At 50.2% G+C, this 42,327-nt stretch carries 31 protein-coding genes and 1 pseudogene (1 of these 32 cut by a window edge); 15 read left to right on the top strand and 17 right to left on the bottom strand.

The features are described 5' to 3' along the window. Positions 1 to 1,108 precede the first annotated feature (1,108 nt). On the top strand, positions 1,109 to 1,405 hold the full coding sequence (locus tag BMY09_RS14800) for a hypothetical protein (protein ID WP_175483556.1): 297 nt from the start codon (positions 1,109 to 1,111) through the stop codon (positions 1,403 to 1,405). A 244-nt stretch (positions 1,406 to 1,649) separates the two neighbouring features. On the opposite strand, the gene BMY09_RS14795 is transcribed toward BMY09_RS14800, so the two are convergent. The 4 genes from BMY09_RS14795 to xseA all read right to left on the bottom strand — a co-directional run bounded on the left by BMY09_RS14795 (position 1,650) and on the right by xseA (position 5,394). Continuing rightward, positions 1,650 to 2,411, bottom strand: coding sequence for an alpha/beta fold hydrolase (locus BMY09_RS14795; RefSeq protein WP_091359881.1), 762 nt, complete (start codon positions 2,409 to 2,411; stop codon positions 1,650 to 1,652). A 72-nt stretch (positions 2,412 to 2,483) separates the two neighbouring features. After that, entirely contained in the window at positions 2,484 to 3,110 is a 627-nt protein-coding gene (gene bamJ, locus BMY09_RS14790) for a BamJ family beta-barrel-assembly machinery protein (protein WP_091359879.1), read from the bottom strand. 73 nt (positions 3,111 to 3,183) lie between these two features. Beyond that, positions 3,184 to 4,014, bottom strand: a complete 831-nt coding sequence (locus BMY09_RS14785; protein ID WP_091359877.1) for a peptidoglycan DD-metalloendopeptidase family protein — start codon at positions 4,012 to 4,014, stop codon at positions 3,184 to 3,186. A gap of 9 nt (positions 4,015 to 4,023) precedes the next feature. Continuing rightward, positions 4,024 to 5,394 carry an exodeoxyribonuclease VII large subunit gene (xseA, locus tag BMY09_RS14780; protein WP_091360079.1) on the bottom strand — a complete coding sequence of 457 codons (1,371 nt, stop codon included), beginning with the start codon at positions 5,392 to 5,394 and terminating at the stop codon, positions 4,024 to 4,026. 166 nt (positions 5,395 to 5,560) lie between these two features. Here xseA and guaB point away from each other — a divergent pair, with 166 nt between their 5' ends. The 7 genes from guaB (at position 5,561) to BMY09_RS14745 (ending at position 14,526) form a co-directional block, all read left to right on the top strand. Next, positions 5,561 to 7,030, top strand: coding sequence for an IMP dehydrogenase (guaB, locus tag BMY09_RS14775; RefSeq protein WP_091359876.1), 1,470 nt, complete (start codon positions 5,561 to 5,563; stop codon positions 7,028 to 7,030). Positions 7,031 to 7,162: 132 nt separating this feature from the next. Beyond that, on the top strand, positions 7,163 to 8,743 hold the full coding sequence (guaA, locus tag BMY09_RS14770) for a glutamine-hydrolyzing GMP synthase (RefSeq protein ID WP_091359873.1): 1,581 nt from the start codon (positions 7,163 to 7,165) through the stop codon (positions 8,741 to 8,743). A 745-nt stretch (positions 8,744 to 9,488) separates the two neighbouring features. Beyond that, on the top strand, positions 9,489 to 10,445 hold the full coding sequence (locus BMY09_RS14765; protein ID WP_091359870.1) for a hypothetical protein: 957 nt from the start codon (positions 9,489 to 9,491) through the stop codon (positions 10,443 to 10,445). After that, a complete protein-coding gene (locus BMY09_RS14760) occupies positions 10,442 to 11,461 on the top strand; it encodes a hypothetical protein (RefSeq protein WP_091359868.1) in 1,020 nt (339 codons plus the stop codon). Before BMY09_RS14765 ends, BMY09_RS14760 begins: the two co-directional genes overlap by 4 nt. A 33-nt stretch (positions 11,462 to 11,494) precedes the next feature. Continuing rightward, positions 11,495 to 12,448 carry a hypothetical protein gene (locus tag BMY09_RS14755; protein ID WP_091359865.1) on the top strand — a complete coding sequence of 318 codons (954 nt, stop codon included), beginning with the start codon at positions 11,495 to 11,497 and terminating at the stop codon, positions 12,446 to 12,448. A gap of 17 nt (positions 12,449 to 12,465) precedes the next feature. Next, a complete protein-coding gene (locus BMY09_RS14750) occupies positions 12,466 to 14,040 on the top strand; it encodes a hypothetical protein (RefSeq protein WP_139203197.1) in 1,575 nt (524 codons plus the stop codon). A 228-nt stretch (positions 14,041 to 14,268) separates the two neighbouring features. Continuing rightward, positions 14,269 to 14,526, top strand: a complete 258-nt coding sequence (locus tag BMY09_RS14745; protein WP_091359860.1) for a hypothetical protein — start codon at positions 14,269 to 14,271, stop codon at positions 14,524 to 14,526. A 293-nt stretch (positions 14,527 to 14,819) separates the two neighbouring features. On the opposite strand, the gene BMY09_RS22440 is transcribed toward BMY09_RS14745, so the two are convergent. The 6 genes from BMY09_RS22440 to BMY09_RS14720 all read right to left on the bottom strand — a co-directional run bounded on the left by BMY09_RS22440 (position 14,820) and on the right by BMY09_RS14720 (position 27,012). Then, on the bottom strand, positions 14,820 to 14,954 hold the full coding sequence (locus BMY09_RS22440; RefSeq protein WP_261832981.1) for a hypothetical protein: 135 nt from the start codon (positions 14,952 to 14,954) through the stop codon (positions 14,820 to 14,822). A 108-nt stretch (positions 14,955 to 15,062) separates the two neighbouring features. Continuing rightward, positions 15,063 to 18,236, bottom strand: a complete 3,174-nt coding sequence (locus BMY09_RS14740; RefSeq protein WP_091359857.1) for an EAL domain-containing protein — start codon at positions 18,234 to 18,236, stop codon at positions 15,063 to 15,065. Next, positions 18,233 to 21,397 carry a PAS domain-containing protein gene (locus BMY09_RS14735; protein WP_091359854.1) on the bottom strand — a complete coding sequence of 1,055 codons (3,165 nt, stop codon included), beginning with the start codon at positions 21,395 to 21,397 and terminating at the stop codon, positions 18,233 to 18,235. Before BMY09_RS14735 ends, BMY09_RS14740 begins: the two co-directional genes overlap by 4 nt. After that, positions 21,397 to 25,266 (bottom strand): hybrid sensor histidine kinase/response regulator, encoded by a 3,870-nt coding sequence (locus BMY09_RS14730; protein ID WP_175483555.1) that lies wholly within the window; start codon positions 25,264 to 25,266, stop codon positions 21,397 to 21,399. The genes BMY09_RS14735 and BMY09_RS14730 overlap by 1 nt, the downstream gene beginning before the upstream one ends. 784 nt (positions 25,267 to 26,050) lie before the next feature. Then, the gene (gene trhA / locus BMY09_RS14725; protein WP_091359850.1) at positions 26,051 to 26,668 is read right to left on the bottom strand and encodes a PAQR family membrane homeostasis protein TrhA; all 618 of its coding nucleotides are present in this window, start codon (positions 26,666 to 26,668) and stop codon (positions 26,051 to 26,053) included. A 41-nt stretch (positions 26,669 to 26,709) separates the two neighbouring features. Next, positions 26,710 to 27,012 (bottom strand): DUF1840 domain-containing protein, encoded by a 303-nt coding sequence (locus BMY09_RS14720; protein WP_091360078.1) that lies wholly within the window; start codon positions 27,010 to 27,012, stop codon positions 26,710 to 26,712. 289 nt (positions 27,013 to 27,301) lie between these two features. Between BMY09_RS14720 and tadA the strand changes: the two genes are divergently transcribed. Next, positions 27,302 to 27,844 carry a tRNA adenosine(34) deaminase TadA gene (gene tadA, locus BMY09_RS14715; protein WP_091359848.1) on the top strand — a complete coding sequence of 181 codons (543 nt, stop codon included), beginning with the start codon at positions 27,302 to 27,304 and terminating at the stop codon, positions 27,842 to 27,844. 667 nt (positions 27,845 to 28,511) lie between these two features. Here the strand turns inward: tadA and BMY09_RS14710 are convergent. Further along, the gene (locus BMY09_RS14710; RefSeq protein ID WP_091359846.1) at positions 28,512 to 29,789 is read right to left on the bottom strand and encodes a M14 family zinc carboxypeptidase; all 1,278 of its coding nucleotides are present in this window, start codon (positions 29,787 to 29,789) and stop codon (positions 28,512 to 28,514) included. A 127-nt stretch (positions 29,790 to 29,916) separates the two neighbouring features. Then, positions 29,917 to 31,431, bottom strand: a complete 1,515-nt coding sequence (gene mltF, locus BMY09_RS14705) for a membrane-bound lytic murein transglycosylase MltF (protein WP_091359843.1) — start codon at positions 31,429 to 31,431, stop codon at positions 29,917 to 29,919. A 112-nt stretch (positions 31,432 to 31,543) separates the two neighbouring features. Here mltF and purL point away from each other — a divergent pair, with 112 nt between their 5' ends. Next, a complete protein-coding gene (gene purL / locus BMY09_RS14700) occupies positions 31,544 to 35,446 on the top strand; it encodes a phosphoribosylformylglycinamidine synthase (protein WP_091359840.1) in 3,903 nt (1,300 codons plus the stop codon). A gap of 102 nt (positions 35,447 to 35,548) precedes the next feature. Here the strand turns inward: purL and BMY09_RS14695 are convergent, their stop codons facing one another. The 5 genes from BMY09_RS14695 to BMY09_RS14675 form a co-directional block, all read right to left on the bottom strand. Continuing rightward, positions 35,549 to 37,303, bottom strand: coding sequence for a TonB-dependent receptor plug domain-containing protein (locus BMY09_RS14695; protein ID WP_261833005.1), 1,755 nt, complete (start codon positions 37,301 to 37,303; stop codon positions 35,549 to 35,551). Between the two features lie 346 nt (positions 37,304 to 37,649). Further along, the gene (locus BMY09_RS14690; protein WP_091359835.1) at positions 37,650 to 38,012 is read right to left on the bottom strand and encodes a rhodanese-like domain-containing protein; all 363 of its coding nucleotides are present in this window, start codon (positions 38,010 to 38,012) and stop codon (positions 37,650 to 37,652) included. Positions 38,013 to 38,174: 162 nt separating this feature from the next. Continuing rightward, positions 38,175 to 38,798, bottom strand: coding sequence for an OmpA family protein (locus tag BMY09_RS14685; RefSeq protein ID WP_091359832.1), 624 nt, complete (start codon positions 38,796 to 38,798; stop codon positions 38,175 to 38,177). 115 nt (positions 38,799 to 38,913) lie between these two features. Beyond that, a complete protein-coding gene (locus BMY09_RS14680) occupies positions 38,914 to 39,213 on the bottom strand; it encodes a YciI family protein (protein WP_091359830.1) in 300 nt (99 codons plus the stop codon). A 10-nt stretch (positions 39,214 to 39,223) separates the two neighbouring features. Beyond that, positions 39,224 to 39,781, bottom strand: coding sequence for a septation protein A (locus BMY09_RS14675; protein WP_091359827.1), 558 nt, complete (start codon positions 39,779 to 39,781; stop codon positions 39,224 to 39,226). A 38-nt stretch (positions 39,782 to 39,819) separates the two neighbouring features. Between BMY09_RS14675 and BMY09_RS22370 the strand changes: the two are divergent. The 5 genes and pseudogenes from BMY09_RS22370 to rluB form a co-directional block, all read left to right on the top strand. Continuing rightward, positions 39,820 to 40,062: pseudogene (locus BMY09_RS22370) on the top strand (PHP domain-containing protein); the annotation flags it as partial. A 24-nt stretch (positions 40,063 to 40,086) separates the two neighbouring features. After that, positions 40,087 to 40,707 (top strand): PHP domain-containing protein, encoded by a 621-nt coding sequence (locus BMY09_RS14670; protein WP_245756605.1) that lies wholly within the window; start codon positions 40,087 to 40,089, stop codon positions 40,705 to 40,707. A gap of 49 nt (positions 40,708 to 40,756) precedes the next feature. Continuing rightward, positions 40,757 to 41,377 (top strand): L-threonylcarbamoyladenylate synthase, encoded by a 621-nt coding sequence (locus BMY09_RS14665; protein ID WP_091359821.1) that lies wholly within the window; start codon positions 40,757 to 40,759, stop codon positions 41,375 to 41,377. 90 nt (positions 41,378 to 41,467) lie between these two features. Next, the gene (locus tag BMY09_RS14660; RefSeq protein WP_091359818.1) at positions 41,468 to 41,854 is read left to right on the top strand and encodes an H-NS histone family protein; all 387 of its coding nucleotides are present in this window, start codon (positions 41,468 to 41,470) and stop codon (positions 41,852 to 41,854) included. Between the two features lie 109 nt (positions 41,855 to 41,963). Next, on the top strand, positions 41,964 to 42,327 hold the start of the coding sequence (rluB, locus tag BMY09_RS14655) for a 23S rRNA pseudouridine(2605) synthase RluB (RefSeq protein ID WP_091360076.1). 482 nt of this gene lie beyond the right edge of the window; 364 of the gene's 846 nt are visible here — the first part of the coding sequence; its start codon is at positions 41,964 to 41,966; the stop codon falls past the right edge of the window.

The raw sequence follows: 42,327 nt of genomic DNA, 5'->3' as shown, positions 1-42,327 counted from the left end.
GCGTCGGGCTCGGCTCTTAATAAGGGCTGGAAGGTCGTCGGTTTATATTTGGCCCCGCTCCCACAACGGAAAGATAAGCTAATCGAAAGATTGGCTTTTTTTGCCTGAAATTCGGTGGTTTGAAGCTGGCATAGAAAGCGTCGGGCTCGGCTCTTAATAAGGGCTGGAAGGTCGTCGGTTTAGATCTGGCCCCCGCTACCACAACGGAAAACAAGACTAGCCGAAAGGTTGGTCTTTTTTTTGTCTGAAATCTGAGATCAGGCGTCGGGCTCGGCTCTTAATAAACGCTCGGGAAGGTCGTCGGTTTAGATCTGGCCCCGCTACTACAACGGAAAACAAGACTAGCCGAAAGGTTGGTCTTTTTTTTGTCTGAAATCTGAGATCAGGCGTCGGGCTCGGCTCTTAATAAACGCTCGGGAAGGTCGTCGGTTTAGATCTGGCCCCGCTACTACAACGGAAAACAAGACTAGCCGAAAGGTTGGTCTTTTTTGTCTGAAATTTGAGATCAGGCGTCGGGCTCAGCTCTTAATAAGGGCAGGAGGGTCGTCGGTTTAGATCTGGCCCCGCTACCAACGTAATAATTAAAGGTGTGTCGTAATGACATGCCTTTTTTGTGTCTGTAACAAAATCCTTTAAAGCCCGGGTTGAGTGTTTATGGTCGTGGCACTTGTCAGCTGTTTTATCGCGAAACCGGTTTATGCAGGTTAAAGGATGGTGTTTACTCACGGGCTTATAAAAAAGGCTTGTAATAAAGAGCAAAACCAGAGATGAAATGCCAACTGATTCTAATCAAATACACCTGCGTTAAGAACCCTGTCGTCATTGTGGAACAGGTTGTTATCCATTACCCAAGTTGGGTAATTTAACTGGCAAAAACTGATTGAGATCACTTTTTATACTGTTGGGCTGTGTTATCTTCTGTTCGTAACGTGATCAAACGAGCGTTTGTATAGAGGTTTGAGGCCTGGGGGGGCTAACAACACGTGAATTGATTGAAACTTCATTAGCTTTTAATAGGTGTAAGGCTATGAACAGATATCTGATTCCAGTAATGTCCCTCCTTCTGCTGCTGCCCTGCAGTGGAAACTGTGCCGGACTGGACGGCTTGATGGACATGATAGCAGGTGCAATCGGGCGTGCAGAATTGCAACAGAACGATAAGGAGCAAGCCGGCCAGTCTGAACAGCAGACTGAGCAGGAGATTGATCTCTCAGGCAAGTTCTATCAGATGGCGCGAAGCAACCGGTCTGGTCTGAATGTTGACACCGGTCAGTTTGTGTTGGTGCGGGTGTCATCCGGTGTGTATGCACTTTACAGTCTTAACTCTGAAGACCGAAAAGATCCCGGTGTGTGGCTGGGTAGTGTTAACGGGCGTCTGGGTATGGGAGTGTCGTATAAGTTCTGAAAACTGAAACTCACCAATGCCACTCAGTGGTAGTTGGTTTGATTTGCTGAGGGTGCATGTCAGCACTCTCTCCGGGGTAGTCGGGATCTTTAGTCATGGTTGTTAGTACCCGGCAGGTTAACAGAATTACTTGTAAAGTCTTCAACTGATCTGTTTCAGATCAATTCAGCACATTCCATCTGATCTTCTCTGATCATCAAGCGTGTATCAACTGCTCATACAAGGGCTGATATCTGCACTGTCATCATTTCAACAGATAGTTTAATACCAGTCGGGTAAACACTGAGGCTTTCTCCGCATGCGGCCAGTGTCCGGTGCCCTGTACCATCCGGTAGTCGGCTTTTGGGAACAGCCTGAGTATCTGATCGCGGTAGTCTGCAGTGATATAATCTGAGAGTTCGCCTTTAATAAACAGTACGGGCTTTTCGAAAGCAGGACCAGAGGGCGGCTTGCTAATCTCAGCATAACAGGCTTCCAGCACCGGCAGGTTCATCCGCCAGGCAAACTGTTTCGCTTCGGTTCGATAGAGGTTGGTGAGCAGAAACTGACGTACACTGAGTTCATCGATATAGTGCGCCAACTGCTGATCTGCTTCTCCACGGGACTTCAGGCTACCGAGTTGTACTGCATTCAGACCGCGGAATACATCGCTGTGGTGGTTGGGGTACTGTACCGGGGCGATATCGACAATAATCAGCTTGTCGACCCGTTGAGGGTGATTCATCGCCAGTTGCATAGCCACTTTTCCACCCATGGAGTGGCCCAGAATATGGGCGCTTTTCAGCCCCTGCTGATCCATCAGTTCGATAATATCATCAGCCATCAGCGGGTAGCTGGTGGTGTCGGTGTGGGGGGAGCGCCCATGGTTGCGCAGATCCACGGCATAAACCGTGAAGTGCTCTGACAGGGCTTTGATCTGTCCACTCCAGTTCAGCAGGGTGCCAAACAGCCCGTGCATAATGATCAGGGGGGCTCCGCTACCGGAGACCTGAAGGTGCAGTTGCATAAGTGTGCTCCATAAAAAAGACCGGGGCAGAAGCGGCCGGTCTTTAGTATTACAACAGTTGTGGATAACTGATTACAGAATATCCAGCAGCTCTACATCAAATACCAGCGTTGAATAGGGTGGGATACCGCCGGGTGAACCCTGGGCACCATATGCCAACTGATAAGGAACCGTCAGACGCCATTTAGCGCCTTTGGTCATCAGTTGCAACGCTTCAGTCCAGCCTGCAATCACACCGCCGACAGGAAATTCTGCTGGCTGGCCGCGATCATAAGAGCTGTCGAACACTTTGCCGTCGGTGAATGTACCATGGTAGTGAGTACGTACGGTCGATTCACGGGTTGGGCTTACGCCACCCTCTTCACCGGCAGTGATAATTTCGTACTGCAGGCCTGAATCGGTAACAAATACCTCTTCGCGCTGAGCGTTCTTCTCCAGGTAAAGCTCGCCTTCTGCGGCAGCCTCTTTCGCCAGCTTTTCAGCTTTTTCCTGCATGCGAGCCTGAATCTCGTTAAATGCAGCCTGGATTTTTTCGCCTTCGATGCTCAGTGCTTCACCGGCAAACGCTTCCTGGATACCCGCAATGACGGCATTCAGTTCAACGCCCTCAAAGCTCTGGTTGGCCAGGTGGTCGCCCATCTGACGGCCGATACCGTAGCTGGCGATCTGTTCAGTTGTTTCAAATTTAATATCAGACATGAGTACTCTGTCGGTTCGGTTTAAAGAGCGCAAAAGCCTATCATATTTAGACGCCTATATCTCGTCTGCAGTGTTACTGTTTAACAAACAGCAGGGGGTCAACCCTGGTGTTATTCAGGCTAACGCTCCAGTGCAGGTGAGGCCCGGTAACACGACCGGTTTTACCGATAGCGCCGATACTGTCGCCGGTATTAAGCTGATCGCCGATCTTTACATCAATTCTGCTCATGTGGCAGTACATGGTGGTGAGGCCATAACCGTGATCAATTATCACTGTGTTGCCATTAAAAAAGTATTCGCCAACGGCAACGACCTTACCCGGTGCCGGGGCGCTGATAGCCCCCCCCTGACCACCGGCAATATCCAGGCCGCTGTGAGGATTGCGTGGCTGGTCGTTGAAAAACCGTTTAAGGCCAAACGGGCTACTGAAACGGCCGGTGGCGGGTAGTTCAAAGTTCACACTGCTGATCTGAGGTGTGCTCCAGCTTTTGAATGCTGCAACCATCTCCGTTTTTTCGCGCTTATAGCGGGCCAGGTCCTGCTTGTTTGGATTGACGTGACGCTTGTTGGTAACGGTAAGCCGCTGCTCCTCATACTCTTTATCCTGAATCTGGAATGGAAAGCTCTTGCCATCGGCTTTCATCAGCTGATCTTTTGTAGCCTTAGCCGAGAGCGGAATACCGATCACCGCGACCCAGGACGCCTGTTGTGAAAAGGGCGTTTCTGTGGTGGGTAAAACCATCACCCGGTTACCCTTATACCAGGCAGATGGGGCCGTTGCGCTGTTCAGACCGGTGAGAGGTATCAGAGCGATACCGCCGGGAACCCTTGATTCCTGGGGCAGATCAACCGCTGCAGCGGAGTAGCTGAGTAACAGAGTGAATATAAAACTGAAAAGACGCATAGTGATTTTTTACTCCTGTATAACCTGAGTGACTCTGCTGACAAAGCGGCCCTTACTGAGTCGTGTTTCGACGGTGCTTTCTGGTGTTATCTGGCTGATATCCTGAATTACCTTACCCTGTTCATCCTGAACGATAGCGTAACCGCGGTCCAGCGTTGCCAGAGGGCTGACGCTGTTGAGTGTGGCCGCCAGGCCGCTGAGTTTAAGGTTGCTCTGTTTCAGATGGGTCTGGATCAGGGTGAATAATCTGTGCTCCAGCTCATCTTTACGCTGCTGCCCGGCGGCGATACGGGGCATCGGAGAGCAGCGCTGATAACGTTGTTGCAGCTGTTTGAACGTCTGTTTTTGTCGTTCAATGTGGTGTCTGACCGCACGTTGCATCCGCAGTTCAAGGTCATCCAGTTTCTGTGCCTGCTCCCTGAGTTTGTCACCGGGGTGGCGTAACCGGCTGCGGGTCCATTGCAACTGCTGTTGGCGTTGCTGATGGTTGCGCTGCCAGGCGCGCAGCAGTCGCTGCTGTAGTTGTTGCAGGCGCAGCAGAATCTGTTGCTGATCCGGGCTGATAAGTTCTGCTGCGGCCGAGGGGGTGGCGGCGCGCATATCCGCAACAAAGTCAGCGATAGACACATCTGTTTCATGACCGACAGCGCTGATGATGGGGATCTCGCTATGAAATATGCTGTGCGCTACGATCTCTTCGTTAAACGGCCACAGGTCCTCCAGAGAGCCACCACCACGACCGACAATCAATACATCACAGCGACCATCCTCATTTGCCAGTCGGATCGCATTGGCTATCTGAGCGGCGGCTTCACTCCCCTGTACGGCGGTTGGAAACAGTGTCACGGGGAGTGAGGGAAAGCGGCGTTTGAGCACGGTCAGAATATCGTGAACCGCCGCTCCGGTGGGTGAGGTGATCACGCCCAGGTGTTTCGGGTGAGTCGGGACCGGTTTTTTAAATGCCGGATCAAACAGGCCTTGTTGCTGCAGTTTGAATTTGAGCGCTTCATAGGCTTGCTGCAGTGAGCCGACACCGCTCTCTTCCATATAATCGCAGATCAGTTGGTAGTCACCCCGACCCGGGTATAAGCTGACTTTCGCCCTGACGACGACCTTGTCGCCGTTTTTAGCCTGGTATTTCAGGTATTGATTGCGGTTGCGGAACATCGCGCAACGCACCTGAGCGTCCCGGTCTTTGAGGGTGAAGTACCAGTGTCCCGAACTGGCTTTAACCACATTGGAAAGCTCGCCCTCCACGTGGATGGTGAGAAAAGAACTTTCCAGCAGGGATTTTACCTGGCGGTTGAGTTCGCTGACACTCAGAGCCCGGTTGTCGGTTCTGTTGGCGGTCTGATTCTGGGCGTGTGTATAAGGTTGCATAGTGCGCATATTAAACCAACCGATCATCGCTTTGTAACGGCTGTTTGGCAGAATGGCTGAATTGAATAAAAATGGCTGGGATTCGTTGCATTTTGATTGTCGGACGTTCGACAAAAGGCTATAATCCCGCGTCTTATTTTTTTAGACACTACAGGCAATCTCACCCATGTTGCGAATCGCTGAAGAAGCCCTCACTTTTGATGATGTTCTACTGGTTCCCGGTTACTCCGAGGTTCTGCCTAAAGACGTTTCGTTAAAGACACGCCTGACCAAAGGCATCGCCCTGAACATTCCTCTTGTCTCCGCCGCTATGGATACGGTTACTGAATCCGGCCTTGCTATTGCTATGGCGCAGGAAGGTGGTATCGGTATTATCCATAAAAACCTGACTATTGAGCAGCAGGCTGAACAGGTCCGCAAGGTCAAGAAGTATGAAGCCGGCGTTGTCAGTGATCCTGTCACCTGCAGTTCGGATATGAGCGTTGGTGAATTGAACGCCCTGTCTGCCCGTCTCGGCTTCTCCGGTTTTCCTGTTGTTGATAACGGTGAGCTGGTGGGTATTGTGACTGGACGTGATGCCCGTTTCGAAAAGAAACTGGAAGCCTCTGTTGCATCCATTATGACCCCTAAAGAGCGCCTGGTAACGGTGATTGAAGGGGCCGACCCTGATGATGTTCGCAACTTGCTGCGCAAACACCGGATCGAAAAAATTCTGGTGGTTGATGATCAGTTCGCACTGCGCGGTATGATGACCGTTAAGGATATGAATAAGGCGTCCACCCACCCGATTGCGGCTAAAGATGGTAAAGGTCAGTTGCTGGTGGGTGCTGCTGTTGGTACCGGGGCAGAAACGGCAGATCGTGTTGATGCACTGGTTAAAGCGGGTGTGGACGTGATTATTGTTGATACCGCCCATGGTCACTCCAAAGGGGTTATTGAGCGTGTGTCCTGGGTAAAACAAACTTATCCGAATGTTCAGGTGATCGGTGGTAACATTGCCACAGCTGAGGCAGCGGTGGCGCTGGCCGAAGCGGGTGCCGATGGTGTTAAGGTGGGTATCGGCCCTGGCTCTATCTGTACGACACGCATTGTTGCCGGTGTTGGTGTTCCACAGATCAGTGCCGTGGCCAATGTGGCCGCAGCGCTTGAACCTTACGGCGTACCCTGTATTGCTGATGGCGGTGTGCGTTTCTCTGGCGATCTGTCCAAAGCGATTGTAGCAGGTGCATCTGCTGTGATGATCGGCTCTATGCTGGCGGGTACTGATGAGGCGCCGGGAGAGGTTGAGCTGTTCCAGGGACGTGCCTATAAGTCATACCGTGGCATGGGGTCTCTGGGGGCAATGGCCCAGACCACCGGTTCTTCTGACCGTTACTTCCAGGATGCAGCGGAAGGTGCTGAGAAACTGGTACCGGAAGGCATTGAAGGCCGGGTGGCCTGTAAAGGTCCGATGGGTGGTGTTGTGCATCAGTTGGTCGGAGGGCTGCGCTCCTCAATGGGCTACACCGGTAGCCCGGATATTCAGACGATGCGTACGGTGCCACAGTTTGTTCGCATCACCAGTGCAGGCATGGCTGAAAGCCATGTTCATGATGTCAGTATTACTAAAGAAGCACCTAATTATCGCGTCGGATAATCGCTTCAGAATGATTAAAACAGGTGGGATGGCTTCGGCCCTCCCACTTTTTCTTTTTTAACACGCTGCTAAAACAGCCAATCGCCAGCATACACCTGCATAGGTATTGGCGATGATTTCGGAGTCATCGAAATGTCACAAGATATTCATGCTCAACGAATTCTGATTCTGGATTTCGGTTCGCAATATACACAGCTGATCGCCCGGCGGGTACGTGAGATCGGCGTTTACTGTGAGATTCATCCATGGGATATGGATGAGGCTGAAATCCGTGAATATAACGCTAAAGGGATTATCCTGGCGGGCGGACCGGAATCCGTTACCGAGGGCAACTCTCCCCGCGCTCCTCAGTCAGTTTTTGAACTGGGTATTCCATTGCTGGGGATCTGCTACGGTATGCAGACGATGGCTGAGCAACTGGGTGGCAGCGTTGTATCCTCTGATCAGCGTGAATTCGGTTATGCCAAAGTACGTCTCGAAGACAGTCCGAGCCGGTTGCTGGAAGGTATAGAGGACCATATTGCTAATAATGGCTCCCTGTTGCTGGATGTATGGATGAGCCATGGCGATAAGGTGGGTAATCTGCCGGAAGGCTTTAATGTGATTGCCAGCACCGAGAGTGCTCCGGTTGCAGCGATGTGTCATCCGGGTAAAAACTTCTACGGCGTACAGTTCCATCCGGAAGTGACTCACACTAAACAGGGTGGGCGAATTCTGGAACGTTTCGTTCGTGATATCTGTGACTGTGACGCGCTCTGGAATCCGGCCAATATTATTGCTGACCTGATCGACAAGGTGCGTGAGCAGGTTGGGGATCAGAAAGTGCTGCTGGGTCTTTCCGGTGGTGTGGACTCATCGGTGGTTGCGGCACTGTTGCACAAAGCGATTGGTGAGCAACTGACCTGTGTGTTTGTTGATAACGGTCTGCTGCGCAAGAATGAAGGCGATCAGGTGATGGACATGTTCGCTAAGAACATGGGGGTCAAGGTTATCCGTGTTGATGCGGAAGACCTGTTCCTGGGGCGCCTCAAGGGTGAAAATGATCCCGAAGCCAAGCGTAAAATCATCGGTAATACCTTTATTGAGGTGTTTGATGAGGAAGCCACGAAGCTGACTGAGGTGAACTTCCTGGCGCAGGGTACGATCTACCCTGACGTGATTGAGTCTGCCGCGGCAAAAACCGGTAAAGCGCATGTGATCAAATCTCACCATAACGTCGGTGGCCTGCCGGACGATATGAAGATGGATCTGGTCGAACCACTGCGTGAGCTGTTTAAGGATGAGGTCCGCAAGATCGGTCTGGAACTGGGACTGCCTTACGATATGGTTTACCGCCATCCGTTCCCCGGTCCGGGTCTGGGAGTGCGTATCCTTGGCGAAGTGAAGAAAGAGTATGCCGATATTCTTCGTGAAGCGGATGCGATTTTCCTGGAAGAGCTGCACAAAGCGGACTGGTATCACAAGACCAGTCAGTCATTTGCAGTATTCCTGCCGGTGAAGTCTGTCGGTGTGGTTGGCGATGGTCGCCGCTACGAATACGTTATTGCACTTCGCGCGGTTGAAACCATCGACTTTATGACCGCTCGCTGGGCGCATCTGCCCTATGAGCTGCTGGAAACGGTATCCAGCCGTATCATCAATGAGATTGCCCATGTGTCACGGGTGACCTACGATGTTAGCTCTAAGCCGCCAGCGACCATTGAGTGGGAGTGATATAGTCTGAAAATGAAAAGCCCGCTGATGCGGGCTTTTTGTTGTCTGCGCAGATTCAGATCAGGATGAAGGCACGGTCATGCTTATGCGGCGAGCAGGAGGGCCTCCAGCGACAAGGATGCTGGTCGTTACCTGGGGCCACTGATCCTGACCATCCGGAGTATGGTGCTGGGCCACCCTCTACAATCGTTCTCTGCTATGGTCGTGGTGATGCCTCCAGGCCGCTGTTAGCCTATGGCACCTAGACCCAGATTCGCAAGCGGTATAATCTCACTCCACTACAAAGTGTCTGAAAAGTAACACTGGCCCGGCCTGTTAAAGCTTTATTGATGCCTATCCAGAAAGCCCCTTCACCAAACCGCATAAGATGAAGCTCCCAAGCTGAAATAGTTTAAGAGGAGAGATGAACGGTAAGCAAAATTGGACGGTCAATTGCCACCGACATGCGTCGTGATAAATATAGGCTGTAGCTGTTCAGCTATCTAAAACAGCAAAACTTCAAAGCGGCATTGGATATATTTCCCGAACTGGCATCCTAACCGGTTGATACCTATCCGTTGCTAAAGTATTTTTACAATAAAGCGTTGTTAAAAACCAACCAGCTGGCCAAGGCGATGCAGAAGCTTTATCAATATTAACGAGCAAGGCACTGGCGCAGCCCACTGCGCCCGAGCGTTGGAAATGATTAACGACACAGAATCTGAACTTTAACCTAACCGCATAGTGACAGAACGAAGGAGTCGTCATGAAAAGCGTCATAGAACACTACAAATATTTTACCTTGCTGGTTTTAGTGGGATTGTTAAGCGGCTGTGCCGTAACGCTTGACGTCGATAATATGAACGATAGCTATGGCGACCCCGATCAACTAATAAAGGCCGATGGTATTCCCCAGCAAGGCTACTATACCACTCGTGTGATCTCAGACGAAGACACCCCTAACCGCTTGTATAACAATGGGGATTTCATTGGCAACACTTATGTGCTGGATATCGATCTGGAACTAAAAAAAACCGCCAATGGTAACTATTACCGGTTTTTGATTACGCCTCTGCATCTGAGCAAAGAATTGAAGGCCAGTTGGAATCCCTGGCTTCAGGCCATGTTGAATTTCACCAGTACCGGCGAAGACCCAAAGGCTATTAAGCTATATGCTAAACTGCCAGACGATCTGACCCAAAATAGCGACGGCAAGATCGTCACTGACTGGTTTATCTGCGATGTCTGTACCAAAGGCAAAACATCCCAGTTCGCAGAATTGGCGAATGCAGACTCAAAATCGACACATCGTTTCTGGTATCAATTCGTTCAGTCACCAACCTACGAACCCAACTGGCAAGGCGACATGGCAGCCCGGGAACACCAAATCACGGTGATTGCCGAGGAAAATAAACGCCGCATTGAAGCGATTGAAGCGAAAATGCCGCCTTCTGTACGTCGCGATAAATACATGGTTCAGCTTTCCAGTTATCTGAAAAAACAAAACTACAAAGCTGCCCTGGATGTATTTCCTAAACTGGAATCACTACCGATTGCTACTGATCCGTCGCTGAAGTATTTCTACGGCGAGGCACTGTTAAAAACCAATCAGCCTGCCAAAGCGATGCAGAAATTGTATCAATACATCAATGAACAGGGCACCGGTGCGGCTCACTACGCCCGGGCGTTGGAAATGATTAATGAAGCTGAGTCACAATTATGAATACCAATTGTAAGGGGGTGTGGCTGATATTCCTGGCAGCACTTATGCTAGCGGGCTGTCAGACTAATCAGGTCACAACACAGACCTCCGAGCTTGCAAGCAGCGCATCTGTGCCAAGCAGTCAGGAACAGGCGCAACGCTTGCTCAGTCAGAACCCTAAACTAACCACTGTTTATATCTTTGTTCCTAAACTATTACGGGCAACGGACTATGCCAACTCTATGAATGGCAGAACAGCTAATCTTAGAGTCAACCTCAACGGCAAAACTATAGCTATTTTGCCGGTACAAAGAGGGCTGAAACTTGAACTGCTCCCCAACCAGCAATATAACTTTGTGTACGGGGAAGATTGGGAACAGCAAAACGAGCATATGTTAAGGAAGGTAGTTTTAAAAACGCTGGCACCTGGGACCTTCAAAGCCTTTGATGTGTATACCGAAATGGAACATGCCAACGTTGCAGAAGTAAAACGACTGACGGTGAATGAAACACTGGATCGCCTTAACAGCTATGCTATGGTCCAGGCTAAAGTCCCCATGCCTGAGATTGCTTTGGCAGCTAACGGTTTCAATCAACAGTTGGATAGCTGCCTGAAACAGAACGAACTACCTCCCTGCCAGCAACTGGTGCAACGTCTGCCCAAAGGCTTCGCGCCCAATAGTATTGTTGAACACATAAAATTAATTGAGACCGAACAAGCCCGCAAACAGCAGTTAATCGCCATGGAAGAGGCGTTACCCACCAGCGTTCGTCGCGATAAATATATGGTCCAGCTTTCCAGTTTTCTAAAAAAACAAAACTATAAAGCAGCCCTGGATGTATTTCCCAAACTGGAAGCACTACCGATTGCTACTGATCCGTCGCTGAAGTATTTCTACGGCGAGGCACTGTTAAAAACCAATCAGCATGCCAAAGCTATGCAGAAACTGTATCAATATATTAATGAGCAAGGCACTAGCGCTACCCATTATGCGCAAGCATTGGAAATGATTAACGATGCAGAATCAAAACTTTAACCTGACAGAATATCAGCGTTGTAGGAGAGCAACATGATTCGTAAGCGGTTTTTACTTATCTTTTTCGTCATGGCACTGACTGGCTGCGTACAACCTGCATTGAAAAGCACTAACGTTGCCAGCAATGAGCTGATCTCCTCAGAAGTCACGGCTGAAAAGAACCTTACCCATGTTTATATCATGTCCCCCTCACCCAACAACGAAAGCTATGACTTATATTTTGGTACCACCAAAATAGCTCGCCTGGATAAAGGGCAGGCGGTACATCTGAAGTTATTCCCCAATAACGCCGCCTATAAACTGACCATTAAAGATGTGCTTTACGGCCCGTCACGCGACATTCAGACAGTTGTGAAAACAACGAAACCGGGGAAGGTCTCTTACTGGGTTATTGACAGCCACTATTCTTATTGGAAGCCGGTTCATCCTAAAATCGCACCAATTGACGGACAGCAAGGGGCGCAGACCCTAAAAAACTACACCTTGGTTAAACCACTGGCGACTGAGGCAACCATCGCATTTGCGGGGATATCCTCTATTCAGGAAGACCGGGACGCCTGCATCAATGGCAATCAACCGGATAAGTGCCTTAAGCTGCAATCTGAACTATCAGCAAACCTGATACCGGCCGCTGTCGCTGAAAAAGTCTCCCAAATACAGGAGCAAGCAGAGCAACAGCAAAAACTGGATGCCCTGGAAGCTAAGCTGCCCGCCAACGTGCGTCGCGATAAATATATGGTGCAATTGTCCCAGTTTTTGAAACAGCAAAATTATAAAGCCGCATTAGACGTTTTTCCCAAGCTGGAAGGCCTGCCGATAGCCACTGACCCGTCGTTGAAGTATTTCTACGGCGAGGCGTTGTTGAAAACTAACCAGCCTGCCAAAGCGATGCAGAAACTGTATCAATACATCAACGAGCAAGGTACCGGTTCAACCCACTATGCCCAAGCGTTAGAAATGATCAATCAGGCCGAGTCTAAACTCTGACTGGCAAGGAGCGGATGGTGAACTTATTTAAAACTACAATACTAACCCTCTCTTTGTTACTGGTTAGCTTGTCCAGTAGGGCAGAACCCAGCAATGAAGCGTTTGAAAAACAGCTGGATTTCACTATCCGCAGTGCCTGTCACGGTTATATGGTCGATGCGTTACCGAACTTCCTTTCCGGGGTGCGCAGTTGGCTCAATGCCAGCAGTCCGTTTTGCCAGACAGTGCGGACACTGCCAGATGATCAGTCGGCCTATGCCGAGCTTAAACGGGAGAACCCCAGCGTCGATTACCGTAATGATCCGGAATATAAAATTACTGTAGGAGGCTATAACGCAGATCGTGATCGTTTCAACGACTGTAACGACTGGATGTGTGAACACATTCGCAAACAGGTTTATCACAAAGGTCACCCCATCAGTTTGGCGGATTACAATAAAGTCGAGCAGCATTGTAAGGGCCCAGGGGAATACAACTGTATTGAGCACTGGTTCAAAAGCTGGCCGAGGCCCCTGCCACCCCTTAAGACTCAGCAGGCTGATACCGGTATGTCGTTGGACGCTATGATGGCAACTGAGTCCCCGCTTTCCGAAAAGGCGCAGCAGGCACCAGTCAATCCCAGCAACTTATCACTAGACAGCATGCTGGCTGAAGATCAACCAGCGGCTACAACGACACCACAGCCATCACAAGCATATACAAAGGGGCCTGATACCAGTCTCGACAATATATATGCCGCTCGAGAGCAGTTGGCTCTTGATGATTCGATGAAAAGTATTCGTGGCTACAACGAGCGTATGAAAAACCGCTGCAAGTGTTCATTAAACAACACAGGCTGTTATCAGTTACCGGATGAATCCCTGCTGGATCGCGCCAACAAACAGGAGCAGCAACGTTACCAAGCCTGCATGCAATGGCAGGAGCAACGCTCAATCCAGCCGGCATCCAGTCAGGCCGCTGACCAGCAATTAAAAATGCTGGCCAGCCTGGAAAAGCAGATAAACACTAATGATGAAGAGATTACAGACGCTATCAACGATTGGAAACGTCAACGCCGCGAGCAAATCGCTCAACAGCAACAGGAAGCAAGTGACCGCTCCAGTACTGGCTACCTCGCTGGTATGGCTTCTATACTGTTACAAGCCGGGGCGGTGGCCAATGGTAATATCAGCGTCGAGCAGGCATCGCAGAATGCGGTGCAGATCGCCAATAGTGTGGAGAGTGGAGAAAGCTGGGGCTCTGCCATGGGTAATACCCTGACTTCTTCAATTACCAATCTGCCGCGCTCTGGCAGCGGGACTGGCACTGGTACTTCATCCGCTGATGCAATCGGCAATTTTTCGTTTTCCTGTTACACTCAGGGCGTATTTATCTGCACTAACTACACCCTGCACAGTAAGCAACGCTTTGAACAATTTAAACAACAGTGTCAGCAAGCTGGTAGTCGTATTGTTTCGTCATGCGACAGCAATGCACCAAGTTGCACTCAAAGCAGTTCTACTGGGCAGCAAACCACTTATGATTACACCTCGGGTTCTGATGACCTGAAACAAAAATGTCAGGCCAACGGAGGGAGTTTCCGACCTGGCTAAGAGCACTGACAGTAAACCAGGCTTTAAGCGATTCTGGAGGTGTATTGCCTGAAAAGTGCCTCCTGCAATTCGCTACGGGAAATTAGGCCTACAATCTCTACATCGCTGCAAATCTTTAAAGTCCGGCACCACTACACAAGTGGATGGCGGACCAGGACCAGTAATACTTGGCCCAGCGCACAGTGTAATGGGACCATATCACCTAACCTGTCAGCAGTTCTCTTCGAGATGTTGTGCATAGACGAAACGGTGGTAAACCGCACGGCTGACGCTTCTGGATGCATCGTACAGTCCCCGGGCACCAAACAGCACCTGCTGGTATTTGGACAGGCGGTTCTCAATATTGATGATCGCATCATGAACCTGGAAGTCGAAATAGTCCTGACAGGCTTTTTCTGTGTTGGTGGTTGTTTGATGCCAGATGACAAGGTTGATGATCAGCAGAATAAGCGTGACCAGAGCTGGCAGGCTTCGAACCAGTTTTAACCGCTTGGCCTCTGTATCAATGATTTTTATTATGAAGTTACATCAGTTTCAAAGTCATAAAAAAACCTCAACCAACCATGGAATTTAAATGGCCAGGGGACGGGATATCCTATGACACTCATAGTGTGTAGTTATGGAAATAGCCCGCTTGGTTTCTATAGAGAACAGTACCTTAGTTCAGCGTCTCTGGTTAGGCGACCCACGGTTGCTATCTGGTATCAAACCGATGATTAGCAGGGTATAGAGAGTTGAGGGTGAGCATCGCCTCTTTTATCAGCTTGCGGTTTTCATATTCATGACTCGGAAGAAGCTGCCGCCTGCTGTTCGATCAGGGTCTGTGTTGCTTCGGCTGGCATGGGGATCCCCAGATAGTAGCCTTGAACCTGTCCAGAGCCGGGTGCGGTATGGATGCGGGCCTGTTTGCTCATTATCGACACCTTCTGCAGAGATATCGAGTCGCAGTGCTTCGCCGATGGCGATAATAGCCCGGATCAGCGCCTGGCTTTCAGGGGGTGAGTTGTGCGACAAAGCTGCGATCAATTTTGATGCGGGTGAAGGGGAATGTGTGTCGCCACAAACGCATCAAATTCTGTCACCGTTATCGGTTTACTGAAGAGATAGCCCTGATAGTTTGTGCAGCCATGCTGCTCCAGAAACTGCTTTTGGGCTTCGTTTTCCACGCCTTCAGCGATAACTGACAGCTTCAGGCTTTGTGCCATAGTGATAATCGTTTGTACCACCACCGCATCATTGTGACTGTCCGGTAAAGTACTGATGAAGGATCTGTCAATCTTAAGTTGTTCCAGCGGTAGTTGAGTCAGATAGGATAGCGATGAGTAACCTGTCCCAAAATCATCCAGTGAAAACTCCACGCCCAGGGCTCTGAGGCTATGCATTTTATTTATTGAACACTCGATATCATCGATTAATAAGCTTTCGGTAAGTTCAAGTTTTAAACGCTTAGGTGGTGCACCGGTTTCCTCCAGTATCTGACGTACCTGATCCGTAAAGTCGTCCTCGCGAAACTGGCACTGACTGACATTGACCGCCAGATTCAGGTTCTGAAAATAGGGTTGATCTGCCCAGACTTTCAGCTGCTTGCAGGCGGTTTCCAGAACCCACCTGCCAACCTTCAGGATCAGTCCGGTTTCCTCTGCCAGCGGGATAAACTCATCGGGACGTACCATCCCGCGCTCGGGATGCTTCCATCGAAGCAACAGTTCGGCGCCGATAATATTGCTCCGCTTATCGATCTGGGGCTGATAATGAACAATAAATTGTTGGTCCTCTATTGCGTAGCGCAACGCAGCCTCAAGGGTTGCGCGTTCAATAACGGTTGCCTGCATTTCAGGATCGAAGAAACACAGCGTATTTCGACCATCGGCCTTGGCCTGATACATTGCAATATCGGTTTGTTTTATCAGGTCGTGTGCGCTATTTTCAGCGTCGCTGAACAGAGTAATCCCCAGGCTTGTGGTCATGTGCTGTTTTTGCCCTTCGATGGTATAGGGCAGATGGAGTTCATGCAGTATTTTTTCCCCTATTCGGCGGCTCTGTTCGGCGGCTTCCTGAAGGTCAGAACTCAGGTTCTTGAGCAAGATCATAAATTCATCACCACCAAAACGAGCGACGGTATCGCCTTTACGCACACAGGTCATCAGTCGTCGGGCAACATCGATCAGTAACTGATCACCGGCGTCGTGGCCACGGGTATCATTCAGGGTTTTGAAGTTGTCCAGATCGATGAGCAGCAGGGCCCCTTTGTGTTGGCTGCGATTTCCGGCGGATAATGCCTGATCCAGCCGGTCTAACAGTAAACGGCGGTTTGGTAGCAGGGTCAGGGGGTCATGGTAGGCAAGATGTTCGATTTCTGCTGCGGCCTGCTTTCGTTCGGTTATGTCCGTCAGCGTCCCGACATAATGGGTAATGTCACCACAGAGGTTTTTCACGGCTGTAATATTCAGCCATCCGGGGAATACTTCACCGTTTTTACGACGGTTCCAGATCTCATCCTGCCAAGCTCCTTCCCGTATAATACTGTCCCACATCGATTGAAAGTAAGCGCAATCATGGTAGTCCGATTTGAGTATGTTTGGTGTTGAACCCACTGCTTCTTCGGAAGTAAAGCCGCTTATCTCGGTGAAGGCTGCGTTGACGCGCAGAATCCGTTTTTGTGCATCGGTGATGATGATGCCTTCCTGGGCCTCGAAGGCCGTGGCTGCAATTCTGATCTGCTCTTCGGCCCGGTTATGCTCGATACGTCTGCGTAGCGTCACGATCCCGAAGGCCAGATCCTCTGCGAGCTCAGATAGTAAACGTTGTTCCTCTTCTATGAAGGCATTTTTTTCGGTTGAATAGATGTTCAGAACCCCAAAGGTGTGTTGATTCTCATCTTTCAGGGGCAAGGCAATGGATGATTCATAACCGAACTCAGCGGCGATATTGAGCCAGGGGTGTCCTTTACTATCCGTCACAAAGTCATTAACGCAGGTAATCTCTCCGCTACGCAGGGTAGCACCGCTGAGACCATGATCGTGATTTGTCCAGGATTCTTGCAGTCGTTCAATATAGCCTTGTTGGGTGCCTGGTCCTGCTGAGGCCACGGGTCTGATGGTGTGGGTTGAACTGTCTGCCTGTAGCCCCACCCAGGCGAGGAAGTAACCGGCCTCATTGCAAATAATATGGCATATGTCATCGAGCAACTGTTGTTCGTTTTCAGCGCGTACCAGTACCTGATTACAATCACTGATCGCGCGTAATTCACGGTTCAGGTGTTTTAATGCCGCTTCATCCTTTTTTCTTTGCGTGATATCGCGGCCGATGGCCAGCACTGAAACAATGTTGCCGAAGGGGTCATGTTCTGCAGCAAAGCGCACGAACTGGTTTCGGGGCTCTCCATCGGTATGCCGTATAGTCAGCTCCATCTCTGCGGGTTGGCCGTTTTGCAGCACTTGGCGGAGTTTCGATTCAAACTCAAGAATCTTTCGACTTTTACTGTAATTTGTTATTTCGGCGGGTGATTTGCCGAGTATTTCTTCTTCAGATAACCCCAACGCCTTGGATAGAGCGGGGTTGCAATAGATGGCGTGACATTGATGATCATAACGGGCAATGCTGTCAGGTGAGTTATCGGACAGATTGCGATACTCCTGCTCACTCCTGATAAGAGCTACCTGAATTTTCTCACGCTCGCTAATCTCTTTTTTAAGGTATTCGTTTGCCTGAGCCAGCTCCGACGTGCGCTCCTGTATGCGACACTCAAGGTTTTGTTTCGCATCCTTTAGTCTGCGGGTCAATTCCTTAAAACGAATCTGCATGGAGACCCGTGCCAACACTTCCTGATGGTTAACCGGCTTGGTAATGTAATCAACGCCGCCAACGTCAAAGCCGAGAATTTTACTTTCCGTCTGGTCTGCCGCTGTCATAAAGATAACGGGAATCTCCCGGGTCCTATCGTCCGCCTTCAGGCGGCGACAGATTTCAAAACCATCCAGATCGGGCAGATGTACGTCCAGCAAAATCAGTGTAGGGGGGTGATCCATCGCGATTTTCAGTCCAGACTCGCCATTGATCGCCACCTTGATCTGAAAACCGGTTGCGGACAGGTTTTCAGCTACCAGACTGAGGTTAGCCGGAATATCATCAATAATTAATATCGCATGATCTACAGGGTCAAAGAGGTCATCAGAATATTGGTCAGGCTCATTCATTCACTGTTACCCCTGGACTGCGTGATAAAAACTTGTAACTGTGCAATATCGAATTGTTTCGCCAGTTTCTGCAGGTGACGTGCAAAAGGGACATACCTTTCGTTCTCGTTTTCCAAATGCATAGCCTGTTTCTGAATATCGAATATTCTTCCCTCTTCTGCTAAATCATGCAACAGAGTCAATGTCTTAATAGGTGGAGCAATCAGTGATAATTCCGGCTCTGCTGGCGTATCAGTATAAACCCATGTCAATTCAAGCTGTGTTTCAAGAATGTCCAGCAGGCGATCCAACTGAATGGGCTTAGGCAGAAAGCCATCACAGCCTGCTTGCAGGCTATTTTGACGATCAGCTTCTGACACGCTGGCGGAAACGGCAAGAATAAAAATGTTCTTCAATTCAGGCAACAGGTGAATCTCCTGTGCCGCCTCGAGTCCCGATTTTACCGGCATCACCAGATCCATCACGATGATGTCTGGTTGCCAGCTTAAAGCTTTATTTATCGCTGCTTGTCCATCTTCTGCTGTGTCAATCGCAAAGCCCAGGGGTTCCAGTAGATCCTTTAGCAGCAGGCGGTTGTATTGCTTGTCATCAACCACCAGAATTTTACGTTGCTTGCCCACATAACCGGTGATGCGGCGAAGCAGTTCAGATTTTTGAGGGGGGGCGCCCTCTGCCACAGGCAGGGATATGTCAAACCAGAAAGAACTGCCCCGGCCCAATTCACTTTCAACCAGTAGTTTTCCTCCCATTTCCTGGACAATTCGACGGCTGACGGACAAACCAAGCCCCGTGCCTTGCACTCGCATGCTGACTTCGCCGGCTTGGTTAAAGGGGTGGAATATCCGCTCAAGTTCACTTGGGGCGATACCGATACCAGTATCTTCAACTTTGAAGCGTAAGGTCGTTGTTTCGTTCTCTTTAATGGTATCGAGTGCCTGTACCGTCAGGGTCACGCTGCCTTTATCGTTGAATTTAACTGCATTGCCCAGCAAATTCAGTAATACCTGACGCAGGCGCGTCTCATCAGTCACTACCAGGTGAGGTAATGGGGACAGGCTCTCGTAGGTGAATGATAGTTTTTTCTTCTCGGCCCGGGGCTGGATGATACCTAAAATTTTTCGTATAAAGCTGTCAAGATGGAAGGGGGCTGGCGTAAGGGGCAGTGAGCCTGCTTCAATTTTCGCCAGATCGAGTATGTCATTGATCAGCGTAAGCAGGTGCTCGCCGCTATGCTTAATGATATTCAGACCATCGGCCTCAGGATTATTGTCCTTGCGCGTTCGCTGGAGGAGATCAGCATAGCCGAGGATCGCGTTAAGGGGAGTTCGCAGCTCATGGCTCATATTTGTTAGAAAGGTGCTTTTGGCCTGATTCGCAACCTCGGCTTTTTCCTTGGCTATCTGCAGTTCTTTGGTGCGCTGCAGGACCTCTTCTTCAAGATGAAGACGATAATGCCTCAGCTCCTCTTCTTTCCGCTTCTGCTCGGTAATATCCCGTCCTTCAGGAATCAACTGAAGAACCAGGCCAGTGGCGTCGGTAATAGGTGAAAGCGAGAAATCGACATTGTGTAAATTACCATCCTTGTCAGGATGGGTTACCTCGAAGCGTATAAACTCTCCACCCGCAGCACGGCGAATTGCATCCTGCAACTGATGTTGCAGTTCAATGGAATGGGCCCACCAGGGCGTCTCCCAGAAGGGCTTGCCGACGACCTCACTTTCCTCGATACCGACAAGGTTTAATGCGGCGCGATTGGCTTTCAGGATTGTGCCATCCGTGGATAACAGACCAATAAACTGGAAGGTCTGATCAAGGATTGCCTGCACTCTCTGTTCACTGGCACGCAGTTTCTCCTGCATATGCATGCGTTCGGTCACATCGCGTGAGAGAACAAGAAAGTCGACATCAGCGTCGGAGTCTTCAGCGGGTATTTTAGAGAGTGATAGCTCAAACCAGCGGGTACCATCGGGCAGATCCAGGCGCAGGATATTCCCTATTGATACACCTTCCGCATCCGCCTGGCGGATGGCGTTCATACAGACATCGGCTGCTTCAGGCGGGAGAATCTCATAGGCCGTCCTGCCAATCAGTTCCTCTCTGGGGGCTGCCAGTAATTCTGGCCGCCGTGTCCAGACGTTGAGATACCTTCCTTCTGTATTTACCTTAATCAGGATATCCGGTATGGCGTTAATCACTCCCTCACTAAATGTCAGCGCCTGTTTAAGTTGCAACTCGGTTTCTTTACGTTGTGTGATGTCGATCAGCGATACGAAAACCTTGGACAGGCTCTCTTCATAGCCTGGGCAGACAGTCAGATTGAGCATCACATTTCGTCGCTCACCGCTAAGGGTTTTAACCACCGCATCGCTTTTTATTCTGGTATTACCATGCCACAGTTGGATCAGCTCATCGCGAAATGTATCGAGCGTTTCTCGGGTAAAGGTATTAATCAGGCCTGCCAGCAATTCTGCTTTGTTAGTCGCCCCGTGTAACTTCAATGCTGCTCTGTTTACCTCTACGATTTTGGCCTGCTCCGCACATCTGTGAACGCTTTCTGGATGCTGATCAAAGTAAGCTTCTATATCGTTCACTCCGCTATTGCGCAGATCGTCGAAAAAACACTTTATCGCAGAAAAATCGTCCTCCCAGGTTGGTACTGGGGAGTTGTCAAAGATCAGGTGGTAGTTCGCCTCGTTTTCAGTTAACGCATCGAAGTCATCGGCAGTTTCAAATGAAACAGCAGCCAGGGAAACCAGCATTTCAATCACCGATACCTGCTGTTGCGTAAAACTTTCCCCTGGTTTGTTGTTTTCGAGATAGATGACTCCGCGTGTTTGCTGCTGGATGATGATCGGCGAACAAAGCAGTGACTTTGGCTTTGCCTGCAACAGATGTTTGTCATCGGCAAATTCACCGCTATCTGTGTCCACATCAGCAAGCAATACGACACGGCCGGTCTTTTTCACATAACCGACAATGGACTCGGCAATAGTGCGAAATCCAGATGTCGGAGCATATTGGAATTCAATCTCTTCATCCTTAGCCGCCAACGCAAATAATTCGAGGTCAGGTTCGACAGACAGGTAGGCAAACTGTGCTGCCGTATGCTGCATGACACGGCATACGAGGGTTTCAGCGATTTTATTCAGATACTCAGTCATCACTTGAACCTGTTGAGAAACTCGACAATCTGCTGCATATCAAACCCTTTGGCCAGTTTCTGCAGGTGCCGAGCAAATGAGCCATAGGCTTCATCCTCTGTTTCCAGATGTGCGGCTAACGTCTGTATTTCAAAGATCTGCCCTTGTTCGGTTAGTTGAAGTAACTCTAACAGATATTCGCTGGGCGGTACGAGCAGGGGGACTTCGCTTGAGCTATCTTCTTCCTCAGCGTATGCCCAGGTTAATCCCAGTCGTGCGGCCAGTATATCAAGCAGATACTGCACTTCGATCGGTTTGGGGAGAAACTCATCAAAGCCGGCTGCAAGGCTTTCGCCCCGATCTGATTTTGACACACTGGCCGAGGCCGCAACCATTATCACATCGTTTAATTCCGGCCTTTGGCGCATCTCTCTTGCTGCAACTATCCCGGATTTGACTGGCATCACCAGGTCCATCACGATAACGTCTGGCCGCCACTGCAGGGCCATCTCTACCGCCTGCTGTCCATTTTCGGCTGCTTTCACCTCAAAACCCAGTGGTTGTAGTAAATCTACCAGTAACTGCCGGTTAAACAGCCTGTCGTCAACCACCAGTATTTTGTATTGTGCGTCCGCTTCGTAACCGGTAACAGGACGCGTCCATGATGGTTCCTCCTGCATACTGGCTGATACCGGGAACGTCAGGTCGAACCAGAAGGTACTGCCGTGCCCCAGCTCACTCTTAACCAGCAACTGCCCCCCCATCTGTTGCACAATCTGACGGCTGATCGCCAGACCGAGCCCGGTGCCTTCCTCACGCTTAAGGGTTTCACCCGCCTGCTCAAAGGGCTGGAAGATCCGTTCCAGTTTATCCTGCGCGATGCCTACGCCAGAATCCTCTACCCGGAAACGCAAGGTGACAACTTCCACATCGTCATCCCGTAGCTGTTGCAGCACCGAGACGATCAGCGACACATTCCCCTCATCGTTGAATTTAACCGCATTACCCAACAGATTGAGCAAGACCTGGCGCAGACGTGTCTCATCCGTCACCACGACCCCGGGTAAAGGGGAAAGGGGTTCATAGGTTAGTGACAGGTTTTTATCCTCGGCTCGAGCACGGATAATGGCGATAATCTGCTGTAAAAAGTAGGGCAGGTTAACTGGCGCAGAGTGGATTTCCAGCTTACCCGCCTCTATTCTGGCCAGGTCAAGGATGTCGTTGATCAGGGTCAGCAGGTGTTCACCGCTGTGCTGGATGATATCCAGGCCCGCGTAAGCAGAGCTGCCAACGTCGCGGTTGCGATAGAGAATATCGGTATAGCCCAGGATGGCATTGAGTGGGGTACGCAACTCATGGCTCATATTGGCCAGGAACACGCTCTTGGCTTTGTTTGCCGCTTCTGCTAGTCGCCGGGCTTCATCAGCAGCTTTCTCTGCATCCTGTAACTGCTGGTTTGACTCGGTTAATTCACGTGTACGTAGTGTCACTTCTCGCTCAAGTTCTTCGGTCCTCTGGTGAAATTTTCGCACACGATAGCGATACCCGGCCATAATAAGGGCGACGATAAACAGCCCGGCCAGAGTCCTGAACCACCAGGTTGCCCACCATGGCGGTGTAACCGTAATTATCAGCGATGCCCCTTGTTCATTCCATACGCCGTCATTGTTGGCAGCCTTGACTCGGAAGGTGTAATCCCCAGGATCAAGATTGGTATAGGTGGCGCGTCGATTCGCAGTGTCGGTGGATATCCAGCTCTGGTTAAAGCCCTCCAGCATATAGGCGTACTGGTTTTTTGCTGGCGCACGATAATCTAAGGCGGCAAATTCCAGGCTGAGTGAGATGTAGTTGTAAGGCAGGGTGATATGCCGGGTAAAGCCGATACTCTGCTGTAATGGCGAGTTATCACCGATTGCAACCGGCTTGTTACGCAGTTCAAACTTCGTTAAAACCACTGGCGGAGGAGTCGGGTTATCAGGCAACTGATCGGGAAAGAAACTGTTGAAACCTTTGGCCCCGCCGACGAATATTTCGCCACTGGGGCTCGTATACCCCGCCGTGTTTTCCAGTGAATTGCTCAATAGTCCATCATTCTCGTCATAGCGGCGCAGGCTGCGGCTGTCAGGGTTAAAGCGCGCCAGGCTTTTACCGGCAATCACCCATAGATTACCGTCAGCATCATCGGCCAACACAGCGCTAATCTCTGGATAGGTGGTGAAATGCTTACTTGCAGGATCATATTGGTTCACCCCGCTGGTGGTTGCTACCCATATTCTGCCTTGCCGATCCTGATAGGTTTGATGGCTGGTAAGGCCGCTAATGCCGTGCTGGTCGGGGGTGAAATTCAGCGCTTTCTCGGTTAGCGGATCGAACAGGCTAACCGACGCATCACCGCCTATCCACAGCTTGCCATCCGCCTCAGCCTTCACATAGTTCAGATTCACATTGTCCGGCATGCTGTGCGGATCGCTCGGATCATAGGTAAAGCGTGTAAAGATACCGCTGACTGGGTCGAAGCGATGTAGGCCTGCGCCATACACAGCCAGCCACAGGTTACCCTTAGCATCGAGTTCCACGCCGGAGACCCAGTCGCTGGCCATCGCATTGGGATTAGCCTCGTCGGCATGGTACTGGGTCCAGGTTTTGCTACTGATGTCAAACTTGTTCAATCCTGCAGTGGTGGCGACCCACAACCAGCCACGCGGATCATAGAGGATGTCGAAAACATTATCGTTACTCAGGCTGTTGCGGTTGTTTGGTTCAGCCTGGTAACGCGTATAAGCATTGTGCTCCCGGTCAAAGCGAACCACGCCCTGATCCCACATAGCGATCCAGAAGATGCCGTCCTTGTCCTGGGTGATTTCACGCACCCGGCCTGCTGGCAACGAATTCGGGTTGTCCGGTTGATGCTGGTAGCGGGCGAATCGCTGCCCATCGGGATCATATCGGTTGGCACCCCCCATGCTGCCAAACCACAGTGCCCCGTTGCGGTCTTCGGAGAAGTACAGACCGAGGTCATTGCTAAAACTGTCTGGGTCATGCGGGTTACTCTGGAAGCGTATGAACTGCTGCTTTTGCTCATCAAAGCGGTTGAGTCCGCCACCCCAGGTGGTGATCCACAGATCACCACGGCTATCACGCTTCATATCAACGACATAGTTGTGGCTCAGACTATGGCTGTCGGTTTCATCGTGCATATAGCGAATGGAGCGGCCGCTGGCAGGATCGAAATGATTGAGGCCGTTAGCCGTTCCCACCCAGAGTGTGCCGTCGGGATCTTTCCAGATCGTATCGACACCGTCGTCGCTCAGGCTATCTGGATCATCCGGGTCGTGCCGGTAGTGGGTAAAGACGCCGCTCGCCGGATCGAACTTGTCGAGTCCGCCACCGAAGGTACCCACCCAGAAGCTGCCATCGTCATTTTGAATGACCTGACCCGCAACCGTGCCACCCAGACTGTTAGGATCATCCGGATTATGAAGGTAGTTAGTGAATTGCTCGGTAGCCGGGTCAAAGCGGCTCAGACCATTGAAGGTGGAAACCCACAGGATACCATCACGGTCCTCATACAATAGCCACAGGGTATCGTTGGCCAGGCTGTTGGGGTTGTTTTCATCGTGTTGATAGTATTTCCAGCTATCGTTTTCCGGATCATATCGAACCAGTCCGGCACCATAGTTGCAGAACCACAGCGTACCATCACGACCTTCGAGCATCGTCTGGTAGAACTGCGGCGTGCTTTTGCTGCCCCTGGCCTGGGGCATGAAAGTGGTCATCGTTATGCCGTCGTAGCGGTTAATGCCTTCGACCGTGGTCATCCAGATAAAACCCTGACGATCCTGCAGCACGTGGAATACCGAATTGTGAGACAGGCCATCATCAATGGTCATGTGGTGAAAGACTGGTGTAGCGGGCAGGCTTTTAAGAGGGTTCGCAGGCTGAATCGTCGGTGAAAGGGGGCTGGGCTGGGCATAAAGAGCAGTAATGGTACTGCCGAGTAGTATGATAACCGTCAATTGTATAATTTTTGTTATCGTGACTGTGGCTTTCATCGGCCTTCTCAATCGCTTTGTTCTATTATCTGCTTAGTCCGCCCTGACTGAGTGCAATATTTATTGTTAACAATACAGTTAATGTCTGTCCTTCAAAGCGTAGCCTGGTCGGCGCAGATCAATCCATTGCAATCAACCGTACAGTGATTGATTGTTGAGTTAAATAAACCTGGCTATTTAAACTCACCAAACTGACTATCTAAGTATCTTCCACATTAAGGCTTTGCGGTATGTCTCAGATCAATCCGGTTTGCCATACTTCCTGTAGCATGAGTAGAGCTCTTAAGGCATCAGAATAATTTTTGTGTATATTGATATTTATGAATTCAAACGAAGATTTACACTGGGTGGCGCATGCTTTGTAACTGGCCCGCAAGGCTGCTGAGGTTGATGAATTGCCAGTGGGAGCCGTCGTTGTGCTGGATGGTAATTGGCGAGAACTGGTACCTGCCGATCATGCAGGCATGACCCGACCGCTTATGCGGAAATAATGGCGCTACGTGCAGCGGCAGCTAAAACTGAAAACTATTGACTTAACGGAGCGACGCTGCATGTCACCATAGCCGAGGTGAAACTGTTGTTATCAGAGGCTTATGCGCCTTAGTGAGGGGGCTTATCGGTCTCAGATATAAACCAGAATTGCAATATAGTGGCTGATGCTGCCCCCCAGCACGAACAGATGCCATACCCCATGCATCCAGGGGTAACGATGGTCCAGAGCGTAAAACAGAATGCCCGATGAGTAGAGAATGCCTCCGGTTAACAGCCAGAGAAAACCTGCGGCAGGCAGCACGGCGAGCAATGGTTTTATTGCCAGCAGAATTAACCAGCCCATTACAAAATAGAGAGTCATTGGCAGCACCCGCCTGCCGCGCTTGGGACGTGCAACGAGTACCACTCCCAGTATGGCCAGGCTCCAGACTGCACCGAACATCCACCACCCCACAGTATCTTTAAGAGTAATCAGCATGAATGGGGTGTAGCTGCCGGCGATCAGCAGATAAATAGCCTGATGATCCAGTACGCGAAATATCCGTTTCGCACGTCCCGGGGGCAGACCGTGATAAATGCTTGATATTGAATAAAGCAGAAAAAGCGTGGTGCCATATAGACTGAACGCTACGATGTGGTACTGATCACCGCTCCGTAAACCTACCAGAACCAGCGCAACTGCGCCCACCAGCGCCAGTGCCGCGCCAATCAGATGTGAAATGCTGTTAAACCGCTCGCTGCCGCCCATAATGGATGCTTTCGAATGATACTGCTATCCGCTGAATTAGATTAAGTCCCGCTGTCCCACATCACGTTGCAGTGATCTTTGGCTGCCGCCCTGAGCAGCTCTATCACCGGCAGGGCACGATGGGCGAGGTTGACGTCAGGTTCATCGTCATACCCGCTCTCTGTGGGCGTTTGCTCCCCGTCGGCAATCGCTTTTTCCAGGCGGGCTAATGCTGCTGGAACATCATCAGCAAGCAGTGCCCCAGGCACAGTCTCGCTATGGCCCATCATTTTAAGTAGCCTGATGGCGACTTCGCCAAACAGGGTAATGTTCGCGTAGGCGGGACAGGAAAAGGTTATAAGCATAAATATCTCCTTTTTCTGAGCTTTGTCTGGTAACAAGCTCACTTTCATAACTATATCGTTGCATATCCAATACCAGAGCGAAACTGATAATACTCAGTGCGCTTGAGAAACAGGTGAGACTGGATGACTCTGCAGAGCAGGCTTCGTCATTATCTACAGTTTGAGTATGGGAGTGACGAATACCCTGGACCGTAAGATGATCAGACTTCTGACTGAGATGGCTTATTTAACAGACTTTTCTCTAGAAGATTCTGTGCCCCCGCTGTAATGGTTTTGGTATATTGCATCTATGAATGAGATAAATGATATTCGCTGGATGGAGCATGCACTGCAACTGGCTAAGCGGGCTTCGGATGCCGGTGAAGTGCCTGTAGGAGCGGTTGTGGTCCAGGATGGCAAGGTAATTGGAGAGGGATGGAATCTGCCTATATCAGGGCACGATCCTACCGCTCATGCTGAGATTATGGCGTTACGTGATGCCGCAACTCGCATTGGTAATTATCGTTTGGTGGGAGCAACACTCTACGTCACCATTGAGCCCTGTACTATGTGCGCTGGTGCCATTATTCATGCCCGGGTGGAGCGGGTGGTGTTTGGTGCCACCGAACCCAAGGCTGGAGCGGTTATTAGTAATGCTCTTCTGTTTGATCAACCCTGGATAAACCACTGGCCTGAATATCAGGGGGGGGTCTTGGCCGAGCGTTGTAGTGACGCTATCAGTGCTTTTTTTCGCCGTCGCCGTTCAGAAAAGAAAGCTGAGAAAAACGCTGGTCAGGGGCTGACGTCAGGTGCAAAAATTATTACAGGCCCGGAATCAAATACCTCAGGTTGATGGTTTTTCTGTTTGGAGTTTTACGAATATTTAACGAAATATGATTTTCTTATCCTGTTCAATGGATGCTGATAAAACTGTTTCAGATCAATCATCAGGCTCTGTTAAGTACGATACGATCTTTGCCCCGGGCCTGACATTCGATGATGTTTATGAAATTTATCGGATTATTGGCCCGATTACTCAAACCGGATTGTAAAAGTAGATGGCTAAGACCTGACTCGAATACAAGCCTGAAGAGTTTTCCTATACTCGGTGGTTCCAGTTTTTACAGGGTAAGGGACGCGTTTTTAGGGGGGGGGTAAATTATTAGTTGGACTCTTGTTGGGATTGCTTGTCGGTATTGTAGCGTTGAACAGTCAGGCTGCTGAGAAAGTGGTGCTTGTGTATGGGTATCCTGATGTATCAGTCTGGACCACGAAATGAGATTCCGATGGGCAACTGAAAAATCCGCTGCTGGTTGTGGCGGAAAACTGTTCAGTGAAGCCGATGTCGAGTGGCAGAGCAGGGCGCTTCCCGCCAAACGTTGATTCAAGTATCTGCAGGAAGGGGGTCATACCTTTCTCTATTTCGCGCATCAACTCTTGAGGTATGTTGTCTGTTTAGTCAACCCGTTGACGCTCAGGCGTTTGAGGATTATCTCCGCCTGCAGATGACAACCAGAGAGTTACTGTCGAACTTGCAACCCGTTATCCGACCCGCTTTGGGGGGCCTCCTTGCGGGCCAGCAGAGTGCCATCACCTTCGGTACGTTGTTTTATCCATTGGATCAGATCGCTCCACATTCTGTCGATGTCGTGCTGACTGGGCATAATCCCGGCGTGCTTGAGTTCGATCGTCATGACCGGAATATGTTTGACAAACCAGCCATAGTTGCCCAGAGAGCCGGGATAGGTCCCCAGCTGTCTCAGATGCAGAGGCCCTAAACGTCTTGGCGGGGTTATGGTGCCATCGTAATCCAGTATGCCATGGGGGGCGTGAACCGAAACGATGATATCCGGTTGCAACTCGTCGATCAGTTGATGAATCGCCTGGGTTTCAGGTTCGCTCAGGGGGGTTGTGCCAGGGTAGTAACGAGCTCGTTTTTTGGCGTAGGTTTGCCAGTGTTTGAGGGGATCAATGGCAGTTTCTGCCGGGATGAAGTTGCGATTGAGGTCGACATTGTTGGCGTTTACCCGGGTCGATTTTTTCTGCAGCAGTCCATCGGGATTGGTCAGCGGCATATAATGCCAGTCAAAAATACCACTGTGGTTTTCCTGTAAAATTTTCAGCCATTTAAATGAAATACTGACGCTGGAGTATTCATCGCCGTGTATGCCACCCAAAAACAGAATTCTGGGCGCTTTTTCCGTGTCGGGATCGGCTGGAAAATGTTTTTCCAGCAACGGCAGGTGACGGTTTGAATAAAATCGCGGCGGATCAAACTTTGCGGCGAGGCAATCAGCGGTTGAGACGCTGCCGAGTTTTGCACCAATCTGCTGACAGATGCTGATAACATCCTCATAGGGCCCAGTCTGGGGGGCAGGTTTCGTGACTTTACCGGACAAGCTGCCCTTGGCTTCGCTGCGGGATTGTGAACGGTTGGCGTCGGCACTATGCGTATCAGCGATCTCAGTTTGTGAGTTTTTGCTTTCTGCGCTTTTGCTTTCTGAGCTTTTGGATACTGAGTTATGAGTTTCTGGGCTGTTCGTCGCTGGAGTTTTGCTTGCCGCGGTCGAGACTTTATCGCGAACATCGGTTGTATCGGAGTCTGCGGTTGTGGCGGCGCCGCTGTCTTTTGTTTCTGGCAGCACTTTGCTGTCTGTCGGGTTATTAACAGTGTGATCTGCTTGCCGGGGCTGGGTGTTAATGTACAGGGAGAGAGGATCTTCCGGTTCGGCAACACTGTATGAAGCTATGCTGAGAGTAAGTCCGGCGACAATTATCGTTATAAGTCGAAGAAACATGGGGGCAGGCTTACTCGGTTGAATGGTTTAGACCCGCATTGTAATCGGCTTTTTGATGGATGTGGAGATCTGCTAATACGATTGTTTCAAAAACTATGTTTAGTCAGGGGGCGGGGCGGGTGTTGCTTTATAGTGTTGAAGGAATGGTATCGATCATCTCCTGAACCGCTTCCTCACCATTATTCAGGGGATTTCCCGGCATGACTATTTCCCCCTCGTTTTCGGCTGGACTCAGTGGCGGTTTTGCCGCTTCAATCCTGGCCTTACGCAGCTCCCAGTCCAGCAGATCGTAGTAGTTGCGGATATTTTTCACATAGAGCACCGGTTCATAGCCACGGGCATACCCGTGGCGCACGGTTTGGTAATACTTTTTCTGGGTCAGGAGTGGCAGAAACTCTTTAACATCACTCCACTTGTCCGGGTCTCTGCCAGCCCGTGCGGTCAGAACCCGGGCATCTTCGAGATGTCCGTAACCTATATTATAGGATGCCAGTGAGAACCAGATGCGCTCTTTGCCCTGAATTCTGTCGGGGATCTTGGCCATCACTTTCTTGAGATAGTAAGCCCCTCCCAGAATGCTCTCTTCCGGGTGGGTCCTGTCTTTAACACCCACTTCTCTGGCCGCCGCCCGGGTCAGCATCATCACGCCTTTTACACCGGTGGGTGAGACCGCTTTAGGATTCCAGTGTGATTCCTGATAGGCGATTGATGCCAGCAGACGCCAGTCGATATCGGTTTCCTGCTCTGCGATCATGAAGTATTGCTCAAGTTTACAGAAGCGCGATTCCAGATCTGACCTGAAGGTCTCTATATCAACATAACCGAGGCGGGTCTGGCGGGTCAGATACTTCTTTTTAAGCCTGACCAGTAAATCCTGAGTAGAGGGCGCTTCAAAAAAACGGTTGGTGGCGCGCAGCAGGCTCTGATCGTTCTGTTTGATTAACAGCCAGGCTACCGGTTCTGGTTTGCTGAGTGCCAGGGATTTTTTCAGACCGGGAAAATAGGATTTCTGCGCATCGAACACAAAGTCGTCACTGATGGTGTAGTCGATCTCCTGTTCATACACATCTTCAAGCAGTTCCGTGACACTGCTGGTGGTTGTTTCCTGCCATTTGAGAAAGCCGTAGGTCTGCTTCAGTGTGCGCAGCAGTTCTGCATGGCTGCTATTGGCAATCACCTTAATGCTTTTATTTTCAAGATCAGCGATGGTTTTGGGTTCCGGTTTTCCCTGGGTAACACGATAGATGAGGGTGGGAGTAGAGTAGGCATAGGCGGGAGAGAAGCGGAAACTTTTTTTGCGCTCCTCAGTCATGGTCAGGCCGGCGGCGGCAATATGGGCGCTACGGTTCTGAACCAGTGTGAACACCTCACCAAACGTGTCGGGAATAATCAGCTCCAGCTCTACTCCCAGATAATCGGCGAAAGCTTTCAGTAGTTCATATTCAAATCCGGTGGGGTTGCCGTTGTTATCCTGATAATAGGTTGTCGATGTATTGCGGGTGGCAACCCTGAGTGTTCCGTTTTTCTGAATTGAATCAAGTTGAGTGTGATGGCCCAGGTTATAGAGCAGCAATGCCGCAAACAGTGATACTGAAATCAGCAGGAAAAGAAGCTCTTTGGCGTGAAATAAATTTATTCGCATAAGAAAATGGGCTTTTTCTGGTAACTAATCCGCTATTTCAGTAAAATTCGGCCTTAATTTTCTCCTACATACAACCTATCTGTTAGGCACACTCAAGAGGCTTGAAACTAACATGCTGGTACTGCGTGGAGCGCCTGCTCTTTCTGCTTTTCGTCACGATAAGCTGCTGTCTGCCCTGAAATCCCGAATTGCCCATATCACCGGCGTTTACGGTGAGTATATGCATTTCGCTGATCTGGAAACTAACCTGTCCGATCAGGAGCAAAACACGCTGGAGCGTATCCTTTGCTACGGCCCTAAAGCTAAAGTGGAAGAGCCATCAGGTCAATTGATTTTAGTCATACCCCGTCCAGGTACGATCTCGCCCTGGTCATCCAAAGCCACCGATATAGCCAGAAACTGCGGCCTGCAGAGCATTAAACGGCTGGAGCGCGGAACTGCCTATTTTGTGCATTCTGAGCAGCCTCTGAGTGATGTGGAGTTGGAGCAGGTGCGTACCGAGTTGCATGATCGTATGGTTGAGGCGACGCTCAGTAGTGTTGATGAGGCAAGTCAGCTGTTTCGTACTGATCAGCCTGCACCACTGACTCTGGTAGATATTCTTGCCGGTGGTCGTGATGCGCTGGTTAAAGCGAATACTGACCTGGGTCTGGCGCTGGCCGATGATGAGATCGATTATCTGGTGGCCAGTTTCACTGAACTGGGGCGGAACCCTGCCGATGTTGAGCTGATGATGTTTGCTCAGGCAAACTCAGAGCACTGTCGTCATAAGATCTTCAACGCATCCTGGGATATCGATGGTGAAGCTCAGGAAAAATCGCTGTTTGCGATGATCCGTAACACCAATGAGCTGGGTGGCGAGAATATTCTTTCTGCTTACTCTGATAATGCTGCGGTCATGGTGGGCTCTGAGGCCGGGCGTTTCTTCCCTAATCCTCAAACTAAAGAGTATGGCTACAATCAGGAAAGTATTGAGATCCTGATGAAGGTTGAGACCCATAACCATCCGACTGCGATTGCGCCGCACTCTGGTGCTGCGACTGGTTCCGGTGGTGAGATCCGTGACGAAGGTGCGACCGGTAAAGGCTCTAAACCGAAAGCGGGTCTGACCGGCTTTACGGTTTCTGATCTGAAAATTCCCGGGTTTGTACAGCCGTGGGAATCGGATTATGGCAAGCCCGAGCGTATCGTATCGGCGCTGGATATTATGCTTGAAGGTCCTATCGGCGGAGCTGCGTTCAATAACGAATTTGGTCGTCCTGCCCTGAACGGTTATTTCCGTACCTTCGAACAGCGGGTTAACGGTGCGGCCGGTGAAGAGGTGCGTGGTTATCACAAGCCGATCATGATTGCTGGTGGTTACGGAAACATTCGTACCGATCATGTTGATAAAGGTGAGATCGATGTGGGCGCGAAACTGATCTGTCTGGGCGGGCCTGCTATGCAGATCGGTCTGGGCGGCGGAGCAGCCTCTTCTATGTCTTCTGGCACTTCCTCTGCGGATCTTGATTTTGCCTCTGTTCAGCGGGATAACCCTGAGTTAGAGCGCCGCTGTCAGGAAGTGATCGATCAGTGCTGGCAGCAGGGTGATGCTAACCCGATCGCCTTTATCCACGATGTGGGGGCTGGTGGTCTGTCCAACGCCTTCCCGGAGCTGGTTAAAGATGGTGGTCGTGGCGGTGATTTTGAGCTGCGCAATGTTAATAATGATGAGCCGGGGATGTCCCCGTTGGCTATCTGGTGTAACGAAGCGCAGGAGCGCTATGTGCTTGCCGTTATGCCAGAAGATATGCCGAGATTTGAAGCGATCTGTGCCCGTGAGCGTTGCCCATACGCTGTTGTGGGCACTGCAACTGAAGAGAAACATCTGACGCTGAGCGATGCTCATTTTGGTAATAAGCCGGTTGATCTGCCGATGAGTGTGCTGTTTGGTAAGCCGCCCAAAATGCACCGCTCAGTTAATCGCATCAGCTACGAAGTGCCGGCCTTTGATGCCAGCAGTATCGACCTGAAAGACGCTGCTGACCGGGTTTTGAAGTTACCAGCTGTTGCTTCAAAATCGTTCCTGATTACCATCGGCGATCGCTCCATTACCGGTCAGGTCGCCCGTGATCAGATGGTCGGGCCATGGCAGGTGCCAGTGGCTAACTGTGCAGTGACCACCGCTGCGTTTGATACCTACGCCGGTGAAGCGATGGCAATGGGTGAGCGGACGCCGCTGGCACTGGTTGACTCACCAGCGTCTGGCCGGATGGCGGTGGGTGAAACGGTGACCAACCTGGCCTCCGCCCGGATTGGCGATATTATTGATATTAAACTCTCTGCTAACTGGATGTGTGCTGCCGGCCACCCGGGTGAAGATGAGAAGTTGTACGACACCGTTAAAGCGGTGGGGATGGAGCTGTGTCCACAACTGGGAATTACCATTCCGGTGGGCAAAGACTCTATGTCGATGCGTACCGTCTGGAATGATGAGGGTGAAGATAAATCGGTCACTGCGCCGACTTCGCTGATTATCACCGGTTTTGCGCCGGTGCTGGATGTGCGCAAGACACTGACGCCGCAATTGCGGACCGATATTGAAGAGACGGACCTGATCCTGCTGGATCTGGGTAACGGTAAAAACCGGCTGGGTCTGTCTGCTCTGGCGCAGGTGTATAACGAGGTGGGCCAGGATGTGCCCGATGTCGATGACCCTGAACAGCTGGTGGCGTTCTTTGCTGCGATCCAGGAACTTAACGAACAGGGTTTGCTTCTGGCATACCATGATCGTGCCGATGGCGGACTGTTTACCACCATTGCCGAGATGGCGTTTGCCGGACACACCGGTGTCGATATCAATCTGGATATGTTGGCAACCGATAGCTCTGAATTTGCAGCCGCCCTGTTTGCTGAAGAACTGGGTGCGGTGATTCAGGTTAAGCGTGCTGATCTGCAAAGTGTGCTGACTGAATTGAATGCGGCTGGCCTGGCAGAGATCACCAAGGTGATCGGTTCGGTTAATCTGGATGATGAGCTACGGGTTCATTTTGATGATGAGGAGATCTATTCCGAGTCCCGCACAACCTTGCAGCGGGCCTGGGCAGAAACGTCCTACCGCATGCAGGCGCTGAGGGATAACTCTGACTGTGCGCAGCAGGAGTTTGATACCCTGTTAGATAAGCATAATCCAGGCCTGCATGCTGAACTGACCTTTGATCAGAACGACAATGTTGCGGCACCCTTTATTCAGACCGGTGTGCGCCCTGAGATGGCGATCATTCGTGAGCAGGGTGTTAATGGCCAGATAGAGATGGGCGCGGCCTTTGACCGGGCTGGTTTTGCTGCCGTCGATGTTCATATGAGCGATATTCTGGAAGGGCGGGTTGAGCTGGAGCGCTTTAAAGGCCTGGTGGCCTGTGGCGGCTTCTCTTACGGTGATGTGCTGGGTGCCGGTGAAGGCTGGGCTAAATCGATTCTGTTCAACACCCGTGCACGGGATCAGTTTGAAGCGTTCTTCAATCGTGAAGATACCTTTGCGCTGGGTATCTGTAATGGCTGTCAGATGCTGTCTAACCTGCATGAGCTGATTCCGGGGGCCGACCTCTGGCCGCATTTTGTGCGCAATATGTCTGAACAGTTTGAAGCCCGTGTAGCGATGGTTGAGGTGCAGGAGAGTCAGTCTGTCTTCCTGCAGGGAATGGCTGGTTCGCGTATGCCAATCGCTGTGGCTCATGGTGAGGGACGGGCGGAGTTCGCCGATCAGACCCATCTGGCTAGCCTGCAGAGTTCTGGCGCAGTCGCGCTGCGCTATGTGGATAACCATGGCCGGGTGACTGAGTCTTATCCAGCTAATCCGAATGGCTCACCAGAGGGTATTACGGGTGTGACCACCACTGATGGCCGGGTGACCATCATGATGCCACACCCAGAGCGGGTGTTCCGTGCGGTCACCAATAGCTGGGCTCCGGGGCATTGGGAAGAAGATGGTGCCTGGATGCGGATGTTCCGCAATGCCCGGGTATGGGTCGGTTAATCGGATAGTTATTTCGTTGCCAGCCTGAAAGCGTTCTTTCGGGAGCCACAGAAAGTGAAAACGCGCCGTATAGGCGCGTTTTTTATGGCAGCACTCTGGCTGTTAAAAGCTCAGGTTGATGCCCGCCGAGTAATAGCGCGAACCCGGGTCTTGCGGTGTGCCACGCAGCTCCATATTTTCCGGTAGTTCCCGGTTAAACAGATTATCGATACCTGCTGTCAGTTGCACAGAGTTATTGAGCTGGTAGCTCAGATGGGTATCCACGGTGGTAAAGTGTGAATCATAGGGTGACATTAGACGGGTGGGGGTAGCGTAGTAGTAGCCCGTATAGCGAAATCTGACACTACTTGACCATGCGGAGCTCCACTCTGAATCAAGGGATAGCCTGCTTTGCCAGCGGGCACGCTCAGTCAGCCGCTCATCGGTGGTTGCATCCCTGGCATCAAGGTATTCAAGGGAAGCGCTAAGCTTCTGCTGCCCGGTTAATGCATAGGAAAGTGTTGCTTCAGCACCCTCCAGTGTCGCTTTATCGATGTTGCTATACAGATAGGTTTTGGTGCAGGTAAAGCTGGGGCAGGTACCTGAAGTGCTATTCAGCTCTGCGGCAATTAGCTGGTCTACATCGGAGCGGTAGAGAGTGAGTTCCAGAGCACCCTGTTCCAGTTGATATCCAAGGCTAAGCTCATAACTGACCGACTCTTCCGGTTGCAGATCCGGGTTGCCATTGATGATGCTGGTACCATAACCGTTGCGGGTAAAGGTGGAGTACATCTGCACCAGCGAGGGCGCGCTGAAGGCCGTGCCGTAGCTTCCTCTTATTTTCCATGGCCCCTCGCTCCAGGAGAGTGATAAGCGGGGGTTGGTTGTGCTACCGAAGTCATTGTAGTTGTCGTGACGTATACCAAGGGTCAGGTTAACACTGTTTGTCAGGCTCCACTGATCCTGCAGAAACAGGTAGTAGTTATCGCGATCAACGGTTTGGGTATTGATGCTGATATCGACATCATCCTGGCGGTAGCCTGCACCGAGATTATAGAGGTGGATGTCATTGAGAAGGCCTGCATAGCGCCCCTCTAGCTGAGTTTGCCTGAAGTCGGTGCTCTCCTCTCCTGAGCCACGGTTGACCAGTGCATCGCTGTAACCCTGAGAGAGATCCAGATCAAACTGATCCGTGTCGAACTGCTGTGTATAACGGCCATTGAGTTGATAGCGCTTCTCTGATTCAAATTTTCCGCTGCTGGTGTCAGGGTTTTCATCGTTCTGATCAAGATATTCTGCACCTATCAATAGCTGAATATCATCCCGCAGATCATACCGGCCACGATAGTTGAGAAAGGTGCGTTGTTCCTCATTCAGGGTGCCGTTATCGTTTTCATAAGGGTTGCGCTGCTTATATTCAATCCCGATGCTATGGTTACTGCTATCGGTTACAAAATCACGGCTGGCATGCACAATGACGGTTTCTCGTCCGGCGGGAGATTCTGCTCCGCCAAGGGTCAGGCGGATTCGGGACAGATCTTTGTCCGGCTTCTGAGTAATGATGTTGATGACACCCCCGAGGGCATCGGAACCATAGAGTGCTGACATCGGTCCCCGTACTATTTCGATACGCTCCACGTTTTGTAGCGAGATATTGTTTACGTTACTGCCTGCGTATTTCTCAGTCCGGCGCATGCCATCAACCAGAATAAGCGTGTGTGTACCGTTGAAACCACGAATAGAAACAGATGAGCTGGAGCCACCGTCGGTGACCTCCAGTCCCGTACTCTGTTTCAAAATCTCGGCAAGGCTGCGGCTGGAAAATGATTCGATCTCCTCCCGGGTGACAACCTCAATAGAGGCGTCTACATCCTGAATCGACTGCTCAACCTAAGTTGCGGTAACAACGATGGTGCTATCAACAGAATTTGTAGCCGCTGCTAACGGTGCCGATACGCCGTAGACTCCCAACAACACATATGCTTTCACGTACTTCATAACCTTACATTCCATCAGTGATTTTGACGCTGCTATGGTAAAGCCTGAAGGTTAGCGGGAGGTGTGACAGAAACGCACATGCGTCAATTTGTCGCTTGAGCGGGCCGGTTTAGTAATGCTTTTGAGTGTAAAGGCGGTCAGATCAAAGCGCTCTCCAGGAGAAAGCGGATAAGCGGAAGAGTTTATTAGAAAAGCATAAACAGAACGGCGACTGGATGGAACGCTGTCAGGCCTGCTCCTCTAACGGTAGTTTTAGTTTCCACCACGCCAGCATGCCACCTTGAAGCTCATAGGCATCAAATCCGCTGTTGAGAAACTTTCGGGTCGCGGGTTTGCTGCGGTGGGCGGACCGGCAGATACAGAGAACCGGTTTGTTATTCTGCAGTTGTTGTAATTGTGTTTTGTTTAGTGTGTGTAGTGGAATCGATATAGAGCCAGGGATATGACTTTTTTTGAATTCCTGAGCAGTACGAACATCAATAATCAGAAACTGCTGCAGATCTTTGGCAGCGCTTTCCGGGGTGATGTAGGGAACAGCGCCAAAAGGTAGCCAGCTAAGCCAGCCGGAGAGGGGTAATTTACCAGTCATTGCTGAATTACGGTTTTGTAGTTATCTATCCGAAACAGGGTTTTCATAAGCATCATCGTTACAAATAAAAAAACCGGTTAGCACAATATTAAATTGTGCAATAACCGGTTTATATCAGACTTTACTCTGGTATTGGAAGTAGAGTCTGGAGGTTAGTTCGTATTACTGCTGAACCATGACCTTTTTCTGACCGCTGATAGTTACTTCTACGCGACGGTTTTCTCTCAGACAAGCTTTGCGTGACGCACCTGTATCGGTACATACCTTAACTGGATTCGCTTCACCGAAAGAGTAGGACACGACTTTGTCCGTTTCGATACCAGCTTCAACCAGAGCGGCGTCTACCGCTTCAACGCGACGCTTGGAAAGTGCATCGTTATAAGCGTTGGTGCCGATCGAGTCAGTGTAGCCTTTCAGCTCGATAGAGTTCAGTTTAGCCAGAGAACCTACATAGTTTACGATAGGGCTGACGTCATTTACTTTACTGCTGTCGAAGTCGAAGTAGATGATGTGGCTCTCCTGAGCATCTACCATCTTCATCATCATTTTAGGTGCTGGAGCAGGTGCTGGCGCAGGTGCCGGAGCGGCCATTGCAGGTTCTGCGCCGCACTCAACAGTTTTGTCCTCTTCAGTCCAGTAGCCGTGCTGCCAGCATTCGCCGTAACCGGTTTTCCAGACGGTGTCAGTAGAGTTGGTAGCATAACCGGCATTGATTGGGTGAGCGTTAGCAACTGCAGATAATCCCATTGACAGCGCCAGAGCGGTGGTGAGTGCAAGTTTCTTCATCGTATACATCCTTATGTTGTAATTTTCATCGAGTGTTGGCTATTTATACCAGTTCAACCTGAACCTAAGTTAAACAGAGTGCTCTGATAAGGGTATTTAAGCCTAAAAAGCGACACTATGGTAAAACTTTTTTGTATGGTTTTACCATCACCTTTCGATAAACACCTGCTTTTATATATGGGTCCTGGTCTGCCCAGGACTGTGCCTGTGGTAACGATTCAAATTCAGCGATGACAAGGCTACCAGTGAAACCCGCAGGGCCTGGATCCTCGCTGTCAATTGCCGGATGTGGCCCGGCAACCAGAAGTCTCCCCGCATCGCGCAGAGCTTCGAGGCGAGCCAGGTGATCAGGTCTGGCCGACATGCGCTGTTCAAGAGTACCGGGGTGATCTTCGCTGATAATGGCGTAAAGCATTATGACATCCTTAGTTTTCGCTGTGGTTTTCGTTGCTGTCGGGTTTGATGTGCTTTGATATGTAAAAACCCTGTAGCAAAATAAAGATCAGAGTGAGTCCCAGCATGCCGAACAGCTTGAAGTTAACCCAGGTTTCTTCGCTCATAGTATAGGCGACATACAGGTTTACTCCACCCAGAATAAGGTAGAATATGATCCAGGCAATATTCAGTTGTGTCCAGGCTCGGGAAGGCATCTCAATGGTGCCGTCCATGAGTCGCTGAATGATGGTTTTCGTGCCGATAAACTGACTTCCCAGAAACGCCAGGGCGAACAGCCAGGTGACGACGGTGGGTTTCCACTGAATAAAGGTTTTATCCTGAAACAGTACAGTAGCCCCCCCCAGAATGACGACCAATCCAAGCGTGACCAGTTGAATCATCTCGATCTTATGCGTTTTTATCCAGGTGTAGAGCATCTGTAACAGAGTGGCGGGAATCAAAACCGCGGTGGCCAGAATGATATCGTCGGTGCTTTTATAGACGATAAAGAAGATAATGACCGGCAGAAAATCCAGAAGTAGTTTCATAACAACATTTTTTTGATTAGAAGTGGGTCGATTATAGAGTGAGCCAGTTAAGTTATAAACCCGAATCCTATGGGGAATTGCCTTTCAGTGATCTTCACTGTCATTCCTGCTTCTCCGATGGTGAGTTGAGCCCTGCGCAGTTGCTTGATGGGGCTTCGCAAGCCGGGGTTGTCGTGTTCGCGATTACCGACCACGATACGGTAGCCGGTGTCGGAGCGTTGCGGACAGCTGCTGCGGATGCTTCTGAGGCCGATAAAGTGAAGGTTGTTTCAGGTGTTGAACTGACCTGCCAGTGGGGCCGGAATATGGTGCATATCATCGGCCTGGGTTTTGATGAAACCGATCCGGCGTTGACAGGCTATCTGAAAAAACTGGATGAACTGCGTCTGGTTCGCGCCGGTCTTATTTCACAAAGGCTGTGTAAGCGTAATATTCCCGATCTGCTTCCCCGGGCGTTGGAGTTGGCTGGGAGTGGTCAGATTGGTCGCCCCCATTTTGCTTTTGCGATGGTAGAAGCTGGCGTTGTTAATAATGAAACGCAAGCCTTCAACCGTTATTTAGGTGCCGGGAAAATAGGAGATGTTAAAGTTGACTGGCCAACAATGGAGCAGGCAATTGATATTATTCATCAGGCTGGAGGAATCGCGGTTCTTGCTCACCCGACAAAATATAATATGACCTTTACCAAGGTGAGGTTATTAACGGGTGCCTTTTCTGAGCAGGGCGGTGATGCAATTGAAATAAGTTACCCGGGTATTGAGTCAGGGCACCTGTTGCAGCTGGATAAGCTCGCCTCAAAACATAAACTGATGGTATCAGCGGGCAGTGATTTCCATAAAAGGCAATTTCACTGGACAGGTATTGGAAAATATCCACGCTATAGTAGCAATAATCCCCATGTGCTTTCTAAATTGCTTCAGGATTAACTGAATATTAAGTAAAATAGATTCAATTACATTTGTGGAAGGATTTCCCGTGAGCCAGCTGTTTCAGATTCATCCTGACAATCCCCAGTCGCGTCTGATTAATCAGGCTGTTGATATCATAAAAAAAGGTGGGGTTGTTGTTTATCCTACTGATTGTGCTTATGCCTTAGGCTGCCATCTGGGAGATAAGTCAGCCGTTGATAAAATTAAGCGTATCCGCAAACTGGATGATAAGCATAACTTTACACTGGTCTGTCGTGACCTGTCTGAAATTGGCACGTATGCTAAAGTAAATAACTCGGTATACCGCTTGCTAAAAGCTATGACACCGGGTGCATATACTTTTATTTTAAATGCGACAACGGAAGTGCCGCGCCGTTTATTACATCCTAAGCGACGCACAATAGGCCTTAGAATTCCACAGAATAATATCGCTTTGCAGCTCATGGATGCATTAGGCGAGCCGATAATGAGTACCTCCCTTATTATGCCTGGGGAGGAGCTGCCGTTGATTGATCCTTATGAAATCCGGGATCTGTTACAGCATGAGGTTGATCTGGTTATTGATGGTGGCTATTGCGGAATGGAAGCAACCTCTGTGATTAATCTGGTAGATGATGTGCCTGTCATTATTCGGCGCGGTGCCGGTGATGTTTCTGATTTTGAATAAATAAACTTAATAAGTTTTTATTGAAAAAAAGTAATACATAATCAATAATTCAGGCCTGTTCCCAAACTAATTTTATATTGGTGATTTATAATGACCGACTTTGTAAAACTTCTTACCCGTAAAAACTCACTGCGTAAACAGTGTCAGACACTTTCCAGTGCTGATATTGAAAAAGCGATTGCTGATCTGACTGAAATTCTGGAAGAAAAGCAGGCACAGGAAGAGGAATTGCTGGCAGTTGAGCGTGAGCGCGCAGAAAAAATTGAAGCAATTAAGCAGAGTATGCAGGAGGCAGGTATTGGTCTGGATGATCTGATGGTTCTGGTTGATGCGCCGGTTAAGAAAAAGGTCGCGCCTAAGTATCAGATTACGGATGAAAGTGGTGAAGTACATCAGTGGTCGGGTCGTGGCCGGACTCCTGCAGTATTTCAGGCTGCTTTTGCCAAAGGTAAAACGAAAGAAGACTTCTTAATTTAATCAGTCCTTTCCGTTATTATTGAAAAGCTCTTCGGCGCAGCGTCGAGGAGCTTTTTTGTTTATTTTTTCAGAAACCTTTTTCAGGTTTCTTATATGTGAGGATGCGTCGGTGACAGACGAAAAACTGCAGAAAGTTTTGGCGCGTTCCGGATTGGGTTCACGTCGTGAGATGGAACGTTGGATAGAAGCTGGCCGTATTGTTGTGAACGGTCAGGTTGCAACGCTCGGCGACAGAGTCTCGGTTCGGGATGAAGTAGAAGTTGACGGGCAGGCACAAAAAATGGTGTTTGATCGTGATAGTGAACGCCGGGTGCTTATCTATAATAAGCCATTGGGAGAGGTGGCGACCCGCCATGACCCGGAAGGCCGTCCTACGGTGTTTGATCATCTGCCGCCGTTGAAACAGGGGCGCTGGATCGCTGTCGGGCGTCTGGATATTAATACCTCAGGTCTGTTGTTGTTCACCACTGATG

It is taken from the genome of Amphritea atlantica (genome assembly GCF_900111095.1).
GTDB lineage: Bacteria > Pseudomonadota > Gammaproteobacteria > Pseudomonadales > Balneatricaceae > Amphritea > Amphritea atlantica.
This window is presented reverse-complemented; position numbering and strand designations above follow the sequence as displayed.

What these genes read in the sequence shown, in the direction of transcription:
- BMY09_RS14795 (WP_091359881.1), bottom strand. Translation starts at nt 2,411, where the DNA reads ATGCAACTGCACCTTCAGGTCTCCGGTAGCGGAGCCCCCCTGATCATT.
- BMY09_RS14685 (WP_091359832.1), bottom strand. Translation starts at nt 38,798, where the DNA reads ATGAAGAAACTTGCACTCACCACCGCTCTGGCGCTGTCAATGGGATTA.
- BMY09_RS14690 (WP_091359835.1), bottom strand. Translation starts at nt 38,012, where the DNA reads ATGACTGGTAAATTACCCCTCTCCGGCTGGCTTAGCTGGCTACCTTTT.
- tadA (WP_091359848.1), top strand. Translation starts at nt 27,302, where the DNA reads ATGAATGAGATAAATGATATTCGCTGGATGGAGCATGCACTGCAACTG.
- BMY09_RS14660 (WP_091359818.1), top strand. Translation starts at nt 41,468, where the DNA reads ATGACCGACTTTGTAAAACTTCTTACCCGTAAAAACTCACTGCGTAAA.
- BMY09_RS14765 (WP_091359870.1), top strand. Translation starts at nt 9,489, where the DNA reads ATGAAAAGCGTCATAGAACACTACAAATATTTTACCTTGCTGGTTTTA.
- BMY09_RS14710 (WP_091359846.1), bottom strand. Translation starts at nt 29,789, where the DNA reads ATGTTTCTTCGACTTATAACGATAATTGTCGCCGGACTTACTCTCAGC.
- bamJ (WP_091359879.1), bottom strand. Translation starts at nt 3,110, where the DNA reads ATGTCTGATATTAAATTTGAAACAACTGAACAGATCGCCAGCTACGGT.
- BMY09_RS14735 (WP_091359854.1), bottom strand. Translation starts at nt 21,397, where the DNA reads ATGACTGAGTATCTGAATAAAATCGCTGAAACCCTCGTATGCCGTGTC.
- BMY09_RS14675 (WP_091359827.1), bottom strand. Translation starts at nt 39,781, where the DNA reads ATGAAACTACTTCTGGATTTTCTGCCGGTCATTATCTTCTTTATCGTC.
- xseA (WP_091360079.1), bottom strand. Translation starts at nt 5,394, where the DNA reads ATGCAACCTTATACACACGCCCAGAATCAGACCGCCAACAGAACCGAC.
- BMY09_RS14785 (WP_091359877.1), bottom strand. Translation starts at nt 4,014, where the DNA reads ATGCGTCTTTTCAGTTTTATATTCACTCTGTTACTCAGCTACTCCGCT.
- BMY09_RS14680 (WP_091359830.1), bottom strand. Translation starts at nt 39,213, where the DNA reads ATGCTTTACGCCATTATCAGCGAAGATCACCCCGGTACTCTTGAACAG.
- BMY09_RS14745 (WP_091359860.1), top strand. Translation starts at nt 14,269, where the DNA reads ATGTTGTGCATAGACGAAACGGTGGTAAACCGCACGGCTGACGCTTCT.
- BMY09_RS14800 (WP_175483556.1), top strand. Translation starts at nt 1,109, where the DNA reads ATGGACATGATAGCAGGTGCAATCGGGCGTGCAGAATTGCAACAGAAC.
- BMY09_RS14720 (WP_091360078.1), bottom strand. Translation starts at nt 27,012, where the DNA reads ATGCTTATAACCTTTTCCTGTCCCGCCTACGCGAACATTACCCTGTTT.
- BMY09_RS14740 (WP_091359857.1), bottom strand. Translation starts at nt 18,236, where the DNA reads ATGAATGAGCCTGACCAATATTCTGATGACCTCTTTGACCCTGTAGAT.
- guaA (WP_091359873.1), top strand. Translation starts at nt 7,163, where the DNA reads ATGTCACAAGATATTCATGCTCAACGAATTCTGATTCTGGATTTCGGT.
- mltF (WP_091359843.1), bottom strand. Translation starts at nt 31,431, where the DNA reads ATGCGAATAAATTTATTTCACGCCAAAGAGCTTCTTTTCCTGCTGATT.
- BMY09_RS14670 (WP_245756605.1), top strand. Translation starts at nt 40,087, where the DNA reads ATGGTGCATATCATCGGCCTGGGTTTTGATGAAACCGATCCGGCGTTG.
- BMY09_RS14730 (WP_175483555.1), bottom strand. Translation starts at nt 25,266, where the DNA reads ATGACCATTGATGATGGCCTGTCTCACAATTCGGTATTCCACGTGCTG.
- BMY09_RS14755 (WP_091359865.1), top strand. Translation starts at nt 11,495, where the DNA reads ATGATTCGTAAGCGGTTTTTACTTATCTTTTTCGTCATGGCACTGACT.
- BMY09_RS22440 (WP_261832981.1), bottom strand. Translation starts at nt 14,954, where the DNA reads ATGAGCAAACAGGCCCGCATCCATACCGCACCCGGCTCTGGACAGGTT.
- trhA (WP_091359850.1), bottom strand. Translation starts at nt 26,668, where the DNA reads ATGGGCGGCAGCGAGCGGTTTAACAGCATTTCACATCTGATTGGCGCG.
- purL (WP_091359840.1), top strand. Translation starts at nt 31,544, where the DNA reads ATGCTGGTACTGCGTGGAGCGCCTGCTCTTTCTGCTTTTCGTCACGAT.
- guaB (WP_091359876.1), top strand. Translation starts at nt 5,561, where the DNA reads ATGTTGCGAATCGCTGAAGAAGCCCTCACTTTTGATGATGTTCTACTG.
- BMY09_RS14760 (WP_091359868.1), top strand. Translation starts at nt 10,442, where the DNA reads ATGAATACCAATTGTAAGGGGGTGTGGCTGATATTCCTGGCAGCACTT.